The following is a 41,515-nucleotide window of genomic DNA, read 5'->3' on the forward strand; positions in this document are numbered from 1 at the left end:
CCACCGAGGTGAGCACGGTGACCGCGTTCTTCGCCTCGGTGTGCTCGTCGAGCAGCGCGCCCAGGGTCGCGGTGTCGAGCAGAGGGACGTCGCCGTAGCTGACGAGCACGGTGCCGGTGAGGTCGGCGGGCAGGGTCGCGAGCGCGCAGGACACGGCGTGGCCGGTGCCCTTCTGCTCGGCCTGCACCGCGGTGCCGACCGGGCGGCCGAGGGCGGTCCCCACCTGCCCGAGGTGCTCGCCGACCAGTTCGCGACCGTGGCCGACGACCACCACGAGGTGTTCGGGGTTCAGGCCGGCGGCGGCCCGGACGGCGTGCTCGACCAGGGGCCGCCCGGCGATCGGGTGCAGCACCTTGGGCGTCGCGGAACGCATGCGGGTGCCTTCACCCGCGGCCAGGATCAACGTGCTCAGCGGGCCGGTCAACGGCGCTCCCAACGGTTACCAAATGATGGCTTCTGTCGGGCACCGATCCTAACTGTGCTGGATATCGGCAATCCGACCGGCAGCCACGGCGGAAAGAGTGCCGGTGAGCGGGCCTCCTCGCCGACCGTGTCCGCCTGCTTTCGGCCGGATTGCTAACTGTGGTCGTCTGCGTCCCACGCGGGGTCGGTGGGCGGCGCCTCGCTCGCCCACGCGGCGGCCGGGTCCGCGGCCATCGAGTTGGCCGACGCCACCTGGTTGCCGCCGCCGCGTTTCGCCTGGTACATGGCCGCGTCCGCGCGGGCGAGGACCTGCTCGCCGCGTTCCTGCGGCCGCAGCGAGACCAGCCCGATCGACAGCGTCACGCCGTGCGAAAGGTGGTGCGGCAGGTTGGAGACGGACTTCACCGCGCGGCCGAGCGCCATCTTCGCCGCGGACGCGGGCGTGCCCGGGAGCAGGACGATGAACTCGTCGCCGCCGTAGCGCGCCACCAGGTCGTCGCCGCGCAAGGCGTCACGAAGCGTGCTCGCCACGACACGCAGCACGTTGTCGCCTTCGGCGTGCGACTGCTTGTCGTTGACGCCCTTGAAGCCGTCGAGGTCGACCAGCGCGACCGCCAGCGGTTGCGCGTCGGCCGACGACGCGAGCTGCCGCAGCTTCTCGTCCAGCGCGCGCCGGTTCGGCAGGCCGGTGAGCGGGTCCTGCAGCGCCTGCTGGGTGATCGCGCCGTGCTCGGCGGAGAGCCGTTCGTGCTCGCGGCGGGCGTTCAGCGTGGCGATCTGCGACTCGCGCAGGCTCCACATCTCCGACTCCAGGCGCCGCGCGTAGTCGATCAGCGACTCGCTGGCGCCGGAGGCGTAGTCCGGGCTCGTGTCGAGCCGGGCCAGCTCGCGGGCGATGTTCAGCCGCATCGACGGCTGCGAGGTGTCGTCCGAGATCGACTGGCGGGTCTCCCGCAGGACCGTGAGGGCCTCCTCGCGGCGGCCCTCCTTGTCCAGGCAGCGCGCCAGCGCGATCGCGACGATCTCCCGGTCGTGCCCGAACGCGCGCTCGGTGTAGAGGTGCTCCAGCCGTTCGATGTGCTCGGCGCCCGGCTGGTTCAGCGCCGGCGCCGCGGCCAGGACGCCGACCTGGTCGATCGCCGCGACGTTCGCCTTGCGCGGGAACAGCGACTCGGCGAACGGGCCTTCGGCGGCCGCCCCCATCGACGCCGCGGTGCGGAACTTCTCGGCGCTCTCGTCGTACTCGTCGATGCGCTCCAGCCGCAGGCCCCAGCCGAGCAGCATCTTGATCCGGTTGATCAGCTGCAGGGCGATGTCGTGCGGGCTCGCGCTCTCGCGGATCGCCGTGGCGGCCCGGCCGATGACCTCCTCGGCGGCTTCGTAGACCCCGAGCTGGTTGAGCACCAGCCAGCAGTCGATCAGCGTCGAGGAGAGCAGCCGGTTCCAGTTGCGCAGCCCGACCTGCCGGTCCGGGATGGTGGAGTCGTCGAGGATGGCCAGCGCCCGGGCGATCTCGGTGAGCGCGGCGTCCTCCTGCGCGGCGATCACGAGCCGGCGCCCGCGCAGCGCGTGCGCGTCGGCCCGCAGCAGGGCGATGCCGTGGCGCCGGGTGTGCGCGAGCATCTCGTCGAGCCGGGGTTCGGCCTCCGCGGCCAGGCCCTTCGTGGCCAGCCGGGCCAGCGCCGACGAGCGCAGCAGCTGGGCCACGAGCAGGGGCTCGCCGCGCCGCTGGGTCTCGTCGAGCAGCTCGTCCATCATCGCGACGATCTCGAGCTGCTGGGTGTACTCGTGCCGCTGGACCGCGGCGCCCAGTTCACGCGCGCGCCCGACGAGCCACGCGTCGGACATTTCGGCCAGCGCGGGGCGCCTGGCCGTCACCGGGTCGGTCGCCTCGTCGGTCAGCGCCAACCTCCCGGTGTCGTGGGTTTCCGGTTCCTTCTGCTGCTCCGCCGCCAGGATTCGAACCTGAACTGTCAGAACCAAAATCTGAAGTGCTGCCGATTACACTACGGCGGATCGATCCTGGTCAGGATAGCGACGATCGGGTGTCGTCCGCGCGGGGGATGCGTTACGCGCCCGTCTGCCGGGTACTCCGGTTCCGAAGGACCAGTGTGAGTTCGGGCTCTCCCCAGCCGCCCGAACCTGCTGTACCGTAACTTACGGCATCGTAGGTTAGGGCGCCCTTGGTAAGAGGCGTGCCTGTGTAGGAAGAAGTGAAGCGTATGACGGCCACGCTCGACCGTTCCCAGTCCACCGGAGAACCTTCCGCCCCCAAGGGGCCCAAACCAGTCACCGAAGGCACGCGCGGCATGGGCGTGCAGCTGTCGGTCTACTTCGGCGTGATCGCGCCGCTGGTGGCCCTCCTGGTCGCCGTGCCGTTCGCGTGGGGCTGGGGACTGAGCTGGGTCGACGTCGGCATCTTCGTGGTGTTCTACGCGATCAGCGGGCTCGGCATCACGGTGTCGTACCACCGCTACTTCACGCACGGTTCGTTCAAGGCCAAGCAGTGGCTGCGCGTGTTCATGGCCATCGCGGGCAGCATCGCCCTGCAGGGCCCGGTGATCACCTGGGTCGCCGACCACCGCCGCCACCACGCGTTCTCCGACCGCGACGGCGACCCGCACTCGCCGTGGGCGTTCGGCACCTCGCCGTGGGCCATCGCCAAGGGTTTCTGGCACGCGCACATGGGCTGGCTGTTCGAACGCGACCAGACCAACGCCGAGCGCTTCGCGCCGGACCTGGTGAAGGACCCGGCGATCAAGAAGGTCGACGACCTGTTCTGGCTGTGGGCACTGGTCAGCCTGGTGCTGCCGGCCGTCCTCGGCGGGCTCATCTCGTGGTCGTTCTGGGGCGCGGTGACGGCGTTCTTCTGGGCCGGGCTGGTCCGCATCTGCGTGCTGCACCACGTGACCTGGTCGGTCAACTCGATCTGCCACATGATCGGCGAGCGCCCGTTCAACGCGCGGGACAAGTCGGCGAACTTCTGGCCGCTGGCGATCTTCTCGTTCGGCGAGTCGTGGCACAACCTGCACCACGCCGACCCGACGTCCGCCCGCCACGGCGTCAAGCGCGGCCAGATCGACATCTCCGCACGGCTGATCTGGATCTTCGAGAAGTTCGGCTGGGTGCACGACGTGCGCTGGCCGACGCCGCAGCGCTTGGCCCGTATCGCGACGGAAAAGGGCTAGTCAACTAGGCTGCCCCGATGGCGGGGAGACGACGCTCGAAGCGCGAGCAGCAGGTCACCGGGGCGCGTCCGGCCGCCCCGGTGACGCGGGTCCGGATGACCGGGAGCGAGCGGCGTCAGCAGCTGCTGAGCGTGGCACGGGCCCTGTTCGCCGAGAAGGGCTTCGACGGCACCTCGATCGAGGAGATCGCCCACCGCGCCAACGTGTCGAAACCGGTGGTGTACGAGCACTTCGGCGGCAAGGAAGGCATCTACGCGGTGGTCGTCGACCGCGAGACGCAGCTGCTGCTCGACCGGATGGTTTCGACCCTCCACGGCGGTCACCCGCGGGTGATGCTGGAGCAGGCGGCGACGGCCCTGCTGTCCTACGTCGAGGACTCCCACGACGGATTCCGCATCCTGGTCCGCGATTCGCCGGTGGCGAGCTCCACCGGGACGTTTTCCACGGTGCTGAACGACATCGCGAGCCAGGTGGAGCACATCCTGGCCCAGCAGTTCGGTGCACTCGGCTACGACGAGAAGCTGGCCGCGCTGTACGCGCAGGCCCTGGTGGGCATGGTGGCGCTGACCGGTCAGTGGTGGCTGGACGCGCGCAAGCCGAAGCGCGACGAGGTGGCTGCGCACCTGGTCAACCTGGCGTGGAACGGCTTGTCGCACCTGGAGCACAAGCCGAAGCTCCGGCTGGGCTGACGTCGTGGCGCTGACTGCCGCGGAGCTGCGGCTGATGCAGGGCCTCGCGCAGCGGATCACCGCCACCCACCCGGATCTGGTGAACAGCGACGCGTCGTTCGGTGAGCTGGCCTGGAACTGGGGCCGGACCCGCGGCGACGGCGAGCGCCGGCTGTGGTTCTCGGACGGGGAGATCGTCGCGTGGGGCTGGGCCGAGCTGCCGCGCCGGGTCCGGCGGAACGACGGCTCGGTCAAGGACATCACCCACGCGTACCTGGCGCACCAGGTGCATCCCGGGCACGCGGAGCTGGTCGACGACGTGATCGGCTGGTACGACACGACCGCGGCCGGCCTCGAGCGAACCGTGCTGCCCTCGGCGGCCGACTCGCATGCCTTGGCGCGCTGGGCGGCGCACGGCTACGAACCCGACGCGCCCGACGCTTGGTCGCAGCTCAACGAGCGTGACCTCACCGACGTCGAGGAACCGTCGCTGCCGCCCGGGTTCGCCTTCCGCACCGCCTCGGAGGTCTCGCCGGAAGCCGTGGTGCAGGCGCATGTCGACGCCTGGGCTCCGACGTCGTACACGGCTTCGTCGTACGAAGGCTTGCGGCAGGCACCGGGCTACCGCGGCGACCTGCACGTCCTCGTCGAGGCGCCGGACGGGACGATGGTGTGCTCGGCGATCATGTGGCTCGACGAGGTGAACGCGACGGTCGAGTTCGAGCCGGTCGGCACGCACCCGGGCTACCGGCGCCGGGGGCTGGCTCGCGCGATGGTGCTGCACGGGATGCGCCTGGCCGTCACGGCGGGCGCCCGCCACGCGACGGTCGCCTGCATGGGCGAGCCGGAACCGGCGCGGGAGTTGTACTACAGCGCGGGGTTCCGGGCGTTTTCGCGGGACGCGCCGCTCATCAAGCTCAGGTGAGCTGCCCGGTCTCGCGGAGGTGGTCGAAGATGAGCCGGTCCACTGCGGAAACCCGGCCGCGGTCGGCGTAACCGAGCCACACGACCTCTTCGATCTCGCTGCTCGCCGTCAGGGTGCCGCGGTATTCGGCCGTGTAGCAGGTCATCCGCACCAGCGTGCCCGCGGCGTGGCCATCCGCCTGGGCTTCGAACGTCCCCGCCGCGGCGATCGACTCCGGCGTGATCGCCACGTCGAGTTCCTCGCGGATTTCGCGGACCAGCGTGTCGGCGTCGGTTTCGCCGGGCTCGCGCTTGCCGCCGGGGAGGTAGTAGACGTCCTTGCCCCGCGAGCGCGTGCTCAGGATCCGGCCGTCCAGCAGGTGGATCCAGGCGATCTTGTCGATCACCGCAGCCGGCCGTCGTCGTGGAGGTGGTCGAAGACGAGCTGGGCCACCAGGGAAACCCGCGGCCGGTCCGCATAGGCGAGCCAGGCGATCTCCTCGATCTCCGCGCAGGCCCGTGGCGTTCCCGCGTACTCCGCCGTGTAGGCCGTCGTGCGGACGGTAGTGCCCTCCGCGTGCCCGTGCGCCTGGCCTTCGAACGTGCCCGCCGGGGCGATCGTCTCGACCTCGATCGCCACCCCGAGCTCCTCGTGGATCTCCCGGACCAGCGTCTCGGCGTCGGTCTCGCCCGGCTCGCGTTTGCCGCCCGGCAGGTAGAACTTGTCCTTGCCGCGCGAGCGTGCCGCCAGGATGCGGCCGTCCGCCACGTGGATCCAGGCGATCTTGTCGATCACGCCAGCGCCGCCAGCGCTTCGTCGGTCGTGACCACCGTGCCCAGGCGCGGGAAGATCTTCGTGATGGCGTTTTCGTGCGAGATGCCGGAAAGCGCCGTCATCGCGTCCGACACCGCCACCGTGTCGTAGCCGTGGTCCGCGGCCGCGCGCAGGGTCGACTCGACGCCGAACTCCGTGGCGATGCCGCCGAAGACGACCCTGCGCACGCCCGCGCCGCGCAGGAACTCGTCGAGGTCCGTGCCCGCGAAACCGCCGATCGTGTACTTCGTGACGATCTTGTCGTCGCCGGCTTCGAAGGCCAGCTCGCTGCCCGGCGGGTTGTCCGGTCGTGACACCCGCACGATCACCACCGGCGCTCCGGCGCTGCGGAACGCGTCCCGCAACCTCAGTGCGTTGGCGAGGACTTCTTCGCCGGTGTACGGCGTGGTGGGCAGCGCCACGATCCGTTCCTGCAGGTCGATCAGCACGAGCGCGGACGTGGCCGGGTCGATCTTGCTCATTCCCCGATCCTAGGCACTAGGGTCGGGTTCATGGCGAACAGCAGGGAAATCGTGGTGACGGGTGGCGGCACGGGCATCGGCTACGCCGTGGCGGCCGCCTTCGCGCAGGCCGGCGAGCGCGTCACGATCACCGGGCGCCGGGAAAAGGTGCTCACCGAAGCCGCGACGCTCGCCGGCGCGCGGCCCGTCGTGTTCGACGCCGCCGACCCCGCGGCCGTCGAAGCCGCACTGGGCGAGCTGCCCGGCCGCGTCGACGTCCTCGTCAACAACGCCGGCGGCAACACCGACTTCCTCGACGGCGACGGCGAAGAGGGGCTGGCCGGTTTCGCGGCCGCGTTCGAGCGGAACCTGCGGTCCAATGTGGTCAGTGCCGCGCTGGTGACGCACGCGCTGCGCGACCGCCTCGCCGAGGGCGCGCGGATCATCACCATCGGATCGATCGCCGCGCACACCGGCGCCGGGTCCTACGGCGCCGCGAAGGCCGCGGTCGAGGCCTGGAACGTGAGCGTGGCCCGGGAGTTCGGGCCGCGCGGGATCACCGCGAACGTCGTCGCGCCGGGGCTGATCGGGGAGACCGAGTTCTTCCACGGGCAGCTGAGCGACCAGCGGCGCGACTGGCTGATCGGCAACACCATGAACAAGCGCCCGGGCACGCCGGACGACGTCGTCGCCGTGGTGACCTTCCTGGCGAGCCCCGCCGCCGGGCACGTCACCGGGCAGGTCGTGCACGTCAACGGCGGCGCCTACCTCGGTAGCTAGGGCGGGCGCATCGGCCATCCGGCCGATGCGCGCGCTCGCCGGCGCTCGGTTGTCCACCGGATGGCCAAAACAGACCGGCTCATCGGGCGATACCCGCGGTCCACCTCCGCAATAGCTTCGGATTCCTCACGAATCCGGCGGAGGTGGACTGGTGCTCGAGCGACTGAACAACGTGAAGGTGCTCGTGGCGATCGCGGTGGTCATCGTGGTCGGGGGCTTGCTCACCGCGATCGCCGTCAACAGCGGCTCCGGAAGCGACAGCTGGCGCGCCGGGTGCGGCGCGCCGCCGGCCGGTCCCGGGGACAACCAGACGAGCCGCGTCGCCGAGGCCAGGAAAGTGCTGCTGAGCACCGGGAACGATCCGCGCCTCGGGATCGAGATCGTCGACCTCGGCGCCTGCGCGGTCGAGACGAGGTGGAAGGCCGACCAGCCGCAGCCCACCGCGTCCGTGGTCAAGCTGCTCATCGCGCTCGACCTGATCGACCGTTCCGGAGTGCCTTCGGGCGGCGAAGAGACGGCTGTCCACGCCATGCTCGCCGCCAGCGACGATCACGTCGCCAGCCGCCTCTGGCAGCAGAACGGCGGCCCGGACATCGTCCGGCGGGAGGTCGCGAAGCTGGGGCTCACGCACACCACGCCCCCGGACGACCCCGGCCAGTGGGGCTCCACCCGGATGTCACCCACCGACGTCGTCACGGTCTACCGGTACATCACCGCGGGGCTGTCCGAAGAAGGCCGCGTGTTCCTCACCGGAGCGATGGAAAGCGCCCCGCGCAACGCCGCCGACGGGTTCGACCAGCACTTCGGGATCCCGCGCGGGTTCCCGGGCGCGACGTGGGCGGTGAAGCAGGGCTGGGGCAGCTCCGAGGCCCGGCGGGTGCTCAACACCACGGGGCTGGTCCGGACCGCGTCCGGTACCTACGTCGTCGCGGTGATGGCTTCCTGGAAGGAAACCATCGACTGGCCCACCGCGACCACGGCACTGACCGCGGCCGTCGGCGCGCTGAAGGGTTCCCTCCGGGCGGCCAAGGCCTGAACCGATCGGGAGTGGATGCCGGTCCCCGGGTCGCCAGGTCGGCGATGGCGCCCGGGGACCGGCGCGGTGCTGCCGCGGGAACGCTCTCTTCGGACCGCGTCCAACACGCGTCGGGGGCGGGCGAAAACTTCTGGTACACACCATGTTCCGCGATCCGCCACCCCGGCGGAAGTGTCCACGGCACTCGACGGCCGTGCTTTTCCCATGATCAGGCGGGCGTGACCTTCAGCAGCTTGTCGTCCGTCCCGTCCGACGTGGTCACGTACAGCGCGCCGTCCGGGCCGCTGCGGACCGCGCGCAGGCGGCCGAACTTGTCGTCGAACTCCGGGGGCAGCGAGACGTCGAGGACCTTGCCCGCCGGGTCCAGGTGGTACAGCAGCAGTTTCTGGCCCTTGAGCGCCACCACGACCAGCGCGCCGTCGTTCGTGCCCCACTGCGCGCCGGTCAGGAAGGCGTCGCCGCTGATCGCCTCGGTGATGCTACCGGAGGTCCACAGTGGACTCACCGCGTCCGGGAACCGCTTGAGGTCGGTCATCGGCACGCTTTCGTCGTAGCTCGTTCCGGTGCCGCCCTTCGAGGGGTCCCAGCCGTAGTTCGCGCCCGGCTTCAGCAGGTTGACCTCGTCGTCGAACGTCGGGCCGTGCTCGGCGGTGATCACCTGGCCGCTGCCCGGCCGGATCGCCACGCCCTGGACGTTGCGGTGGCCGTAGGTGTAGATCAGCCGTTCGCGCGGGTCGCTCGAGGTGATGAAGGGGTTGTCCGGCAACGCGTTCCCGGTCTTCGCGTCCAGCCGCAGCACCTTGCCGCCGAGGGAATGGCGGTCCTGCGCGATCGACGCGCGCGCGGTGTCACCGGTGCCGACGAGCAGCGCGCCGTCCGGGGCGAAGGTCGGCCGGCAGCCGGAGTGCCGTCCGCTCGGGTTCACCGGCAGCCCGGTGAGCAGGTCCTTCACCTTCGACGCGCTCGTGCCGTCGGCGGCCAGCTTCCACGTGACCAGCCGGATGTCGACGGCCTTGCCGCCTTCCTGGTGGTCCTGGCAGGTGATGAACTCGCGGCTGGTCGCGAAGTCCGGGCTGACGACCATGCCGAGCAGCCCGCCTTCGCCCTTGACGAGGACGTCGGAGAAGTCGGCGCGCACCTCGGCCGCCTGCCCCTTCCGGATCAGCGCGAGCTTGCCGGGCCGCTGGGGCACGAGGATGCCGCCGTCGGGCAGGAAGCCGACGTCCCAGCCGTGCTCCAGGCCGCCGGTCACCGTCTCGACCTTGAACTTCCCGCTCGCGGCGGCCGGCGTGGCCGCGGGCGGGACGCTCTGCACCGGCTCGCTCGCCGCCCCCGAACAGCCCAGGACCAGCAGGGACACCACACCGATGAGACCCAGCGAACGCCGCATACGCCTCATCCTGCCATCAAGTGGTGAAATCGCCGTTCGCCGCCGAGCGCGTGAGGAACTCCAGGTCGGCGTCGCCGGAGAAGGAGTGCCCGGCGCCGGGCACCAGGTCCACCTCGGCGCCGGCCGCTTCGAGACGCCGTTTCGTCGTCACGGAGCCGACCATGGCGTCGTCCGCCCCGGCCACGGCGTACACCGGCATGGTCAGCCGTTCGAGGGCCGCGTCGCCGAATACGGGGAACGGACCGGTGCGGTACCGGTAGTGCGCGGCCACCAGCAGCTGCTGCGCCACGATCGGCGACGACTCCGGCTCGCCCACCGCACCGGCGACGGCCTTCCGCCGTCCCTTCTCGCCGAGCAGCCCCAGCAGCACGGCCTTGACGACGAACCCCTTCTTCATCGGGCCGAGGCCGACGGGGCACCGCAACGCCAGCGCGGCGACCCGCTCGGGCCGCCGGGTCGCGAAGTCGAGCGCGACCCAGCCGCCGAACGACGACGCCAGGAAGGCGGCGCGGCCGAGGCCGAAGTGGTCCAGCACCGCGTCCAGCCACCGCGCGTACCGGTCACCCGAGAGCGGCGGCCGGGCCTCGGCGCTCAGCCCGGGCTCGCCGATGATGTCGACGGCGTGCACCCGGAACCGCCCGGCCAGTGCCGGGATCCGGGCCGCCCACTCGGCGGAGTTGCTGCCGGAGCCGTGCAGCAGCACCAGCGCCGGGGCCCCGGCCGGGCCCGAGACCAGGACGAACGTCTCGCCTTCGGGCGTCGGGACGCGCACTTCGGCACGGGGGACGGGCCAGGCCCGCAGAGCGTCGAGGTACCGCTCGCGGAGGAGCGCGGCGCCGGCCTCAGACTTGTATATCATCATGCAAAGTACTCTAAACCTCCGTATCAAGAGGATTGATAGGGAGTGATCAGGAACCCGGGCGCACCAGCCCGGACTCGTAGGCGAAGACCACCGCGTGCACCCGGTCGCGCAGCCGCAGCTTGCCGAGGATCCGCCCGACGTGCGTCTTCACCGTCGTCTCGCCGATGTACAGCTTCGCGGCGATCTCCGAGTTCGAAAGCCCGCGCGCGATGAGGCCCAGCACGTCCTTCTCGCGTTCGGTCAACACCCCGAGCCGCGCGATGTCCACGGGATCGCGCTCGTCGGCGAGGTACCGGTCGAGCAGCCGCCGCGTGACCGACGGCGAGACCATCGAGTCGCCCCGCAGGACGCCCCGGATCGCGACGAGCATCTCTTCCGAAGGCGCGTCTTTCACCAGGAACCCGCTGGCCCCACCCCGCAACGCGGCGTACGCGTACTCGTCGAGGTCGAAGGTGGTGATGATCAGGACGCGCACGTCCGGCAGTTCGGCGCAGATCCGCGCGGTCGCGGCGACGCCGTCGAGCACCGGCATCCGGACGTCCATCAGCACCAGATCGGGGCGCAGCTCGCGAGCGAGGGCGACGGCCTCTTCGCCGTTGGCAGCTTCGCCGACGACGGTGAGGTCGTCTTGGCTTTCGACGATCATGCGGAGGCCGACGCGGACGAGCTGCTGGTCGTCGCAGAGGAGGATGCGGGTGGTCATGGCTGCACCACCAGGGTCGCGTGGACGCGGTACCCGCCGTCGGGCAGCGGGCCGGTGGTCAGCTCGCCGTGGTACATCTCGACGCGCTGGCGCATTCCCGTCAGCCCGTGGCCGGACGACGGGAGGGCCGGGGCCGGTGGTGCGTGGCCGCCGGTGTTCGTCACCTCGATGCGGACCTCCGGTGGCTCGAAGGCGACGCCGACGCGGCCGGTCGCGTCGGCCGGGGCGTGCTTGATCATGTTGGTCAGGGCCTCCTGGACGATCCGGTACGCCTGCAGCGCGGCACTCGCGGGCAGCGTGCCCGGGTCGCCGGTCACGTCGAGTGCGACGTCGCGCCCGGACTGGTCGACGAGCGCGCGCAGTTCGGCGAGCGTCGGCTGGGGACTGCGCGCCGCCTGGCCGGCGTGCAGGACTTCGAGGAGCCGCCGCAGCTCGGCCAGCGCGTCCCGGCCGGTGTGGACGATCGTGTCGAGCGTGCGGTCGACGGCCGCGGGGTCGCGGTGCCGGGCGAGCTTCGCGCCTTCGGCGTTCAGCACGATCACGCTCATGCTGTGCGCCAGCACGTCGTGCAGCTCGCGCGCGATCCGCGTGCGCTCTTCCGCGAGCGCCGCGCGGGTCTGGGCGGCGTCGCGCTTTTCCTCTTCGGCCGTGAGCTCCTCCTGCTTGCGGAAGAACTCCCCGAGCGCCCACGCCGCGATGTGCAGCGGCAGGATGCCGATCAGTGACAAGGTCGGGTAGCCGGTTTCCGGCGCGTAGAGGGTGACCCACTGGACGTCGAGGACGACGATCGCGAAGGCGATCGCCGCGGCGAACCACCGGTACCTCAGCTTCACGAGGTTGAACAGCACGACCGCCATCGCCAGTTCGGTGCGGCCGCGGTCGTACGCCCAGACGTCGTCGAAGTACACCACCGCCGCCCCGGCGATGATCAGCACCGCCACCGTGCGCGGGAACCGGCGGCGCAGCAGCAGCGGGAGCAGGAACAGCATCGGGATCGCGCGGACGGCGTACGAGCCGGAGCCGGCCCAGTTGGGGGCGAGGAAGACGAACACGGCGTACAGCGGCAGGTCCACCGTCCACCGGTGCCGGCGTACCCACTTCACGAATCGTTCCACGTCCCGAACGTAATGCCGGGGCCACGTCCGGGGCGTCCTTCCTCCGGCCTGATCTTGTCCTCCTCGGGGATGACCCGGCCGGCCGGTCCGGCGGATTCGGGGCCACCCCGGCCGTTCCTAGCGTCGGGATCATGTCGATCACCAGGGAATTCCTCCGCCATCCCATGCTGACGGGCGCGATCGCGCCGAGCTCGCCGCGGCTGGCCGAAGAGATGACGGCGGGCCTCGGCCTGGAACGCGCGTCGTGCGTCGCGGAGCTCGGGCCGGGCACCGGCGTGTTCACCGAAGCGATCCTCGCGCTGCTTCGCCCCGAAGCGCGCCTGACGGCCATAGAGATCAACCCGCGTTTCGCGGCCGTCCTGAGCGAACGCTTCCCCCGAGCCGACGTCGTCACCGGCTCGGCGGAACACCTGGCTCTGGACGGCGCCGACGTCGTCGTCTCCGGTCTGCCGTGGACGGCCATGACCGCGCCCCGGCAGCAGCGCATCCTCGACGCGGTCACCGCCGCACTCGCCCCGAACGGCCGGTTCACGACGTTCGCGTACGCCCACGCGGCCTGGACACCACCCGCACGCCGCTTCGCCGCGTCGCTGCGAAGCCGGTTCGCGGTCGTCGAGCGCACCCAGGTCGTCTGGGGCAACCTGCCGCCCGCGTTCGTCTACCGCGCGGCGCTCCCGGTGGCCGTCGGGAGGGCACGGCGTGGACAGCCTGCTGCGGCCACTGCTTGACGCACCCCCGGCGGTCGTCTACCTGGTTTGCGCCTTGGTCATCACGGCGGAAACCGCGCTGCTGCCGGGAATCGTGCTGCCGACGTTGTCGACGCTGCTGCTGATGGGGTTCCTCGCCGAGCGGGGCACGCTCCACCTCGGACTCGCTTGGGCGGTCGCCGTCGCCTCGGCCGTCCTCGGTGACCAGCTCGCCTACCTCGAAGGGCGCCACTGGGGACCGCGGCTGTCCCGCCGCGTCGGCCAAAAGAGGTGGCAGCGCGCGGAAACGGCGCTCGCGCGCTACGGCGTCCCGGCGGTGATCGCGGGCCGCTGCCTGGCCGGCGTCCGGACGCTGGTGCCGCGCGTGGCGGGCTCGGCGGCGATGCCGTACCGCCGGTTCGCGGCGGGCAGTGTGGCGGCGGCGGTGCTGTGGGCGAGCGCGGAACTGCTGGTGGGTCACACGACGGCGCTGGTGGTGTGAAGCCGTTCGGCGGTCTCGGCGTCCGCGGGCAGGAACGTCTCCAGCTTCAGCTCCGACACCGTGACGTCCGCCGCCGTCGCGAACGTCGTGATCGCGGTGATCAGCCGCAGTTCGCCGGCCGAGGTGGCCAGCCGGACCGGCACCGCGAACCCCAGGTGCTCCGGGCCGGGCGCGGACGGCGGCGGCAGGTAACCCTCCAGCTCGGCGAGCTGGGCGGCCAGCCGTTCGTCCGGGGTGCGGGCCAGGTCGTTGCGCAGGCGTTCGAGGATGTGCCGCGCCCAGTCGTCGAGGTTGCGCACGCGCGGCGCCATCCCGTCCGGGTGCAACGCCAGCCGCAGCGTGTCGACCGGTTCGCGCAGCAGCTCCGGCGCGACTCCCTCGGTGAGCAGCCGGAACCCGTCGTTCGCCGCGACCAGCACGCCGTAGCGGTCGACGACGATCGCGGGGTAGGGCCGGTGGCCGTCGAGCAGCCGCCGCAGCCCGTCGAGAACCGGCTTGATCGCCGGGTCGTCGAGCCGCGTCTCGGGGTACGACGGGGCGAAACCGGCGGCGTGGAGCAGGCCGTTGCGCTCGCGCAGGGGCAGTTCCAGCGACTCGGCGACGCGCAGCACCATGCCGCGGCCGGGGAGCGAGCGCCCGCTCTCCATGAAGCTCACGTGCCGCTGCGTCGTCCCGGCCCGCAACGCCAGGTCGAGTTGGCTGAGGTGCCGCCGCGTGCGCCAGTCCTTCAGCGCGGTTCCGAAGTTCACGGTCCCATCCTGCTCGTCCGCGCCATTCCCCGCGGGGAATTGAGGGCATTCCCCGCCCCGGCCAGGCTCACCGCATGACGAACTACGGCCTGGTCATCCCGACCTACCAGCCCATCCTCGACGCCGGGCGGACCGCGCCCGAGCTGGTCGCCACCGCCGTCGCCGCGGAGGAGCTCGGCCTCGACTCGGTCTGGGTCGGCGACACCCTCGCGCGGGCACCCCTGGACGCTCTCGCCGTCCTGGCCGCCTTCGCCGCCCGGACGTCGCGGGTGACCCTGGGGACGTCCGCCCTGCTCCCGGCCCTGCGTAACCCGATTTTGACGGCGAACCAGCTGCTCAGCATCGATTTGCTCAGCGAAGGACGGCTCACGGTGGCCGTCGGCGCCGGGTTCGCCGGGCGCAGCGAACCGGAGTTCGCGTTCGCCGGCGTGCCGTGGGAGCGCCGCCGGGCCCGGCTGGACGACATCGTGGCCCTCTGGCGCGCGGTGTGGAGCGGTGCTTCCTCCTTCCACGGCTCGGTACTGCACCACGACTCGCTCCCGGTGTTCCCGGCCCCGGCTCGCCCGGGCGGGCCGCCGGTGTGGCTGGCGGCGTACACGCCGGGCGCGCTGGAGCGCGTCGGCCGGCTGTACGACGGCTGGCTGCCGTACCCGCCGGATCCCGCGGACTACGGCGCCGGCCTGGCCGGGATCCGGGCCACGGCCACCCGTCCGGTGACCCCGGCGCTGTTCGCGACGGTCCTGGTCGAGGACGACGCCGATCGCGGGCAGGCGTTGCTGGAGGAGTACTGCGAGCGCAACTACGGGCGGCCGGCGGCGTTCGTGCAGGGGATCCAGATGCAGGTGTGCGGCAGCGCCGCGGAAGTGGCGCGGCAGCTGCGGAAGTACGAAGGGGTGGAGCACTTCCTGCTGCGCATCGCGAGCACGGACCCGAAGGTGTTCGACGAGCAGCTGCCCCGCGTCGCGGAGGTGGTGAACCTGCTGCGCGAGCAGCCGTGACCGGAAACCTGTCGGGGGTGGCACGTAGGCTGGGACCGTGACCGACGCTCCATTGTCCGGACTCCTCACCGCCATCCTTCCCGACCCGGCCCTGCGCGGCGTGGTCGAGCGCGCCGGCGCGCCGCTGCTCGAGCTGCAGGGCCCGATCGCCGCCCGGCAGCTCGTCGCCGCCGCGCTCGCGGCCGATGCCGGCGCCGGCAAGCCCGTGCTCGCCGTCACCGCCACCGGCCGCGAGGCCGACGAACTGACCGCGTCCCTCGGCGCGCTGCTCGGCCGCGGCAAAGTGGCCGACTTCCCGAGCTGGGAGACCCTTCCGCACGAGCGTCTCTCCCCGCGCGCGGACACCGTCGGCCGCCGCCTCGAGGTGCTGCACCGGCTGAAGACGGGGGACGACGACCTGCGCGTCGTCGTCGCCACCGTCCGCAGCCTCATCCAGCCCATGGCGCCCGGGCTCGGGTCCCTCGCCCCGGTCGACCTCGTCGTCGGCGAAGAACAGAGTTTCGAGGGCCTCCTCGAACGGCTGGTCGAGCTGGCCTACACCCGCGTCGACATGGTCGAGAAGCGCGGCGAGTTCGCCGTCCGCGGCGGCATCCTCGACCTGTTCGGGCCCACCGCGCAGCACCCCGTCCGGGTGGAGTTCTGGGGCGACGAGGTCAGCGAGATCCGCGCGTTCGCCGTCTCCGACCAGCGGTCGCTGCCCGGCGAGATCCCTCGGGTCACCGCGCCGCCGTGCCGGGAGCTGCTGCTCACCCCGCCGGTCAGGGAGAAGGCCGCGGAGCTGGCGAAGACGTTCGAGGCCGACGCGCACCTGGCCGAGATGCTCACCAAGCTCGCCGACGGCATCCCCGTCGAGGGCATGGAGGCGCTCATCCCGGTCCTCTGCGAAGGCGAGCTGGAGCTGCTCACCGACGCGATGCCGGTGGGCACCCACGTCCTGCTCACCGACCCGGAGAAGATCCGCGCCCGCGCCGCCGACCTCGTCCGCACCGGCCAGGAGTTCCTCGAAGCGTCCTGGACGACGGCCGCGGCGGGTGGCCAGGCCCCGATCGATCTCGGCGCGTCGGCCTACCGCGGGCTCGACGAGATCGCGTCCCACGCGCAGGACACCAAGCGCGCCTGGTGGACCATCACCCAGCTGACCAGCGAAGACCCCGACATCTACCGCGTCTCGGTCGAGGCCGCGCCCGCGTACCGCGGCGAGCTCGAACGCGCGACGGCGGACCTGCGCGCGCACATCGCATCGGGCGGCACGGCGGTGCTCGTCGTCGCCGGGCAGGGCACCGCGGCGCGCGCGGTCGAGCAGTTCTCGGCCGCCGACGTCCCGGCCTCCCTGGCGGGCGACGGCCTGCGGAGCGCACCGGCGCCGGGCGTCGTCACGGTCACCTGCGGCGGCCTGACCGACGGTTTCATCTCGCCGGAACGCGCCCTCGTCGTGCTCACCGAGTCGGACCTGACCGGCCGCGGCTCGGGCGCCGGAACGTCCACAAAGGACCTCGCCACCAAGATGCCGTCGCGGCGGCGCAACGCCGTCGACCCGCTGGCGTTGAAGGCCGGCGACTACGTCGTGCACGAGCAGCACGGCATCGGCCGGTTCGTCGAGATGGTCCAGCGGACGGTCGCCGGCGCCACCCGCGAGTACCTGCTGCTGGAGTACGGCTCGTCCAAGCGCGGGCACCCGGGCGACCGGCTGTTCGTGCCGACCGACCAGCTCGACGAGGTCTCCAAGTACGTCGGCGGCGAGCTGCCGACGCTGAACAAGCTCGGCGGCTCCGACTGGAAGAACACCAAGGCCAGGGCCAAGAAGGCGGTCAAGGAGATCGCCGCCGAGCTCGTCCAGCTCTACGCCGCGCGCCAGGCCGCGCCCGGGCACGCGTTCGGCCCGGACACGCCGTGGCAGGGCGAGCTGGAGGACGCTTTCCCGTTCACGGAGACCAACGACCAGCTCGCCGCGATCGACGAGGTCAAGGCCGACATGGAACGCGGCGTCCCGATGGACCGCGTCATCTGCGGCGACGTCGGCTACGGCAAGACGGAGATCGCCGTCCGCGCCGCGTTCAAGGCGGTGCAGGACGGCAAGCAGGTCGCGGTGCTGGTGCCGACGACGCTGCTCGCCCAGCAGCACCTGAACACCTTCACCGAGCGCATGCGCTCGTTCCCGGTGAAGATCCGCGGCCTGTCCCGGTTCTCCGCCAAGAGCGAGACCGACTCGACTCTGGAACAGCTGGCCAGCGGCGAGGTCGACATCGTCATCGGCACGCACCGCCTGCTGCAGACCGGCGTCCGCTGGAAGGACCTGGGCCTGATCATCGTCGACGAGGAGCAGCGCTTCGGCGTCGAGCACAAGGAGCACATCAAGGCGCTGCGCACGCACGTCGACGTGCTCACCATGTCGGCGACACCGATCCCGCGCACCCTGGAGATGTCGCTGGCCGGCATCCGCGAGATGTCCACGATCCTCACCCCGCCCGAGGACCGGCACCCGATCCTGACGTACGTCGGCGCGTATGACGACAAACAGGTCGGCGCGGCCATCCGGCGCGAACTGCTGCGTGACGGCCAGGTCTTCTACGTCCACAACCGCGTCTCCTCGATCGAGAAGGCCGCGCGGCACATCCGGGAGCTGGTGCCGGAGGCGCGGGTCGTCACCGCGCACGGGCAGATGAACGAGGACAAGCTCGAGAAGATCATCCAGGGCTTCTGGGAGAACGAGTACGACGTCCTGGTGTGCACGACGATCGTCGAGACGGGTCTCGACATCTCGAACGCCAACACGCTGCTGGTCGAGCGCGGCGACCTGCTGGGGCTGGCCCAGCTGCACCAGCTGCGCGGCCGGGTCGGCCGCGGGCGCGAGCGCGGGTACGCGTACTTCCTGTACCCACCGGAGGCCCCGCTGACGGAGACCGCGCACGACCGCCTGGCGACGATCGCCCAGAACACCGAGCTGGGCGCGGGCATGGCGGTCGCGATGAAGGACCTGGAAATCCGCGGCGCGGGCAACATCCTCGGGGCGGAGCAGTCGGGGCACATCGCCGGCGTCGGCTTCGATCTGTACGTGCGGTTGGTCGGCGAAGCGGTCGACGCGTTCAGGCGGCACGCGGGCGCGGAGCCGACGGAGGAAGAGGAGATGGCCGACGTCCGCGTCGACCTCCCGATCGACGCCCACATCCCGCACGACTACGTGCCGGGCGAGCGGCTGCGCCTGGAGGCGTACCGCAAGATCGCGGCGGCCCCGGACACCGAGGGCCTCGACGCGGTCCGCGAAGAGCTCATCGACCGGTACGGCCAGCCGCCGGCCCCGGTCAACCGGCTGCTGTCGGTGGCTCGCTTCCGGCACACGTGCCGCGAGGCGGGCGTGACGGAGGTGGCGGTCCAGGGCAACACGATCCGGTTCGCGCCATTGCCATTGCTGGACTCGCAGATGGTGCGCTTGAAGCGGCTGTACCCGAAGGCGACGTTCAAGGCGGTGACGAACACGGTGTCGGTCCCGAAGCCGACGGAGGGGCCGGCCGGCGGCCGAATCGGCGCACCGACGCTGCGGGACGAAGAGCTGCTGGAGTGGTGCACGAAGCTGCTGCTCCAGCTGACGAGGAAACCGGCGGCGGTGTAAAGGCGGGTGGACACCCGGCGCCACATCGGGGGACTTTCCGTTGTGGCGCCCGGGTTCTTGGCGGGCGCGGCTTTAGGTTCGGTCCATGCAGGAAAAGCGAGGGCCGAACATCCGGGGCAGGCAACTCGGGGAACGGCTCCTCCGGCGCATGGCCGAACGGAACTGGGGCGTCCGCGAGATGTCGCGGAAGCTGGACATGAGCGCCCAGTGGGTGTCGTCGGTGACCCGGGGGCTCCACCGTCCTGAGCCGGTGCACCTGGCGCGGTTCCTGACGACCCTGGGCTTCCGCGGTGCCGAATACCGCGAGCTGATGGCGCTGGCTGACGAAATCCGCAAGCCGGGGCTGCTGGAAAGTTATGCCGGCAGCTGGCAGGTGCGGACCCTGGCCTGGCACGAGGAACGCGCTGCCGAGATCGCGGCGTTCCAGGATTTGATCCTGCCGGGACTGTTGCAGACCGCAGAGTACGCGCGAAGCCTCATGATCGAAACCGGCAACGCGCCATCGCCGGACGGCATCGATGAGCGAGTGTTCGCGCGCATGGCCCGGCAGTTGGTGCTCACTCGTCGCCCGAGGATCGAATTTCGGTTTTTCATCCACGAGTTCGCCTTGCGCCTGCCGGTCGGCCGCGAGGATCGCTCGGTCATGCGGGACCAGATGGCCCATCTGCTCCGGGTCTCGGCCCAGGCCAACGTCTCGATCCGCGTGGTGCCCGTGCGACTCGGCGGCCACCCGGCCATCTCGGGTCATTTCAAGCTCATCGAGTCGACTGAATTCGAGCCCGTGGTCTACCTCGAAAGCGAGATTTCGTCACTCTTCCTCGAAGCGCCGGACGAGATCGCTGTCTATCGCCAAGTGGTGGCCCGACTGGGTGAGGTGGCACTCGACGAGGAACAATCGGCGGCTTTTATCGCCGAGCTGGCGGAATCCGGGACACCAAAGACCGTGAAGGCGGCATCCTCACCGCCTCCACCTCAACCTGGCGCGAGCTGCTCACCCGGCTCCGCTAACCAACGTCGCTGAACATCGGCGGCAGAGCCTCCGCCAACCCCATCCGCACCGACTCCACGGGCACCGGAACCGCCCCGGCCCCCGCCATCGGCAACGGCCGGGGGTTCCGCGGCATCCGCGATCCCGCGCCCCCGCCCCTGCCCGGGTACACCAGCAGCCCGCGCGCCGGGTCCGGGACCGCGTCCAGGGCCGCCGTCACCGCCGGCAGCGACCTGAACGCGTCTCGCCTCTCCTCCGTCAAAAACTCGATCTCCAGTACCACTCCCCAGCGGTGCTCGTGCCAAACCCACTGCTCAGCGCCGTTCGTCAGCGCCGCTTCGGTGAGCGCGTCCCCTTGAGCCAGGCGCCACAGCGAAGCCGAATGCTCCCCGTCGAACACTTCGATGGTCAGCCAATGGTCCATAAGTCGACATTACCGCCGCCACGACCTCATGGGTGTTGCGTTTCGGGGGCGATGGTGTGAGAGGGTATGGCCTGTGATGCGGATCATGGGGCGCCCTCGCGCGCTGGTCGCGGTCGTTGCCGGTGCACTTCTGCTCGCCGGGTGCGGCTCGGGCCCCAGCCAGGTCGGCAGTGCCGTGATCGTCGGCGACCGGTCGGTGTCCCTCGACCGGGTCCAGTCGATGATCGACCAGGCCGTCCGCGAACACCCGTACGCGCAGAAGCTCGCCAGTGAGCACAAGCTCGACCTGCTGGGCCGCGAGATCGTCCGGCAGACCGTGCTGCACGAGCTGACCCTGCGCGCGACCAAGCAGGAGAACCTCGTCGCCGACCAGGCGAAGGTCGCCGGGCTGGCCGCGCAGGTGACCGCCGCCCCGGTCACCGACACCGGGCAGGGCGACCAGGTCGCCGCCACCCAGATCGTCTCGAAGCTGCGCGACCGGAACGAGGTCGCGAGCGACGTCCTCCTCGAGCAGGAGCTCGCCCGGAAGGTGCTGCCGAAGCTGTCGGTCGGCGCGGACTACGTCGGCATCAGCGCGACCGGTGACAACGACCAGGCCGCCCGCACCCGCGCCTTCGACCTTGCGAAGGAGTTCGCCGACAACCCCGCCAAGGTCGCGGGGGTCGTCCAGCAGGCGCAGCAGGAAGGGCAGCAGGCCCAGCAGACCGGGGCGCCCGGCCCGGGCGGGTACTCCGCCGGCCAGACCGCCGAGCTCTTCGGCGCCGCGCAGTACCCCGGCCTCGCGCAGACCGCGCTCTTCGGCTCCGAAAAGAACAGTGTCGTCGTCTTCCAGGCGCAGAAGCCGCAGAGCGCGGACTGGTTCGTCTTCGTCATCCGCGCCCGCGGCACCGACAAGGCCGTGCCGGCCGACCAGGAAGCGCAGAAGCCGACGGACGCGCAGCTGACCGCGATCGGCACCCGGCTGCTGCAGCCGTACCTCGGCCAGAGCGGCCTGCGCGTCAACCCGCGTTACGGCGTGTGGGATCTTGTGGGCATGAACCTCGTGCCGAACTCCGGCGCCACCCAGGGCGTCGTGCTGCCCATTCGCGGTGCCGCGACCGCGCAGCAGTGAGCACGGGTGTCGTCGTAGTCGTCCGCGGGACGACGCTGCCCGGTGCGGCGCTCAAGATCCTGCGTGACGCGGATGCCGTCTACGCCGCCACGGACGTCGATCCGGCCGCGTTCGGCGTCCCGGCCGTCACCGAGGCGCCTTCCCTGGTCGACGTCGTGCTGCTCGCCGGGTCCCGGGACGAGCCCGCGGCCGCACTGCTGATCGCGACCGGCGCGGACGTCATCGAGACGCCGGTGCCGCCGCTGGTCGAGGCCGCCGAGGTGATGGACCGGCTCCGCTCGCCGGGCGGCTGCCCGTGGGACGCGGTGCAGACGCACGATTCGCTGCGGCAGTACCTGGTCGAGGAGACCTACGAGCTGCTCGACGCCATCGAGGAGGGCGACCGCGAGGCGCTGCGCGAAGAGCTCGGTGACGTCCTGCTGCAGGTGCTCTTCCACGCGCGGGTCGCGGCCGAGGACGCGGAGGACCCGTTCGGCATCGACGACGTAGCCGCGGCGCTCGTCGCGAAGCTGGTCGGCCGGCACCCGCACGTCTTCGCCGGCGCCGACCAGGTGCACACCGTCGAGCACCAGAACGTCAAGTGGGAAGAGCTGAAGCAGCGCGAGAAGCAGCGTCGGTCCATTGTGGACGGCGTGGCGCTCGGCCAGCCCGCCGTCGCGCTGGCGGGCAAGCTGGGGCAGCGCTCCGGGCGCGCGGGCATCCCGCTCGACCTCTTCCCCGAAGGGACCGCGGCGGCCGCCCAGCTGTTCCGGATCGCGGCCACCGCGCGCCGGGCGGGCGTCGACGCCGAGGGCGAGCTGCGGGCGGTGGCGAAGCAGTTCGCGAAGGACATCCGGGCCGCCGAGCAGGCCGCCCGCGACGCCGGGCTGGAGCCGACGACCCTGGAGGCCGACGGCTGGCGGAAGTTCTGGCCGGCGCGCCCAGTGTGACCGCTCGATGTGACGCAGCGCACACTCGAGTGAGAACCGTTTCCGAGCACCCGGCGTCTTGCCTGGTGTGAAGCACACGCCACTGGAGGACGCCGACGAGGACCACCTCGTCCGGCGCACCGCCCAGGGCGACCGCGTGGCGTTCGAGGAGCTCTACCGCCGCACGGCGCCCTGGCTCGCCGTGCGCCTGCGCCGCCGCTGCGCGGACGAGCAGATCGTCGCGGAGGTCATGCAGGAGACGTTCCTGGCCGTCTGGCGGGCCGCGGCGTCGTTCGCGGGCGCCGCGACCGGCGGGAGCGCGGTCGGCTGGCTCTGGACGATCGCCGCGCGCCGGCTGGTCGACGCGTTCCGGCGCCGGGCGCACCACGCGCAGCCGCCGCCGGCGGTGGCCCTCGACGTCGCGCCGGTGGTGGCGGCCGAGGACGAGGCGCTGGCGGCGACGATCGGCGACGAGGTCGGTGCCGCGCTGCGTGACCTCGCACCGGAGCTGCGGGCGGTGCTGCAGGCGATGGTGCTCGACGGGCTGACCGTCCGGGAGACCGCCGTCCTGCTGGGGCTGCCGGAGGGCACCGTCAAGACCCGGGCGCGCCGGGCCCGGATCGCGTTGCGGGAGGCACTGTCATGAACCATGCGCCGGAGCGGCTCATCGTCGCGTACGCGACGGGCGACGACCTCCCGGGTGACCAGCTGTGGGGTCTCGAAGCCCACTTCGAGGCGTGTCGCGAATGCCGGGCGCGGCTCGCGGAGGCCGCACCGGTCCAGCCGGTCGTGGACCTGGTCTGGGACCGGCTTTCGGCCGAGGTCCGGCGGCCGGTCGTCCCGCCGCGGCGCCGGAGCCGCTGGCTCGACACCTGGGTCACGCCGGCGATGGCGCCGTGGCTGGCGATGATCGTGGCCGTCACGCTGGTCGCGCTCCTGCTCGACAGCGTGTGGGGTGCGGTGCTCGACGTGCCGGCGGTGCAGCTCTTCGCCCCCGTGCTGCCGGTGCTGGGGGTCGCCGTGTCGTGGGCGCGGGGACTCGACCCGGCCTACGAGGTCGTCACCGCGACCCCGCGGGCGGGGCTGTACCTGATCGCCCGGCGGACGGTGGCGGTGCTCGCCGTCGTCCTGCCGGTGCTGGGGGTCGCCGGGTGGCTGACCGGCACCCAGCCGGCGCTCTGGCTGCTGCCGAGCCTGGCCTGCACCACCGGCACGCTCGCGCTCGGCGGCCTGATCGGCGTCAGCCGGGCGGCGTACACGCTGGTCGGGGTGTGGGGGGCGATCGTCGTCCTGCCGGCGTTCGTCCAGCGGGGGCAAGCGTTTTCGCTCGGCACCGGCGCGCTGCCGGTGTGGGCGGGGGTCTTCGCGCTGACCACGGTGGTCGTCGCGCTGCGCGGGCCGGCGTTCACCCGGCTCGGCGCACGTCATTAGGTCTTCAGGGAGGAAAAGCATGCGGGCAGTGGGGGCCGCCGAGGTCGCACCGGCGACGTACGCCTGGGAAATCCAGGCGCGGGAGCTGAAGGTGCGGGTGGGGCGGCGGAAGATGGCCGTGGACGGACTGGACCTGTCCCTCGGCAAGGGGGTGCACGGGCTGCTCGGCCCGAACGGTGCCGGCAAGACGACGCTGATCCGCGCACTGGCGACGGTGCTCCGGCCGGCGTCGGGCAGCCTGTCACTGCTCGGCACCCCGGCCGGCGGGAGCTCGGGCCAGCGTGAGCTGCGCCGCCGGATCGGGTACCTGCCGCAGAACTTCGGCTACTACAAGCGGTTCACGGTCCGCGAGTTCGTCGAATACCTGGCGTGGCTGAAGGAGATGTCCAAAGAGGACATCCCGGGGGCGGTCCAGCGGGCGGTGGAGCGCGTGGGCCTGGCCGACCGCGCGGACGACCGGATGAAGACGCTCTCGGGCGGAATGGTGCGCCGGGTCGGCATCGCCCAGGCGATCGTCAACGACCCGGAGATCCTGCTCCTCGACGAGCCGACGGCCGGCCTCGACCCGGCGCAGCGGGTCCGCTTCCGCGAGCTGGTCCAGGAACTGGGCCGCGACTCGTGCGTGCTGATCTCGACGCACCTGGTCGAGGACGTGGCCACGGCGTGCACGGACGTGGTGCTGTTCGCCGAGGGAAAACTGGTGTTCCAGGGAACGCCGGACGAGCTGGCCGCCGCGGGCACCCTCGAGCACGGGGGCGACAGCCCGATCGAGCGCGGCTATTCGGCGCTGCTGAACCACGAGCCGGGCCGGGGGGCGTGGTGATCTTCCGCATCGAACTCCGGCGCTCGATCGCGCCCTGGGCCGGTCTCGCGCTCGTCGTCCTCGCGCTCGCGTTCTTCTTCCTGCTCTCGGGGCCGTGGTGGAAGGACCCCGCATCCTGGTCCGCGAACACCACCACGACCGCGCTCTGGGTGCGGTACCTGCTGCAGACCCTCTGGGCCGTCGTGGTCGGCGCCGGGGCCATCCAGGGCATGCGCGACAGCCGCTCCGGCATGACCGAACTGCTGGCCACCACACCGCGGCCGGCGTGGCAACGGGCGATCCGGCTGGCCGGTGCCCTCGGCGCGCTGACCGCGCTGGCCTACCTGGTCGTGTTCGGGGTGGGCGTCGCCGAAGTCCTCGCCCACGACGGGTTCGTCTCGGCCGCCTTCGTCCCCGTCCTGGGCGTCGGGGTGCTCGGCGTGGTCGCCGGTGGCTGGCTGGGGCTGGCCGCCGGGCGGCTGCTGCCGCACCCGCTGACCGCACCCGGGATCGCCGTGCTCGCTTTCGTCGCGACGGTCCTCTGCTGGATGTCGCTCGAACAGGGCCTGGATGCCGTCCTGCCACGCCGGGCCGGCCCGCTGGGACCGGCGCTGGCCCAGCCGCGCGGGTCGATGGTGACGACCACCGTGTCGCTGGACGCCGGGCAGGCCGCGTGGTTCCTCGGCCTCGCCGTCACCGGGTTCCTGCTGCTGTCGGTGCGGTCGGTGCGGGCGCGGCTGCTGAGCCTGCTGCCGCTCGTCGCCGGGGCCGCCATCGCGCTGCCGCTGTTCCCGGCGGAGGCCCTCACCACCGACAGCGTCGCCGCCCGGAAGGTCTGTGACGGGCCGGTCTGCGTGGCGGAACTGCACCGGGATCGGCTGGCCGCGTTGGCCGGCCCCGGGCGTGAAGCGCTCGCGATGCTCGCGAAGCTGCCCGGAGCGCCGACGCGGGTCGAGGAACAGGTTGCGCCCGTCTTCCCGCTCGAACGCACCCAGCGCGACCCCGGCGTCGTCCTGCTCGACTTCCAGCGCAACGACGCACTCCTCACGGCGGACGCGAGCGAGCTGCGGGTGGCGGTGCTCTCCGGGGTCGGCGTGCCGTCCTGCGAGCGGCCGAGTGAGCCCAGCCTGTCGGACACGGGCGCCCGGATGATCGCAGCGGCGTACTTCACCGGGGAGCTGAAACCGCTGCCCGAGCTCTTCCGGAACTGGTTCAAGAGGCAGTCCGGCCCGATCGAGCAGGCGTGGCAGCAATTTCGGGCCCTGCCCGCGGACGTCCGGTTCGCGCGCATCGTCGCGCTGCGCCAAGCGTTGCTGACGTGTCAGGGCGATCCGATGGACACGCTGGTGCCGGGAGCGCTCCGATGAGGTGGGCGGCGCTGTACGCCCGCTCGCGGCAGCTGCCGGCGGCGTTCGGGGCCCTGCTGGTGGCGACCTCCGGAGTCTGGTTCCTGGGCCGGGACTCCTGGAACGCGATCCTCGTCGCGCTGGCGCTGACCACGGCGGTCGCGGTGGCGGCGACCGGGCTCAGCGGCCAGGACCCCGACCTCGACCGGACCGCGGCGCTGCCGTGGCCGGTCCGGCGGTTCGCCCACCTGGCGCTGATCGCGATCGTGGCCGGGGCGGTGGTGCTGGGGGTGCAGGAGCTGGGCTCGTCGGCGGTCGCCGCGTCGATCATCGTCCGCGACGCGGCCGGGCTGGCGGGGTTGGCCGGCCTGGCGGCCACGACCGCGGGCGGCCAGTTCGGCTGGACGCTCCCGCTGGCCTGGGCCGCGGTCAGCCTGTTCGTCCCCAGCGGCACGTCTACGACCGACCAGGTCACGGCGTGGCTCCGGCAACCCGCGGAAACACCGGCGGCCACCTGGACGGCGGTGATCCTGGCGATCGCCGGGGCGTTCGCGTACACCGGCTGGGGCGGCCGCCGCTGACGTGAGAGCCTGGGACCATGATGGGCGGCCGAGCCGAGCACCCCGAGCTCTGGGAGTTCCTCGAAGCACGGCACCCCGGCGAGGTCCTGTCCGGCACCGTCGCGGCGATCGAACCGTTCGGTGTGTTCGTGGCGTTGGACGACGGCCCCGATCACCCGGTCTTCCCCGGCGTCGGGTTCGTCTCCTACCCCGAGCTGTCGTGGCGCCGGTTCGCGGCCGCCACCGAAGTCGTGCGGGTCGGCCAGTGTGTCTCGGGGGAACTTCTCGTGTTCGACACCACGAATCTGGAAGCCAGGCTGTCCTTGCGGGCATTGCAGCCGGATCCGTTCCAGGCGTTCGCCGAGCACACCGCGGTGGGGCAGGAGCTGCGCGGCCGGGTCACCCTGCTGACGTCGATCGGTGCCTTCGTCGAGGTCGCCGACGGAGTCGAAGGGCTGGTCCGGGAGCCCGCCGGGGAAAGGCGGGCCGGTGCCGGAACAACGGTCGTCGTGACCGGGATCGACCGGGAGCGGCGCCGGCTCACCCTCGCCTGGCGCTGCCGGCCCGGTCCCGGGTGACGTTCAGACGTTGCGGATGTTCGTCTCCAGCTCATGGGGCTCCCGGTCCCAGTCTTCGACGCCGAAGGCGAGGATGCGTTCCGGGTGGATCCGGATCACCGCGTCGTCGAAGTGGTTGTCCGGCAGGTTCACGCCCACCAGGGCCTCCGCGCGGCCGCGGATCTCCAGGCACCGCACCCGCCACGGGTTCGTCGACGGGAGGTCGTCGACGACGAACGCCACGCGGTCGTGCGTCGCGATGTTGCGGAACTTCTTGCTGGTGCGCAGGTTGTGCCCGGTGACGTCGATGGTCTTTTCGTCCGGGTTGTAGCGGAAGCCGACCGGGTTGGCCTGGAGGGTTCCGTCCGGCTGCTGGGTCGCCAGCCGCCCCAGCGGCTGGGCGGCGAGGTAGGCGAGTTCTGCTTCGGTGAACATGCTTCCAGCCTCGAACTTCAAGCTCCCTTGAAGTCAAGGACCAGCGAAGCGAACCTCGCGCCGATCCGGCGGTGGGCCGCCGGGGACGGGTGGAGGTCGTCCGGCAGCGGGAGCTCCGCGAAGTCCTCCGGGCCGTACAGCGAAAGGCCGTCGAGGTAGCTCAAGTGAGGGTCCTCGATCTGCCGCTGCGCCACGATCCGGGCCAGCTCGGCCCGGATGACCTCCAGCGTCAGCTTGCCCGCCGCCCGCTCGGCCGGGTCGCCGGTCGCGCGGAACCGGACTTCACCGGCGGCCAGTGCCGCGTGGTCGAAGTCGCCCGGCCCGGGTGTCCGCTCGTGGATCGGGCAGTACAGCGGCGAGACGACCACGAGCGGGGTGTCCGGGTGGCCGTCGCGGATCGTGTCGAGGAAGCCGTGCACGGCGGGCCCGAACGCGCGCAGGCGCATCAGGTCCGCGTTGACCACGTTGATCCCCAGCTTGACGCTGATCAGGTCGGCGGGCGTGTCGCGCAGCGCCCGCGCGGTGAACGGGTCGAGCAGCGCGTTGCCGCTGAAGCCGAGGTTGACCAGCTCGACACCGGCCGCGGTGGCGGCGAGCGCGGGCCACGTCGTCGCGGGGCTCGCCGCGTTGGACCCGTGGCTGATCGAGCTGCCGTGGTGCAGCCACACCCGGCCCGCGGGCACGGGCTCGACCGGCGCGTCGGTGCGCAGGGCGATCAGTTCGGTGAGCTCGTTGTGCGGCAGCCAGAGTTCGACGTCCTTGGGCTGCCCGCCCAGCCCCGCGAACCGGACGACACCGGGAGAACCCGTGGTGAGCGAGGACGCCCCGGTCGCCATGTCGACGTTCAGGGTGCTGCCGCCGGCCACGCTCGCCTGGGCGGTGAGCTCGCCGTCGACGAGCAGGTCGTACACGCCGTCCGGCCGCGGCGGGGTGCCGGCGTACACCTGCTTGGTCGGCAGCGTCTCCAGCTCGACGACGTCGGCCCGGGTCCGGAACCGCAGCCGGACGCCCGCGGGCTGCGCCTCGGCCATGGCGAGCCGGGGGTCGCTGTTCTGCGCCCGCGCGCGAGCCGGGAGCCGGTGCGGCACCAGGCCGCGCCCGGTGCGTTCGAGTTCGAGTGCGCCGCGGACGAGGTCCGCGGTCAGGGGGATGTCGATCAAGACCGTGGCCAATCGCGCAGGAGGGAATCGAGGACGTCGAGGATGCGGACCCAGCTCTCGGGCGCGGGCGGCGAGCTGTGGTCGAACCCGCCCTGGGTTTCCAGGCTGACGAACCCGAGGAAGACGCTGCCCAGCAGCCGCACCGCGTGCGTCTCGTCCGGGCCGGTCAGGTCGTAGCCGCGGAGGATCGCGCGCATCATCTCGGCGTGCCGGGGCCCGGCGCTCGCGGCGGCGGTCTCCGCGTCGAGCCGCAGCTGCGCGGCGGCGTACCGGCCGGGGTGTTCGCGGGCGTAGTCGCGGTAGACGTCGGCGAAGGCGACGAGCGCGTCTCGTCCGGCCCGGCCCGCGAGCGCGGCGGCGGCCCGGTCGGCGAGCTCGTCCAGCGCCAGCAACGCGATCTTCGTCCGCAGCTCGTGCGCGTTCTTGACGTGCGAATACAGGCTGGCGACCTGGACGCCGAACCGCCGGGCCAGCTCCGACGGTGTCACCGCGTCGAAGCCCGCCTCGTCGGCCAGCTCCGCGCCGGCGCGCACCACGCGTTCCGTGGTCAATCCTGCCCGAACCATCAGCCCTCTCCCGGTTGCCTAAAGCCATGGTAGATCAACCTAAAGGCTTTAGGCAACCGGGTTCAGGAGAACAGCGCGTCCGCCCAGCTCGACTCGCGGGTCACCCCCGGCGGCACCGCGAAGTGCGCGGAGCCGGTGTGCTGGACGTACTCCATCATCGCGTCCTTCGACGACAACGCCTGCTGCATCGGCACGTACTGCTTCCGGGTGTCGCGGTTGAACGCCAGGAAGAACAACCCGGCTTCGAGGTGCCCGACGCCGTCGGAACCGTCGACGAAGTTGTAGCCGCGCCGCAGGATCCGGACCCCGTTGAGCGCCTGGTGCGAGGCGAGCCGGACGTGCGCGTCCTCCGGGATCACCTTCTCGCCGCCCGCGCCGCCGACGTCGAGGTCCAGCTCGTCGAACTCCGCGGTCTGCCCCAGCGGGGCGCCGGTGCCCTTCGTGCGGCCGATGATCTTCTCCTGGCCGTCGAGGGTCTCGCGGTCCCACGTCTCGATGTGCATCCGGATCCGGCGCGCCACCAGGTACGAGCCGCCGGCCATCCACGCCTGGCCGTCGGCCGCGGAGGCCCACACCTGGTCGCCCAGCACGTCGGGTTCCTCGGACTTGATGTTGTTCGTGCCGTCCTTGAAGCCGAACAGGTTCCGCGGGGTCTGCTGCGCCCGTGACGTCGACGAGCTGCGGCCGAAGCCGAGCTGCGACCAGCGGACCTCGGTGACGCCGAAGCCGAGCCGCACCAGGTTGCGGACCGCGTGCACCGCCACCTGCGGGTCGTCCGCGCAGGCCTGGATGCACAGGTCGCCGCCGCTGCGGGCCGGGTCGAGCTTGTCCTTCGGGAACAGCGGCAGGTCGATCAGCTGCGGCGGCCGCTTGGCCGCCAGGCCGAACCGGCCGTCGAACAGCGACGGCCCGAACCCGATGGTCAGCGTCAGGTTCGACGGCGGCAGGTCGAGCGCCTCGCCGGTGTCGCCGGGCGGGGCGTACGCGCCGTTGCCGACCGCGCCGTTCGCGACGACCTCCTGGCCCGCCGTCATCCGGCGGGCCGCGTCGGTCCACGTCTTGAGCAGGGCCCGCAGCTTCTCGCGGTCGGTGGCTGTGACATCCAAAGCCGCGAAGTGCAGGTTGGCCTGCGCCGGCGTGACGATCCCGGCCTGGTGCTCGCCGTGGAAGTCGACGGTGTTCGTCGACGCCTCGGCGTTGCCGCTGGTCGCCTTGTCGATCCCGATGCCGGCGGCGGCCCCCGCCCCGGCGAGCGCGACACCCGCGCCCGCCAGGCCGAACAGCTTCCGCCGCGAGACGCGCGTGCCCTCTGTCTGCGTGCCCTCTGCCGACGTCACTTGGAGACGACCTCCGCAACCTTGCTCAGCGGTTCGCTCAGCGCGTCGACGGCCGAGGCGAACTCCTTGACCTGGTCCTGGGAAAGGTCGGTGTACAGCTTGAAGCCGTCACCGGCGCGCTGCTTGTCGAGCAGCGCCTGGACGTTCGCGAACTCCTTGTCCAGAGTGGACACCAGTGCCGGGTCCTTGGCCTGCAGGACCGGCCGCAGCGAGGTGATCGCGCCCTTCGAACCGTCCACATTGGCCTGGAAGTCCCAGAGGTCGGTGTGCGAGAAGGCCTCTTCCTCGCCGGTGATCTTGCCGGTCGCGACCTCGTCGAGCAGGCCCTTCGCGCCGTTCGCGAGGTCCAAGGCGGACAGCTCGAGGGTCTTCGTCTTGGCGACCAGGTCCTTGACGTCGGTCACCAGCTTGTCGGCGATCTGGCCGCTGTCGGGCTGCAGACCCGCCTTGAACAGGTCCTTCTCCAGCCGGTGGAAGCCGGTGAACTGCTGGTTCGGCTCGAGGTCGGCCTCGCGGACGTCGATGGCCGGGTCGAGGTCGCCGAACTTCTCGGCCACCGGCTCGATCCGCTCATAGTAGACGCGGGTGCGCGCGTACGCGGCCTTCGCCTCGTCGACCTTGCCCGCCTTCACCAGGTCGGCGAACTTCGCCGTCTCGTCCTGCAGCGCGGAGGTGTTGTTCGCGATGTAGTCGGCGTAGCTCTTGGTGGCCTGGGCCTTCTGCGCGTTCGTGTCGTTCTGCTTCGCGACGCCGCCGGTGACGGTGAAGTCGCCGCGGATGCCGTTGCCGGCCATGCCGGGCTTGCACGCGGTCTGGTACTTGCCGGCGTCGGCGACCTCGACGATCAGCCGCCGGTTCAGCCCGGGCGCGATGTTCTCGACCTCGCCCATGATCCGGTCGCCCTCGGCGTAGAGGTAGAACTCGGTGACCTTGGTGCCCTTGTTGGTGATCTCGAAGGTCACGTTGCCCGCGCCGGCCGTGGTCGCGGAGACCTCGCACGCGGTGTCGGACGCCGAGACCTTGATCGGGCCACCGCCGGCCGCGGCACTGCCGGTGTCGCTCTTGCTGTCGCACGCGGCCAGCGTCACCAGGACGGCGGCGCCGGCCAGTACGGCCAGCGCGGGGGTCTTGCGCACGGTCACTCCTTCGAGGCGGCCGCGGCGGCGGGTGCCGGCGCGGTCTTCTTGCTGGGCTTGAGGAAGAGGGGCAGCACGATCGCGACGTAGGCGATCCAGGCGACGGCCTGCAGCACGGTCGTCTGCTGCGAGTAGTTGAAGATGCCCTTCAGCAGCGCGCCGTACCAGGACGTCTCGGGCAGCGCGTCCGACGCGTCGAAGGCCAGGGTGCCGATGCCCGGGAGGAAGGCGGCCTCCTGCAGGTCGTGGAGGCCGTAGCCGAGCACGCCCGCGGCGACGAACACCAGCAGGACGCCGGTGATCGTGAAGAACTTGCCCAGGTTGAACCGGACAGCCCCCTTGTAGAGCAACCAGGCGAGCACGACCGCGGCCGCGATGCCGACAGCGAAACCGATCAGCGGCCGCACGGTGTTCGATTGCGCGGTCTGGACGGCGGAGTAGAAGAACACCGCGGTTTCCAGCCCCTCGCGCCCGACGGCGAGGAACGACAGCAGCAGCACGGCCGCGGGGCCGACGTCCAGCGCGTCGTCCATCTTCCCGCGCAGTTCGGCGGCGATGCTCTTCGACGCCTTGCGCATCCAGAAGATCATCGCGGTGACGAACACGACGGCGACGATCGACAGGCTGCCGCCGAGCAGCTCCTGGTGCTCGAAGGACAGCTGCGCGGTCGTGTAGGTGAGGACCGCGCCGACGGCGATCGACAGCAGCACCGCGGCGCCGACGCCCGGCCACACCCAGCGCAGCGCGTGGCGCCGCTCGGTCTTGACGAGGAAGGCCACCAGGATGCTGACGACCAGCGCGGCTTCCAGGCCTTCGCGCAGCCCGATCAGCGCGCTCGAGAACAACACCGGTCCGCCTCCCTGAGTTTCTGCTTCCGAGATGGTTTTAGGTAAGGCTCACCTGTAAGTCCAGTGCGCGTCGGCCGGCTCGAAACGATGCAACCGGACAAATAGGGCATCTGCCCGAAGTTAGGTTAGGGTAACCGCAGGTCAGGGCCCTGCGCGTCGACTCGATAACGAATTCTGTGATTTCGCTGGCAGCGGCCTCGGGTTTACCTTTAGTTTGCCTGGTCAGGCGATCGAGGGACCGCCTTCGGGGGTTCCGGGTGGCGGAGCCCCCGGCCCGGGGCGAAGCCCCGGAGCAACACAGTCCCTCTTGAGTGGCTCCGTAACCTGTTCGGGTGGCCGATACCGCTCAGCCGACCGTCACGCCTCCGTCGCCGCCTCCGGGTGGCCCGCCCAGGCGGTACCTCGGCCGGATCGCCCTCGCGCTGGGACTGGTGGTCACCGGGGTGGTCCTCCTCGTGACCATCGGTGTCCGGAACCCCGACGCGCCCGCCGCGTCGCCGCCGGTCCAGCCGGCGCTCGCCATCCCCGAACAGCGTCCGCAGCCCGGCGCCGAAGCACCGCGGGCCGGGCTTGCCGCGCCGGTCGACCGGCCGCAGGTGTCCGACCGGGCCGAACTCGACGCGTGGGCGACCCGCGTCGCGGGCAAGACGCACGTCCCGGTGCGCGTGCTGGCGGCCTACGGGCGGGCGGAGATGTGGATGCAGCGCCAGAAGGCGACGTGCCACCTGTCCTGGGCGACGCTCGCGGGCATCGGCCGGGTCGAGAACGAGCGCGGGGAGTTCGACCTCGCGGCGATCGGCGCGGACGGCCGGGTGGCGAAGCCGGTGGTCGGCCCGCCGCTGGACGGCTCGCCGGGCGTCCCGGCGGTGCACGACAGCGACGGCGGCAAGCTCGACGGCGACAAGTCGTGGGACCACGCGATCGGCCCGATGCAGTTCCTGCCGTCGACGTGGAAGAAGTACCAGGAGCGCGCGAACGGCGACGGCGGTACCCCGGACCCGCAGAACATCGACGACGCGGCCTTCACGGCGGCCCGGTTCCTGTGCTCGGGCGGCGACGACCTCGGCACGCCGGCCGGCTGGTGGCGGGCGATCCTGTTCTACAACCAGGCCTTGGCGTACGGCCAGGACGTCTTCAGCGCGGCGGACGCCTACGCGGAGGCGAGCGTCGCGCCCTGATGCGTCAGAGTTCGCGGTCGGCGAGCAGCGGCGTGACGGCCATCAGCACGAGCAGCAGCAGCCCGGCGTAAGCACCCAGCGTGGCGAAGATCGACATCGTGGTCCCTCCCTGTTCGGTCTGGAACCAGCTTCGCCGGACGAGGGCGTGCCGGACATCGGTCGAGGGGCCTGCCCCGGTCGGCCGAACGGCCGAGGTGCCCCGGGCCGTTCGGCCCTGGTCGCCTCAGGGTTCGCGCAGCGCGATGCGGGCCTTGACCTCGTTGATCGCCTCGAGGTACTCCGGCACCGGGTTCATCGCCGAGGCCATCCGCATCTGCGCCAGCGCCTCGACGAACCGGCCGAGGCGCTGCAGCGTGCGGCCCAGGACGAACCGCGCGTAGTGGTCGGTCGGGTCCAGTTCGAGCACCCGGGTCAACGCCTCTTCGGCGCGCCGCAACTGAGCGGAGTGGAAGTAGGCGCGCCCGGCCAGCAGGTGCACCGACGGTTTGTCCGTTTCGGATGCGAGGAGGGGCTGCAACGCCTTCAGCGCGTCGAGCGGGCGACGGCGGCCGACCAGGTCTTCGGCCTGGCGGAAGGCATGGAACCACGACTCCTCGGGAGGCTGCGAAGCAGCTGCGGCGTCCGTCATGGTCATTCCCACGTTACCCCGGGAGAAGGGGGTTGCACACGCCTGGAAACGGGGGACGTGATGGACTGTGCCGCCATGAGCAGCGGGTACCGGGGCCTGGCGCCCTACCTCTACTACTCCGACGCCACGGCGGCGCTCGCCTGGCTGACCAGGACCTTCGGCTTCACCGAGGAGGTCCGGTTCTGCGACGCGGCGGGCGAGGTCTTCCAGGCGACGCTGCGCGCGGGCGACGCGCGGATCCAGCTCGCCGGCGTCGGGCCGGACTACTGGCAGGCCAAGGGCGTCGACGGCCCGGTCGGCCAGCTCAACATCGTCTACGTCGACGACGTGGACGAGCACTACGAGCGGATCTCCGCCGCGCTCGGGGACGAGTGCGAGCTCGATCCGCCGCAGGACCAGCCGTACGGCGCCCGGGTGTACACCGTCGCCGATCTCGGGGGCAACAGCTGGACGTTCTGGCAGCAGACGTCGGAGACCGTCGAGCTGCCGCCGGGCTGGCAGGCGATCCGCGCGGAGGGCTGAGGCCCGGCCGCTACCGGCCGTGCCTCCAACGGGTGAACTGCCGCGACGGCTAGGCTGGGCGCGAAACCGCAGGCACGACGCACCGAGGAGCATGGCGTGGCTCTCATCGAGCAGGTAGGCGCGCGCGAGATTCTGGACTCGCGCGGCAACCCGACGGTCGAGGTGGAGGTGGCTCTCGACGACGGCACCCTGGCGCGGGCCGCGGTCCCGTCGGGTGCGTCGACCGGTGAGCACGAAGCGGTCGAGCTGCGGGACGGCGACACCGGCCGGTACAACGGCAAGGGCGTCGAGCGCGCGGTCGCCGCGGTGCTCGACGAGATCGGCCCGGAGATGGTCGGCATCGAGGCCGTCGACCAGCGGATCGTCGACCAGAAGCTGGTCGACCTCGACGGCACCCCGGCGAAGTCCCGCCTCGGCGCGAACGCCATCCTCGGCGTCTCGCTGGCCGTCGCGAAGGCCGCCGCCGAGTCGGCCGAGCTGGAGCTGTTCCGCTACCTGGGCGGCCCGAACGCGCACGTGCTGCCCGTGCCGATGCTGAACATCCTCAACGGCGGTTCGCACGCGGACAGCAACGTCGACGTCCAGGAGTTCATGATCGCGCCGATCGGCGCGGAGACCTTCCGCGAGGCCCTGCGCTGGGGCGCCGAGGTCTACCACTCGCTGAAGTCGGTGCTGAAGGGCCGCGGCCTGTCGACCGGTCTCGGCGACGAAGGCGGCTTCGCGCCGAACCTGGCGAACAACCGCGAGGCGCTCGACCTGATCCTGCAGGCCATCGAGAAGGCCGGCTACACCCCGGGCCGCGACGTCGCGCTCGCCCTCGACGTCGCCGCGACCGAGTTCTTCGCCGACGGCGCGTACACCTTCGAGGGCACCAAGCGCAGCGCCGAGCAGATGTCCGCCTACTACGGCGAGCTGCTGGCGAACTACCCGCTGGTCTCCATCGAGGACCCGCTGAGCGAGGACGACTGGGACGGCTGGGTCACCATGACCGCCGAGGTCGGCGAGAAGGTCCAGATCGTCGGCGACGACCTGTTCGTCACCAACCCGGACCGCCTGGAGGAGGGCATCACCCGCCGCGCCGCCAACGCGCTGCTGGTGAAGGTCAACCAGATCGGCACCCTGTCCGAGACGCTCGACGCGATCTCGCTGGCCACGTCGTTCGGCTACAAGTCGATGATGAGCCACCGCTCCGGCGAGACCGAGGACACCTTCATCGCGGACCTGGCGGTCGCCACCGGCGTCGGCCAGATCAAGACCGGTGCCCCGGCCCGCGGCGAGCGGATCGCCAAGTACAACCAGCTGCTGCGCATCGAGGAGACCCTCGGTGACGCCGCCCGGTACGCCGGCGAGCTGGCCTTCCCGCGGTTCAGCGCCGAGGCCTGACGCCGATGGCGGACCGGGGGAGGACACGCGGCCGCCGTGGCGGTGGCGGCGGGGCATCGCGGGCCAACCGGCCCGCACCGGCCCGCCGCCCCGAAGCGGCGCGCCGCCGCACCGGCGACCCGGAGACCACCAGGGCCCGGCTGCGCCGGGGCTTGGCGGCGAAGCGGGCGTCGGGTGCGGCGAAGGTGCTCGGCATGTCCACCACCCGCCGCGCGGCGGTGGTGGCGATCGTGGTGTGCGCGCTGGCGTTCACCATCGCCGTGCCCCTGCGCACGTACCTCTCCCAGCGGACCGAGGTCCGCGAACAGCAGGCGCAGCAGGCCCAGCTGCAGCAGGAGGTCGCTCAGCTCCAAGGCCGCAAGGCCGAGCTGAGCGACCCCGCGCAGATCGAGGCCGAAGCCCGCCGGCGGCTGCGGTACGTCAAGCCGGGCGAGACGCCGTACATCGTCCAGCTGCCGGAGGACAAGGCGCCCGACGCGGCCCCGCCGGCCGGACAGCAGCAGGTCGCGGGCAGCTCCTGGTACGAGAACCTGTGGAACCAGGTCTCGGGCGGCTGAGGGGCACGCTCTAACCTGATGCGCGTGAACAGCACGCAGCAGCACCGGTTCGAGCCCGTCACCGACGCCGACCGCGAGATCATCGCGGAGCAGCTCGGGCGGCCGCCGCGGGCGTTGCGCGCCATCGCCGCGCGGTGCCCGAGCGGGCACCCCTCCGTGGTGCAGACCAGCCCGCGGCTGGAGAACGGGACGCCGTTCCCGACGCTCTACTACCTCACCTGCCCGAAGCTGAACTCGATGATCGGCACCATCGAGGCGTCCGGGATCATGAAGGAGATGACGGAGCGGCTGACCACCGATCCCGAGCTCGCCGCGCAGTACCAGCGCACCCACGAGGTCTACCTCGCCGAACGGGACGCCATCGAGCCGCTCGGCCACCAGGTCACCGCCGGTGGCATGCCCGGCCGCGTCAAGTGCCTGCACGTGCACGTCGCCCACGCCCTCGCCGTCGGCCCGGGCGTGAATCCGTTCGGTGACGAGACGCTGGCCCTGCTTAAGGCCAACGGGTGGCCCACGGGGGACTGCGCCGCGTAACACTCGCGCGTTGTGAACAGATAACTGGTCTGGGTGAGCGAAAACCTCGATCGCGACTCTCGATGGGCTGAAACCTCGCCGTGCATGCGGCAGGCTGTGTCCCGAAGACGGCGATCGATCCGGCCAGGAGGGCTCTGAGCATGCGTGTGCGGCGGCTGCCAGACGCAGTCGGGAGCTACGCGCGAAGATTCGGGATCCGCCACCGCACCGCGTACCCGCTGATCACCGGCATCCTGGCCGTGGTCCCCGCGCTGGTCGCCGGTGGTGGCACCCTCGGCTGGCTCGGTGGGCACACCCGCGACGCCGCGCTCGCCCAGGGCTACGACCCCGGGCACGCCGCACTCCAGCAGATCGCCGTCGACGGCACCCTCCCCGGTGCGCCCACCCCGATGCCCCTGCCGGCCTACGAGCTCCCCGACGGCCCGCTCGGCATCCCGGCCACCGCGCTCAAGGCGTACCAGAACGCCGCCGACATCCTCGGCCGCGAGCTGCCCGCGTGTCACATCGACTGGGCGCTGATCGCCAGCATCGGCCGGATCGAGTCCAACCACGCGCGCGGCGGCTACGTGGACGGTTTCGGGACCACCCGCGAGCCGATCCTCGGCCCGCAGCTCAACGGCCAGGGCGGGTTCGCCGCGATCCCGGACACCGACCAGGGCCTGCTCGACACCGACCCGGTGTGGGACCGCGCGGTCGGCCCGACCCAGTTCATCCCGGGGACGTGGAAGGGCTACGCCTCCGACGGCAACGGCGACGGCAAGTCCGACCCGAACAACCTCTTCGACGCGGCCCTGGCCACCGGCCGCTACCTGTGCTCCGGCGGGTTCGACGTGGCCAAACCGGACCAGCTGCGCGGGGCGATCTACCGCTACAACAACTCCGACACGTACGTGAACACGGTGATCCTGTGGGCGGACGCCTACCGCAACGGGATCATGCAGGTGCCGGACAGCACGGTGCCGGTCGGCGCCCCGAACGCGGCGGCCCTGCCCGCACCGCCGTCGATCCCGCCCCCGCCGGTCCCGGCGACGACGGTTTCCACGCCGCCGCCGACCACGCCGGCCACTTCGCCGCCGCCGACCACGTCGTCGCCCACGTGCGTGCCGCCGACGACTACGACGGCCGTCCCGACGACGATCACGAGCTTCACGACCGTGCCGGCACCGACCGGTACCACCATCGAGACCACCACCACGCCGACGAAGACCACGCCGCCCGAACCGACGTGCGGGCAGATCGTCACGTCGGTGCCCACGTCGGTCGTCCTGATCACGACCACGCCGCCGACGCCTGCGCCCTGACGCATCCGCGCCGGTTAGGGTGATCGCATGCCTCGTGTTGCCGCGATCGACTGTGGGACCAACTCCATCCGCCTGCTCGTCGCCGAGCTGACGCCGCGCCACGACGGCACGGTCGACCTGCGCGACCTGCACCGCGAGATGCGGATCGTCCGGCTCGGCCAGGGCGTCGACGCCACCGGCGAGCTGGCCCCCGAGGCCCTCGAGCGCACCCGGGCCGCGCTCGCCGACTACACGATCGCCGCGCGGCGCAAGGGCGTGGAGAAGGTCCGCATGGTCGCCACGTCCGCGACCCGCGACGCGAAGAACCGCGACGAGTTCTTCCGCATGACCCGCGAAACCCTCGGCGTCGAGGCCGAGGTGATCAGCGGCGACGAAGAGGCGCGGCTCAGCTTCACCGGCGCGGTGGGCGAGCAGGACCCGGACGACGGCCCGTTCGTGGTGACCGACGTCGGCGGCGGCTCGACCGAGCTGGTCCTCGGCACCTGGGACGGCAAGCGGGCCGACGTCCTCGCGGCGAAGTCCGTCGACATCGGCTGCGTCCGCATCACCGAGCGCGCGCTGAAGAGCGACCCGCCGACGGCGAGCGAGATCGCGACCGCCCGCGACCTGGCGGGCAAGGTGCTGACGGACGCGTTCGACGTGGTCGACGTCGCCCGCGCCCGGACGTGGATGGGCGTGGCGGGCACGGTGACGACGCTGTCGGCCATCGCGCTGGGGCTGCCGGAGTACGACAGCGACCGGGTGCACCTGTCCACCTTGAGCGCGGCGGACATCGACCGGCTCGCGTCCCGCCTGCTCAGCGAGGACCACGCCACCCGCGCGGCCAACCCGGTGATCCACCCGGGCCGGGTCGACGTGATCGGCGGCGGCGCGGTGGTGGTCCAGACCCTGGCCGAGCAGCTGGCGGCCCGGGGCGGCCCGACGGAGCTCGTCGTCAGCGAGCACGACATCCTCGACGGCATCGCCCTCTCCCTCGCCTGACCGACCGTTCGGCCGCCCGGAAGGGCTTGTGCCGCAACGGAACCCAGGGTGAGCGCGTGATGACCTGCTGTCCGCGCTGGGCCGTCCGGAGTATCCGAATTCCTCCGTTGGTTGTGCTCCAACCAGGTGGTCCTGACGACCGTCACACATTTGCAACACCGCAGTCCTGTGATCAGCTTCGCCGCCCCCGATAGCGTGCGTCCCATCTTTCGGGCAGACGGAGATGGAGGGGATCATGCGGCGTTCGCGCAGGCTCTGGGGACCCACGGTGGTGATGACCTCGCTGGCGCTCGTGCTGGCCGCGTGCGGCGGCGGCTCGGGCAGCAACTCCACGGGGGCCGGCGAGACGAACCCGGACGGCACGGTCAGCGTCTACGGCACCGAACCGCAGAACGCGCTGGTCCCGACCAACATCAACGACCTGGGCGGCACCAAGGCGATCCAGGTCATGTTCGCCACCCTGGTCGGGTTCAAGGGCGCGGACGCCAAGCCGTTCAACCTGATGGCGGACTCGATCACGACGACCGACTCCAAGGTCTACGACATCAAGATCAAGCAGGGCTGGAAGTTCCACGACGGCACCGAGGTGAAGGCGCACAACTTCATCGACGCCTGGAACTACGGCGCCTACGGGCCGAACGGCCAGCTCAACACCGACTTCTTCTCGAACATCGAGGGGTACAAGGACGTCCACCCCGAGGACGAGAACGCCAAGCCGGCCACGGACAAGATGTCCGGCCTGGTCCAGAAGGGCGACTACGAGTTCCAGGTGACGCTGGACGCGCCGTTCTCGGTGTTCGACATCAAGGTCGGCTACCAGGCGTTCGCGCCGCTGCCCGACGCGTTCTTCAAGGACCCCAAGGGCTTCGAACAGCACCCCATCGGCAACGGCCCGATGAAGTTCGTCTCGCGGACGCCGAACCAGGACATCAAGCTCACCCGCAACGACGACTACAAGGGTGACGACAAGGTCCACTTCAAGGACCTCGACATCAAGATCTACGCCAGCCAGGAGACCGCCTACCAGGACCTGCTGAGCGGGCGGCTCGACTTCATGGAGGCGCTGCCGCCGTCGGCGGTCGCGGGTGGCAAGTACAAGAACGACCTCGGCGACCGGCTGGTCACCGGCCACCTGCTCGGGATCAGCACCATCGCCGTGCCGTACTACGTGCCCGGCTACAACAACCTCGAACTGCGCAAGGCCATCTCGATGGCGATCGACCGCGCGCAGATCACCAAGACCGTCATGAACGACACCTACGTGCCCGCGGACGGCTACATCTCGCAGGGCATCCCGGGTGCGCGTCCCGGTGTCTGCCAGTTCTGCAAGTTCGACCCGGCGGCGGCCAAGGAGGCCTTCCAGAAGTCCGGCTTCCAGGGCAAGCTGACCATCGCGTCCAACGCGGACGGTGGCCGCAAGGAACCGCTGGTCGCGGCCTGCAACAGCATCAAGAACACCCTCGGCGTCGAGTGCGACTTCGTGCCCGCGACCGACTTCGGCCAGTGGCGCAGCATCGTCACCAAGAAGAAGCTGACCGGCATGGGCCGCTCCGACTGGTCCGCGGACTACCCGTCCATCGAGGACTTCCTCAACCCGATCTACAAGACCGGCGGGTCCTCGAACGACTCCAGCTACTCGAACCCGCAGGTGGACGCGCTCCTCGCGCAGGCGGACGCCACCGCCGACAAGGACGCGGCGGTCAAGCTGTACCAGCAGGCCGAGGACCTGATCGCCAAGGACCTGCCGTCGATCCCGGTGTGGGACGAGAAGGGCGTCGCGGCGAAGTCGAAGAACCTCAAGTCGGCGGCCCTGGACTTCCGGCGCATGCCGGACTACCCGTCCATCGAGGTCCTCAAGAAGTAGTGGCGCGCTGACCTGCCGCAACCACCACCACGCCGTCGTGAGTGGACTTGATTGTTAGTTTAGTTCTCGGTTG

General features: G+C 71.4%; 44 protein-coding genes, 1 tRNA gene and 1 pseudogene. 27 read left to right on the forward strand and 19 right to left on the reverse strand.

The annotated features are described in order from the left end of the window. The 3 genes from ACFVYA_RS34750 to ACFVYA_RS34760 all read right to left on the reverse strand — a co-directional run. Positions 1-424 (reverse strand): NTP transferase domain-containing protein (locus tag ACFVYA_RS34750; protein WP_387051076.1); only part of this gene is annotated, 424 nt, incomplete at its 3' end. Between the two features lie 152 nt (positions 425-576). Beyond that, on the reverse strand, positions 577-2,331 hold the full coding sequence (locus tag ACFVYA_RS34755; RefSeq protein ID WP_387051078.1) for a diguanylate cyclase domain-containing protein: 1,755 nt from the start codon (positions 2,329-2,331) through the stop codon (positions 577-579). Between the two features lie 36 nt (positions 2,332-2,367). Further along, positions 2,368-2,439: transfer RNA gene (locus tag ACFVYA_RS34760), tRNA-Gln, on the reverse strand. Between the two features lie 206 nt (positions 2,440-2,645). On the opposite strand from ACFVYA_RS34760, the gene ACFVYA_RS34765 reads away from it, so the two are divergent. From ACFVYA_RS34765 to ACFVYA_RS34775, 3 genes are all read left to right on the forward strand, one after another. After that, positions 2,646-3,611, forward strand: coding sequence for an acyl-CoA desaturase (locus ACFVYA_RS34765; RefSeq protein WP_387051079.1), 966 nt, complete (start codon positions 2,646-2,648; stop codon positions 3,609-3,611). 95 nt (positions 3,612-3,706) lie between these two features. Continuing rightward, positions 3,707-4,300 (forward strand): TetR/AcrR family transcriptional regulator, encoded by a 594-nt coding sequence (locus ACFVYA_RS34770; protein WP_285993958.1) that lies wholly within the window; start codon positions 3,707-3,709, stop codon positions 4,298-4,300. Positions 4,301-4,304: 4 nt separating this feature from the next. Beyond that, positions 4,305-5,204: a GNAT family N-acetyltransferase gene (locus ACFVYA_RS34775; RefSeq protein ID WP_387051081.1), complete on the forward strand. Its 900-nt coding sequence runs from the start codon at positions 4,305-4,307 to the stop codon at positions 5,202-5,204. Here ACFVYA_RS34775 and ACFVYA_RS34780 read toward each other — a convergent pair. From ACFVYA_RS34780 to ACFVYA_RS34790, 3 genes are read right to left on the reverse strand one after another with little or no spacing between them, the layout of a single operon-like run. Further along, positions 5,197-5,589, reverse strand: coding sequence for an NUDIX domain-containing protein (locus ACFVYA_RS34780; RefSeq protein WP_387051082.1), 393 nt, complete (start codon positions 5,587-5,589; stop codon positions 5,197-5,199). The genes ACFVYA_RS34775 and ACFVYA_RS34780 overlap by 8 nt on opposite strands. Continuing rightward, entirely contained in the window at positions 5,586-5,978 is a 393-nt protein-coding gene (locus tag ACFVYA_RS34785) for an NUDIX domain-containing protein (RefSeq protein ID WP_387051084.1), read from the reverse strand. The genes ACFVYA_RS34780 and ACFVYA_RS34785 overlap by 4 nt, the downstream gene beginning before the upstream one ends. After that, positions 5,975-6,478, reverse strand: a complete 504-nt coding sequence (locus tag ACFVYA_RS34790) for an isochorismatase family protein (RefSeq protein ID WP_387051086.1) — start codon at positions 6,476-6,478, stop codon at positions 5,975-5,977. Before ACFVYA_RS34790 ends, ACFVYA_RS34785 begins: the two co-directional genes overlap by 4 nt. 30 nt (positions 6,479-6,508) lie before the next feature. Between ACFVYA_RS34790 and ACFVYA_RS34795 the strand changes: the two genes are divergently transcribed. Together ACFVYA_RS34795 and ACFVYA_RS34800 are read left to right on the forward strand one after the other, a co-directional pair. Further along, the gene (locus ACFVYA_RS34795) at positions 6,509-7,237 is read left to right on the forward strand and encodes an SDR family NAD(P)-dependent oxidoreductase (protein ID WP_387051087.1); all 729 of its coding nucleotides are present in this window, start codon (positions 6,509-6,511) and stop codon (positions 7,235-7,237) included. A gap of 151 nt (positions 7,238-7,388) precedes the next feature. After that, positions 7,389-8,273: a serine hydrolase gene (locus tag ACFVYA_RS34800; RefSeq protein ID WP_387051089.1), complete on the forward strand. Its 885-nt coding sequence runs from the start codon at positions 7,389-7,391 to the stop codon at positions 8,271-8,273. A 208-nt stretch (positions 8,274-8,481) separates the two neighbouring features. Here ACFVYA_RS34800 and ACFVYA_RS34805 read toward each other — a convergent pair whose 3' ends face one another. Genes ACFVYA_RS34805 through ACFVYA_RS34820 form a run of 4 tightly spaced genes read right to left on the reverse strand, consistent with a single transcriptional unit; the run spans position 8,482 to position 12,343 of the window. Then, complete coding sequence (locus ACFVYA_RS34805) at positions 8,482-9,663, reverse strand: sorbosone dehydrogenase family protein (protein ID WP_285986302.1); 1,182 nt, start codon at positions 9,661-9,663, stop codon at positions 8,482-8,484. Positions 9,664-9,679: 16 nt separating this feature from the next. Continuing rightward, positions 9,680-10,525, reverse strand: a complete 846-nt coding sequence (locus tag ACFVYA_RS34810) for an alpha/beta fold hydrolase (protein ID WP_387051091.1) — start codon at positions 10,523-10,525, stop codon at positions 9,680-9,682. A 46-nt stretch (positions 10,526-10,571) separates the two neighbouring features. Beyond that, positions 10,572-11,228 carry a response regulator transcription factor gene (locus ACFVYA_RS34815; protein WP_285986300.1) on the reverse strand — a complete coding sequence of 219 codons (657 nt, stop codon included), beginning with the start codon at positions 11,226-11,228 and terminating at the stop codon, positions 10,572-10,574. Then, positions 11,225-12,343, reverse strand: a complete 1,119-nt coding sequence (locus ACFVYA_RS34820; RefSeq protein WP_387051093.1) for a sensor histidine kinase — start codon at positions 12,341-12,343, stop codon at positions 11,225-11,227. The genes ACFVYA_RS34815 and ACFVYA_RS34820 overlap by 4 nt, the downstream gene beginning before the upstream one ends. A 131-nt stretch (positions 12,344-12,474) precedes the next feature. On the opposite strand from ACFVYA_RS34820, the gene ACFVYA_RS34825 reads away from it, so the two are divergent. Both ACFVYA_RS34825 and ACFVYA_RS34830 read left to right on the forward strand, forming a co-directional pair. After that, on the forward strand, positions 12,475-13,071 hold the full coding sequence (locus ACFVYA_RS34825; protein WP_387051095.1) for a class I SAM-dependent methyltransferase: 597 nt from the start codon (positions 12,475-12,477) through the stop codon (positions 13,069-13,071). Continuing rightward, positions 13,043-13,531 carry a DedA family protein gene (locus ACFVYA_RS34830; protein ID WP_285986297.1) on the forward strand — a complete coding sequence of 163 codons (489 nt, stop codon included), beginning with the start codon at positions 13,043-13,045 and terminating at the stop codon, positions 13,529-13,531. Before ACFVYA_RS34825 ends, ACFVYA_RS34830 begins: the two co-directional genes overlap by 29 nt. Here ACFVYA_RS34830 and ACFVYA_RS34835 read toward each other — a convergent pair. Beyond that, complete coding sequence (locus ACFVYA_RS34835) at positions 13,507-14,280, reverse strand: helix-turn-helix transcriptional regulator (RefSeq protein ID WP_285986296.1); 774 nt, start codon at positions 14,278-14,280, stop codon at positions 13,507-13,509. The genes ACFVYA_RS34830 and ACFVYA_RS34835 overlap by 25 nt on opposite strands. Positions 14,281-14,354: 74 nt before the next feature. Between ACFVYA_RS34835 and ACFVYA_RS34840 the strand changes: the two genes are divergently transcribed. The 4 genes and pseudogenes from ACFVYA_RS34840 (at position 14,355) to ACFVYA_RS34855 (ending at position 19,893) form a co-directional block, all read left to right on the forward strand. Further along, entirely contained in the window at positions 14,355-15,278 is a 924-nt protein-coding gene (locus ACFVYA_RS34840; RefSeq protein WP_387051098.1) for an LLM class flavin-dependent oxidoreductase, read from the forward strand. Positions 15,279-15,330: 52 nt separating this feature from the next. Further along, positions 15,331-18,885 carry a transcription-repair coupling factor gene (mfd, locus tag ACFVYA_RS34845; RefSeq protein ID WP_387051124.1) on the forward strand — a complete coding sequence of 1,185 codons (3,555 nt, stop codon included), beginning with the start codon at positions 15,331-15,333 and terminating at the stop codon, positions 18,883-18,885. A gap of 85 nt (positions 18,886-18,970) precedes the next feature. Beyond that, positions 18,971-19,789 (forward strand): annotated as a pseudogene (locus tag ACFVYA_RS34850) (Scr1 family TA system antitoxin-like transcriptional regulator); the annotation flags it as partial. 50 nt (positions 19,790-19,839) lie between these two features. Then, entirely contained in the window at positions 19,840-19,893 is a 54-nt protein-coding gene (locus tag ACFVYA_RS34855) for a hypothetical protein (protein ID WP_387051125.1), read from the forward strand. On the opposite strand, the gene ACFVYA_RS34860 is transcribed toward ACFVYA_RS34855, so the two are convergent. Beyond that, positions 19,890-20,297, reverse strand: a complete 408-nt coding sequence (locus ACFVYA_RS34860) for a hypothetical protein (RefSeq protein ID WP_387051099.1) — start codon at positions 20,295-20,297, stop codon at positions 19,890-19,892. The genes ACFVYA_RS34855 and ACFVYA_RS34860 overlap by 4 nt on opposite strands. 85 nt (positions 20,298-20,382) lie before the next feature. On the opposite strand from ACFVYA_RS34860, the gene ACFVYA_RS34865 reads away from it, so the two are divergent. The 8 genes from ACFVYA_RS34865 to ACFVYA_RS34900 all read left to right on the forward strand — a co-directional run bounded on the left by ACFVYA_RS34865 (position 20,383) and on the right by ACFVYA_RS34900 (position 27,033). Then, positions 20,383-21,408, forward strand: a complete 1,026-nt coding sequence (locus ACFVYA_RS34865; RefSeq protein ID WP_387051101.1) for a hypothetical protein — start codon at positions 20,383-20,385, stop codon at positions 21,406-21,408. Further along, a complete protein-coding gene (locus ACFVYA_RS34870; RefSeq protein ID WP_387051103.1) occupies positions 21,405-22,337 on the forward strand; it encodes a MazG family protein in 933 nt (310 codons plus the stop codon). The genes ACFVYA_RS34865 and ACFVYA_RS34870 overlap by 4 nt, the downstream gene beginning before the upstream one ends. Positions 22,338-22,404: 67 nt before the next feature. Continuing rightward, positions 22,405-22,962 carry an RNA polymerase sigma factor gene (locus ACFVYA_RS34875; RefSeq protein WP_285986289.1) on the forward strand — a complete coding sequence of 186 codons (558 nt, stop codon included), beginning with the start codon at positions 22,405-22,407 and terminating at the stop codon, positions 22,960-22,962. Then, positions 22,959-23,747: a zf-HC2 domain-containing protein gene (locus ACFVYA_RS34880; RefSeq protein WP_387051104.1), complete on the forward strand. Its 789-nt coding sequence runs from the start codon at positions 22,959-22,961 to the stop codon at positions 23,745-23,747. The genes ACFVYA_RS34875 and ACFVYA_RS34880 overlap by 4 nt, the downstream gene beginning before the upstream one ends. A gap of 19 nt (positions 23,748-23,766) precedes the next feature. Beyond that, the gene (locus ACFVYA_RS34885) at positions 23,767-24,570 is read left to right on the forward strand and encodes an ABC transporter ATP-binding protein (RefSeq protein WP_285986287.1); all 804 of its coding nucleotides are present in this window, start codon (positions 23,767-23,769) and stop codon (positions 24,568-24,570) included. After that, complete coding sequence (locus ACFVYA_RS34890; RefSeq protein WP_387051105.1) at positions 24,567-25,916, forward strand: hypothetical protein; 1,350 nt, start codon at positions 24,567-24,569, stop codon at positions 25,914-25,916. The genes ACFVYA_RS34885 and ACFVYA_RS34890 overlap by 4 nt, the downstream gene beginning before the upstream one ends. Next, entirely contained in the window at positions 25,913-26,476 is a 564-nt protein-coding gene (locus tag ACFVYA_RS34895) for a hypothetical protein (protein WP_387051107.1), read from the forward strand. The genes ACFVYA_RS34890 and ACFVYA_RS34895 overlap by 4 nt, the downstream gene beginning before the upstream one ends. A 17-nt stretch (positions 26,477-26,493) precedes the next feature. After that, the gene (locus ACFVYA_RS34900; protein WP_387051109.1) at positions 26,494-27,033 is read left to right on the forward strand and encodes a S1 RNA-binding domain-containing protein; all 540 of its coding nucleotides are present in this window, start codon (positions 26,494-26,496) and stop codon (positions 27,031-27,033) included. A 3-nt stretch (positions 27,034-27,036) separates the two neighbouring features. On the opposite strand, the gene ACFVYA_RS34905 is transcribed toward ACFVYA_RS34900, so the two are convergent. The 6 genes from ACFVYA_RS34905 to efeU form a co-directional block, all read right to left on the reverse strand. Further along, complete coding sequence (locus ACFVYA_RS34905) at positions 27,037-27,447, reverse strand: PPOX class F420-dependent oxidoreductase (protein WP_285986283.1); 411 nt, start codon at positions 27,445-27,447, stop codon at positions 27,037-27,039. A gap of 17 nt (positions 27,448-27,464) precedes the next feature. Beyond that, a complete protein-coding gene (locus tag ACFVYA_RS34910; RefSeq protein WP_387051127.1) occupies positions 27,465-28,607 on the reverse strand; it encodes a GDSL-type esterase/lipase family protein in 1,143 nt (380 codons plus the stop codon). After that, on the reverse strand, positions 28,604-29,173 hold the full coding sequence (locus ACFVYA_RS34915) for a TetR/AcrR family transcriptional regulator (RefSeq protein WP_285986282.1): 570 nt from the start codon (positions 29,171-29,173) through the stop codon (positions 28,604-28,606). The genes ACFVYA_RS34910 and ACFVYA_RS34915 overlap by 4 nt, the downstream gene beginning before the upstream one ends. Before the next feature lie 62 nt (positions 29,174-29,235). Then, positions 29,236-30,510, reverse strand: coding sequence for an iron uptake transporter deferrochelatase/peroxidase subunit (efeB, locus tag ACFVYA_RS34920; protein WP_387051112.1), 1,275 nt, complete (start codon positions 30,508-30,510; stop codon positions 29,236-29,238). Continuing rightward, positions 30,507-31,652: an iron uptake system protein EfeO gene (gene efeO / locus ACFVYA_RS34925; protein ID WP_387051113.1), complete on the reverse strand. Its 1,146-nt coding sequence runs from the start codon at positions 31,650-31,652 to the stop codon at positions 30,507-30,509. The genes efeB and efeO overlap by 4 nt, the downstream gene beginning before the upstream one ends. After that, positions 31,649-32,494 carry an iron uptake transporter permease EfeU gene (gene efeU / locus ACFVYA_RS34930; protein WP_387051115.1) on the reverse strand — a complete coding sequence of 282 codons (846 nt, stop codon included), beginning with the start codon at positions 32,492-32,494 and terminating at the stop codon, positions 31,649-31,651. Before efeU ends, efeO begins: the two co-directional genes overlap by 4 nt. A 431-nt stretch (positions 32,495-32,925) precedes the next feature. Between efeU and ACFVYA_RS34935 the strand changes: the two genes are divergently transcribed. Continuing rightward, the gene (locus ACFVYA_RS34935) at positions 32,926-33,672 is read left to right on the forward strand and encodes a murein transglycosylase (protein WP_387051129.1); all 747 of its coding nucleotides are present in this window, start codon (positions 32,926-32,928) and stop codon (positions 33,670-33,672) included. A 223-nt stretch (positions 33,673-33,895) separates the two neighbouring features. Here the strand turns inward: ACFVYA_RS34935 and ACFVYA_RS34940 are convergent, their stop codons facing one another. Next, the gene (locus tag ACFVYA_RS34940; protein WP_387051117.1) at positions 33,896-34,300 is read right to left on the reverse strand and encodes a tetratricopeptide repeat protein; all 405 of its coding nucleotides are present in this window, start codon (positions 34,298-34,300) and stop codon (positions 33,896-33,898) included. Between the two features lie 75 nt (positions 34,301-34,375). Between ACFVYA_RS34940 and ACFVYA_RS34945 the strand changes: the two genes are divergently transcribed. The 7 genes from ACFVYA_RS34945 to ACFVYA_RS34975 all read left to right on the forward strand — a co-directional run bounded on the left by ACFVYA_RS34945 (position 34,376) and on the right by ACFVYA_RS34975 (position 41,442). Beyond that, on the forward strand, positions 34,376-34,822 hold the full coding sequence (locus tag ACFVYA_RS34945) for a glyoxalase/bleomycin resistance/extradiol dioxygenase family protein (RefSeq protein ID WP_285986277.1): 447 nt from the start codon (positions 34,376-34,378) through the stop codon (positions 34,820-34,822). 96 nt (positions 34,823-34,918) lie between these two features. Beyond that, entirely contained in the window at positions 34,919-36,205 is a 1,287-nt protein-coding gene (gene eno / locus ACFVYA_RS34950) for a phosphopyruvate hydratase (RefSeq protein ID WP_285986276.1), read from the forward strand. Between the two features lie 194 nt (positions 36,206-36,399). Then, a complete protein-coding gene (locus ACFVYA_RS34955; protein ID WP_086845214.1) occupies positions 36,400-36,762 on the forward strand; it encodes a septum formation initiator family protein in 363 nt (120 codons plus the stop codon). Positions 36,763-36,780: 18 nt separating this feature from the next. Next, positions 36,781-37,296 carry a DUF501 domain-containing protein gene (locus tag ACFVYA_RS34960; protein ID WP_285986275.1) on the forward strand — a complete coding sequence of 172 codons (516 nt, stop codon included), beginning with the start codon at positions 36,781-36,783 and terminating at the stop codon, positions 37,294-37,296. A 140-nt stretch (positions 37,297-37,436) separates the two neighbouring features. Continuing rightward, on the forward strand, positions 37,437-38,597 hold the full coding sequence (locus ACFVYA_RS34965) for a lytic transglycosylase domain-containing protein (protein ID WP_387051120.1): 1,161 nt from the start codon (positions 37,437-37,439) through the stop codon (positions 38,595-38,597). Between the two features lie 27 nt (positions 38,598-38,624). After that, the gene (locus ACFVYA_RS34970) at positions 38,625-39,578 is read left to right on the forward strand and encodes a Ppx/GppA phosphatase family protein (RefSeq protein WP_285986273.1); all 954 of its coding nucleotides are present in this window, start codon (positions 38,625-38,627) and stop codon (positions 39,576-39,578) included. Positions 39,579-39,813: 235 nt separating this feature from the next. Beyond that, positions 39,814-41,442, forward strand: a complete 1,629-nt coding sequence (locus ACFVYA_RS34975; RefSeq protein WP_285986272.1) for an ABC transporter substrate-binding protein — start codon at positions 39,814-39,816, stop codon at positions 41,440-41,442. Positions 41,443-41,515: the final 73 nt, after the last annotated feature.

Source organism: Amycolatopsis sp. NPDC058278, from assembly GCF_042881395.1.
Classification (GTDB): domain Bacteria; phylum Actinomycetota; class Actinomycetes; order Mycobacteriales; family Pseudonocardiaceae; genus Amycolatopsis.

Bases quoted from the DNA above. Each gene is read 5' to 3' on its own strand.
- ACFVYA_RS34975 (WP_285986272.1), top strand. From the start codon at position 39,814: ATGCGGCGTTCGCGCAGGCTCTGGGGACCCACGGTGGTGATGACCTCG.
- ACFVYA_RS34915 (WP_285986282.1), bottom strand. From the start codon at position 29,173: ATGGTTCGGGCAGGATTGACCACGGAACGCGTGGTGCGCGCCGGCGCG.
- ACFVYA_RS34885 (WP_285986287.1), top strand. From the start codon at position 23,767: ATGCGGGCAGTGGGGGCCGCCGAGGTCGCACCGGCGACGTACGCCTGG.
- ACFVYA_RS34805 (WP_285986302.1), bottom strand. From the start codon at position 9,663: ATGCGGCGTTCGCTGGGTCTCATCGGTGTGGTGTCCCTGCTGGTCCTG.
- ACFVYA_RS34965 (WP_387051120.1), top strand. From the start codon at position 37,437: ATGCGTGTGCGGCGGCTGCCAGACGCAGTCGGGAGCTACGCGCGAAGA.
- ACFVYA_RS34970 (WP_285986273.1), top strand. From the start codon at position 38,625: ATGCCTCGTGTTGCCGCGATCGACTGTGGGACCAACTCCATCCGCCTG.
- ACFVYA_RS34765 (WP_387051079.1), top strand. From the start codon at position 2,646: ATGACGGCCACGCTCGACCGTTCCCAGTCCACCGGAGAACCTTCCGCC.
- ACFVYA_RS34940 (WP_387051117.1), bottom strand. From the start codon at position 34,300: ATGACGGACGCCGCAGCTGCTTCGCAGCCTCCCGAGGAGTCGTGGTTC.
- ACFVYA_RS34895 (WP_387051107.1), top strand. From the start codon at position 25,913: ATGAGGTGGGCGGCGCTGTACGCCCGCTCGCGGCAGCTGCCGGCGGCG.
- ACFVYA_RS34955 (WP_086845214.1), top strand. From the start codon at position 36,400: ATGTCCACCACCCGCCGCGCGGCGGTGGTGGCGATCGTGGTGTGCGCG.
- ACFVYA_RS34945 (WP_285986277.1), top strand. From the start codon at position 34,376: ATGAGCAGCGGGTACCGGGGCCTGGCGCCCTACCTCTACTACTCCGAC.
- ACFVYA_RS34880 (WP_387051104.1), top strand. From the start codon at position 22,959: ATGAACCATGCGCCGGAGCGGCTCATCGTCGCGTACGCGACGGGCGAC.
- ACFVYA_RS34810 (WP_387051091.1), bottom strand. From the start codon at position 10,525: ATGATGATATACAAGTCTGAGGCCGGCGCCGCGCTCCTCCGCGAGCGG.
- ACFVYA_RS34790 (WP_387051086.1), bottom strand. From the start codon at position 6,478: ATGAGCAAGATCGACCCGGCCACGTCCGCGCTCGTGCTGATCGACCTG.
- ACFVYA_RS34960 (WP_285986275.1), top strand. From the start codon at position 36,781: ATGCGCGTGAACAGCACGCAGCAGCACCGGTTCGAGCCCGTCACCGAC.
- ACFVYA_RS34795 (WP_387051087.1), top strand. From the start codon at position 6,509: ATGGCGAACAGCAGGGAAATCGTGGTGACGGGTGGCGGCACGGGCATC.
- ACFVYA_RS34825 (WP_387051095.1), top strand. From the start codon at position 12,475: ATGTCGATCACCAGGGAATTCCTCCGCCATCCCATGCTGACGGGCGCG.
- ACFVYA_RS34840 (WP_387051098.1), top strand. From the start codon at position 14,355: ATGACGAACTACGGCCTGGTCATCCCGACCTACCAGCCCATCCTCGAC.
- ACFVYA_RS34860 (WP_387051099.1), bottom strand. From the start codon at position 20,297: ATGGACCATTGGCTGACCATCGAAGTGTTCGACGGGGAGCATTCGGCT.
- ACFVYA_RS34900 (WP_387051109.1), top strand. From the start codon at position 26,494: ATGATGGGCGGCCGAGCCGAGCACCCCGAGCTCTGGGAGTTCCTCGAA.
- ACFVYA_RS34905 (WP_285986283.1), bottom strand. From the start codon at position 27,447: ATGTTCACCGAAGCAGAACTCGCCTACCTCGCCGCCCAGCCGCTGGGG.
- ACFVYA_RS34865 (WP_387051101.1), top strand. From the start codon at position 20,383: ATGGGGCGCCCTCGCGCGCTGGTCGCGGTCGTTGCCGGTGCACTTCTG.
- ACFVYA_RS34770 (WP_285993958.1), top strand. From the start codon at position 3,707: ATGACCGGGAGCGAGCGGCGTCAGCAGCTGCTGAGCGTGGCACGGGCC.
- ACFVYA_RS34815 (WP_285986300.1), bottom strand. From the start codon at position 11,228: ATGACCACCCGCATCCTCCTCTGCGACGACCAGCAGCTCGTCCGCGTC.